38 protein-coding genes and 3 pseudogenes are annotated in these 51,896 nt (G+C 52.1%); 24 read left to right on the forward strand and 17 right to left on the reverse strand.

Annotated elements, in window-relative coordinates; all coding sequences use genetic code 11:
- Positions 1 to 28 precede the first annotated feature (28 nt).
- From AD948_RS06880 to hisC, 4 genes are read right to left on the reverse strand one after another with little or no spacing between them, the layout of a single operon-like run.
- Positions 29 to 985, reverse strand: coding sequence for an isopenicillin N synthase family dioxygenase (locus AD948_RS06880; protein WP_061471258.1), 957 nt, complete (start codon positions 983 to 985; stop codon positions 29 to 31).
- A 35-nt stretch (positions 986 to 1,020) separates the two neighbouring features.
- A complete protein-coding gene (locus AD948_RS06885) occupies positions 1,021 to 1,599 on the reverse strand; it encodes a HutD family protein (RefSeq protein ID WP_061471259.1) in 579 nt (192 codons plus the stop codon).
- Positions 1,599 to 2,984 carry an FAD-binding oxidoreductase gene (locus AD948_RS06890; protein WP_061471260.1) on the reverse strand — a complete coding sequence of 462 codons (1,386 nt, stop codon included), beginning with the start codon at positions 2,982 to 2,984 and terminating at the stop codon, positions 1,599 to 1,601. Before AD948_RS06890 ends, AD948_RS06885 begins: the two co-directional genes overlap by 1 nt.
- Before the next feature lie 38 nt (positions 2,985 to 3,022).
- Positions 3,023 to 4,156, reverse strand: coding sequence for a histidinol-phosphate transaminase (hisC, locus tag AD948_RS06895; RefSeq protein WP_061471261.1), 1,134 nt, complete (start codon positions 4,154 to 4,156; stop codon positions 3,023 to 3,025).
- A gap of 307 nt (positions 4,157 to 4,463) precedes the next feature.
- On the opposite strand from hisC, the gene AD948_RS06900 reads away from it, so the two are divergent.
- The 6 genes from AD948_RS06900 to AD948_RS06930 all read left to right on the forward strand — a co-directional run bounded on the left by AD948_RS06900 (position 4,464) and on the right by AD948_RS06930 (position 11,993).
- Entirely contained in the window at positions 4,464 to 5,282 is an 819-nt protein-coding gene (locus tag AD948_RS06900) for a phytanoyl-CoA dioxygenase family protein (RefSeq protein WP_061471293.1), read from the forward strand.
- A gap of 26 nt (positions 5,283 to 5,308) precedes the next feature.
- Positions 5,309 to 6,196 (forward strand): substrate-binding periplasmic protein, encoded by an 888-nt coding sequence (locus tag AD948_RS06905; protein WP_082782344.1) that lies wholly within the window; start codon positions 5,309 to 5,311, stop codon positions 6,194 to 6,196.
- A gap of 3 nt (positions 6,197 to 6,199) precedes the next feature.
- On the forward strand, positions 6,200 to 6,916 hold the full coding sequence (locus tag AD948_RS06910; protein ID WP_061471262.1) for an amino acid ABC transporter permease: 717 nt from the start codon (positions 6,200 to 6,202) through the stop codon (positions 6,914 to 6,916).
- Positions 6,913 to 7,698, forward strand: a complete 786-nt coding sequence (locus AD948_RS06915) for an amino acid ABC transporter ATP-binding protein (protein ID WP_061471263.1) — start codon at positions 6,913 to 6,915, stop codon at positions 7,696 to 7,698. Before AD948_RS06910 ends, AD948_RS06915 begins: the two co-directional genes overlap by 4 nt.
- A 104-nt stretch (positions 7,699 to 7,802) precedes the next feature.
- Positions 7,803 to 9,218 (forward strand): purine-cytosine permease family protein, encoded by a 1,416-nt coding sequence (locus AD948_RS06920; protein ID WP_248845950.1) that lies wholly within the window; start codon positions 7,803 to 7,805, stop codon positions 9,216 to 9,218.
- Between the two features lie 315 nt (positions 9,219 to 9,533).
- On the forward strand, positions 9,534 to 11,993 hold the full coding sequence (locus AD948_RS06930) for a TonB-dependent receptor (protein ID WP_248845951.1): 2,460 nt from the start codon (positions 9,534 to 9,536) through the stop codon (positions 11,991 to 11,993).
- 94 nt (positions 11,994 to 12,087) lie between these two features.
- Here AD948_RS06930 and AD948_RS06935 read toward each other — a convergent pair whose 3' ends face one another.
- The 5 genes from AD948_RS06935 to AD948_RS06955 all read right to left on the reverse strand — a co-directional run bounded on the left by AD948_RS06935 (position 12,088) and on the right by AD948_RS06955 (position 18,837).
- Entirely contained in the window at positions 12,088 to 13,233 is a 1,146-nt protein-coding gene (locus AD948_RS06935) for an alpha-hydroxy acid oxidase (RefSeq protein WP_061471267.1), read from the reverse strand.
- Positions 13,234 to 13,283: 50 nt separating this feature from the next.
- On the reverse strand, positions 13,284 to 14,837 hold the full coding sequence (gene hutH, locus AD948_RS06940) for a histidine ammonia-lyase (RefSeq protein WP_061471268.1): 1,554 nt from the start codon (positions 14,835 to 14,837) through the stop codon (positions 13,284 to 13,286).
- A 5-nt stretch (positions 14,838 to 14,842) separates the two neighbouring features.
- Positions 14,843 to 16,540, reverse strand: coding sequence for a urocanate hydratase (hutU, locus tag AD948_RS06945; RefSeq protein WP_061471269.1), 1,698 nt, complete (start codon positions 16,538 to 16,540; stop codon positions 14,843 to 14,845).
- Positions 16,541 to 16,638: 98 nt separating this feature from the next.
- Positions 16,639 to 17,433 (reverse strand): N-formylglutamate deformylase, encoded by a 795-nt coding sequence (hutG, locus tag AD948_RS06950; protein WP_061471270.1) that lies wholly within the window; start codon positions 17,431 to 17,433, stop codon positions 16,639 to 16,641.
- 30 nt (positions 17,434 to 17,463) lie between these two features.
- Positions 17,464 to 18,837: a formimidoylglutamate deiminase gene (locus AD948_RS06955; protein ID WP_061471271.1), complete on the reverse strand. Its 1,374-nt coding sequence runs from the start codon at positions 18,835 to 18,837 to the stop codon at positions 17,464 to 17,466.
- Positions 18,838 to 18,984: 147 nt separating this feature from the next.
- Here AD948_RS06955 and hutI point away from each other — a divergent pair, with 147 nt between their 5' ends.
- Positions 18,985 to 20,214, forward strand: coding sequence for an imidazolonepropionase (gene hutI / locus AD948_RS06960; protein WP_061471272.1), 1,230 nt, complete (start codon positions 18,985 to 18,987; stop codon positions 20,212 to 20,214).
- A 102-nt stretch (positions 20,215 to 20,316) separates the two neighbouring features.
- Positions 20,317 to 21,042: a histidine utilization repressor gene (gene hutC, locus AD948_RS06965; protein WP_061471273.1), complete on the forward strand. Its 726-nt coding sequence runs from the start codon at positions 20,317 to 20,319 to the stop codon at positions 21,040 to 21,042.
- A 20-nt stretch (positions 21,043 to 21,062) separates the two neighbouring features.
- Here hutC and AD948_RS18965 read toward each other — a convergent pair whose 3' ends face one another.
- Positions 21,063 to 21,260, reverse strand: a complete 198-nt coding sequence (locus AD948_RS18965; protein ID WP_082782347.1) for an acyl-CoA dehydrogenase family protein — start codon at positions 21,258 to 21,260, stop codon at positions 21,063 to 21,065.
- Positions 21,261 to 21,281: 21 nt separating this feature from the next.
- Between AD948_RS18965 and AD948_RS18655 the strand changes: the two are divergent.
- A pseudogene (locus AD948_RS18655) lies at positions 21,282 to 21,588 on the forward strand (IS5/IS1182 family transposase); the annotation flags it as partial.
- Positions 21,589 to 21,711: 123 nt separating this feature from the next.
- On the opposite strand, the gene AD948_RS06975 reads toward AD948_RS18655, so the two are convergent.
- Positions 21,712 to 22,605 (reverse strand): alpha/beta fold hydrolase, encoded by an 894-nt coding sequence (locus AD948_RS06975; RefSeq protein ID WP_061471295.1) that lies wholly within the window; start codon positions 22,603 to 22,605, stop codon positions 21,712 to 21,714.
- Between the two features lie 344 nt (positions 22,606 to 22,949).
- On the opposite strand from AD948_RS06975, the gene AD948_RS06980 reads away from it, so the two are divergent.
- From AD948_RS06980 to AD948_RS19025, 3 genes and pseudogenes are all read left to right on the forward strand, one after another.
- Positions 22,950 to 28,016 carry an alpha-2-macroglobulin family protein gene (locus AD948_RS06980; RefSeq protein ID WP_061471275.1) on the forward strand — a complete coding sequence of 1,689 codons (5,067 nt, stop codon included), beginning with the start codon at positions 22,950 to 22,952 and terminating at the stop codon, positions 28,014 to 28,016.
- On the forward strand, positions 28,013 to 30,016 hold the full coding sequence (gene pbpC / locus AD948_RS06985) for a penicillin-binding protein 1C (protein WP_156478975.1): 2,004 nt from the start codon (positions 28,013 to 28,015) through the stop codon (positions 30,014 to 30,016). Before AD948_RS06980 ends, pbpC begins: the two co-directional genes overlap by 4 nt.
- Positions 30,017 to 30,210: 194 nt before the next feature.
- Positions 30,211 to 30,789: pseudogene (locus tag AD948_RS19025) on the forward strand (IS481 family transposase); the annotation flags it as partial.
- Here the strand turns inward: AD948_RS19025 and AD948_RS17650 are convergent.
- From AD948_RS17650 to AD948_RS07005, 3 genes are all read right to left on the reverse strand, one after another.
- Complete coding sequence (locus AD948_RS17650; protein ID WP_248845952.1) at positions 30,786 to 32,966, reverse strand: Ca2+-dependent phosphoinositide-specific phospholipase C; 2,181 nt, start codon at positions 32,964 to 32,966, stop codon at positions 30,786 to 30,788. The pseudogene AD948_RS19025 and the gene AD948_RS17650 sit on opposite strands and share 4 nt — an antisense overlap.
- A 65-nt stretch (positions 32,967 to 33,031) precedes the next feature.
- Positions 33,032 to 35,890 (reverse strand): TonB-dependent receptor, encoded by a 2,859-nt coding sequence (locus AD948_RS07000; RefSeq protein ID WP_061471278.1) that lies wholly within the window; start codon positions 35,888 to 35,890, stop codon positions 33,032 to 33,034.
- A gap of 134 nt (positions 35,891 to 36,024) precedes the next feature.
- The gene (locus tag AD948_RS07005; protein WP_061471279.1) at positions 36,025 to 37,125 is read right to left on the reverse strand and encodes a Gfo/Idh/MocA family oxidoreductase; all 1,101 of its coding nucleotides are present in this window, start codon (positions 37,123 to 37,125) and stop codon (positions 36,025 to 36,027) included.
- A gap of 375 nt (positions 37,126 to 37,500) precedes the next feature.
- Between AD948_RS07005 and AD948_RS07010 the strand changes: the two genes are divergently transcribed.
- The 10 genes from AD948_RS07010 (at position 37,501) to AD948_RS07055 (ending at position 47,824) form a co-directional block, all read left to right on the forward strand.
- On the forward strand, positions 37,501 to 38,610 hold the full coding sequence (locus tag AD948_RS07010; RefSeq protein WP_061471280.1) for a glycoside hydrolase family 76 protein: 1,110 nt from the start codon (positions 37,501 to 37,503) through the stop codon (positions 38,608 to 38,610).
- On the forward strand, positions 38,607 to 39,899 hold the full coding sequence (locus tag AD948_RS07015) for an extracellular solute-binding protein (protein ID WP_061471281.1): 1,293 nt from the start codon (positions 38,607 to 38,609) through the stop codon (positions 39,897 to 39,899). Before AD948_RS07010 ends, AD948_RS07015 begins: the two co-directional genes overlap by 4 nt.
- Positions 39,896 to 40,768, forward strand: a complete 873-nt coding sequence (locus AD948_RS07020) for a sugar phosphate isomerase/epimerase family protein (protein WP_061471282.1) — start codon at positions 39,896 to 39,898, stop codon at positions 40,766 to 40,768. Before AD948_RS07015 ends, AD948_RS07020 begins: the two co-directional genes overlap by 4 nt.
- Complete coding sequence (locus AD948_RS07025; protein ID WP_061471283.1) at positions 40,765 to 41,694, forward strand: ROK family protein; 930 nt, start codon at positions 40,765 to 40,767, stop codon at positions 41,692 to 41,694. Before AD948_RS07020 ends, AD948_RS07025 begins: the two co-directional genes overlap by 4 nt.
- 7 nt (positions 41,695 to 41,701) lie before the next feature.
- On the forward strand, positions 41,702 to 42,604 hold the full coding sequence (locus tag AD948_RS07030; RefSeq protein ID WP_061471284.1) for a carbohydrate ABC transporter permease: 903 nt from the start codon (positions 41,702 to 41,704) through the stop codon (positions 42,602 to 42,604).
- Positions 42,601 to 43,422 (forward strand): carbohydrate ABC transporter permease, encoded by an 822-nt coding sequence (locus tag AD948_RS07035; protein WP_248845953.1) that lies wholly within the window; start codon positions 42,601 to 42,603, stop codon positions 43,420 to 43,422. Before AD948_RS07030 ends, AD948_RS07035 begins: the two co-directional genes overlap by 4 nt.
- Positions 43,419 to 44,627, forward strand: coding sequence for an ROK family transcriptional regulator (locus AD948_RS07040; protein WP_061471286.1), 1,209 nt, complete (start codon positions 43,419 to 43,421; stop codon positions 44,625 to 44,627). Before AD948_RS07035 ends, AD948_RS07040 begins: the two co-directional genes overlap by 4 nt.
- Positions 44,624 to 45,727: an ABC transporter ATP-binding protein gene (locus AD948_RS07045; protein ID WP_061471287.1), complete on the forward strand. Its 1,104-nt coding sequence runs from the start codon at positions 44,624 to 44,626 to the stop codon at positions 45,725 to 45,727. Before AD948_RS07040 ends, AD948_RS07045 begins: the two co-directional genes overlap by 4 nt.
- A 709-nt stretch (positions 45,728 to 46,436) precedes the next feature.
- Positions 46,437 to 47,015 (forward strand): acyl-homoserine-lactone synthase, encoded by a 579-nt coding sequence (locus AD948_RS07050; RefSeq protein ID WP_148262867.1) that lies wholly within the window; start codon positions 46,437 to 46,439, stop codon positions 47,013 to 47,015.
- 62 nt (positions 47,016 to 47,077) lie between these two features.
- Positions 47,078 to 47,824, forward strand: coding sequence for a helix-turn-helix transcriptional regulator (locus AD948_RS07055; protein WP_169797392.1), 747 nt, complete (start codon positions 47,078 to 47,080; stop codon positions 47,822 to 47,824).
- A gap of 307 nt (positions 47,825 to 48,131) precedes the next feature.
- Here AD948_RS07055 and AD948_RS07060 read toward each other — a convergent pair.
- Both AD948_RS07060 and AD948_RS07065 read right to left on the reverse strand, forming a co-directional pair.
- Positions 48,132 to 48,410, reverse strand: a pseudogene (locus AD948_RS07060) (Na+/H+ antiporter NhaA); the annotation flags it as partial.
- A gap of 93 nt (positions 48,411 to 48,503) precedes the next feature.
- Complete coding sequence (locus AD948_RS07065) at positions 48,504 to 49,436, reverse strand: SDR family oxidoreductase (protein ID WP_061471290.1); 933 nt, start codon at positions 49,434 to 49,436, stop codon at positions 48,504 to 48,506.
- A gap of 151 nt (positions 49,437 to 49,587) precedes the next feature.
- Here AD948_RS07065 and AD948_RS07070 point away from each other — a divergent pair, with 151 nt between their 5' ends.
- Positions 49,588 to 50,280, forward strand: a complete 693-nt coding sequence (locus AD948_RS07070) for a type 1 glutamine amidotransferase domain-containing protein (protein ID WP_061471291.1) — start codon at positions 49,588 to 49,590, stop codon at positions 50,278 to 50,280.
- Here the strand turns inward: AD948_RS07070 and AD948_RS07075 are convergent.
- Positions 50,277 to 50,789 (reverse strand): MerR family transcriptional regulator, encoded by a 513-nt coding sequence (locus AD948_RS07075; RefSeq protein WP_248845954.1) that lies wholly within the window; start codon positions 50,787 to 50,789, stop codon positions 50,277 to 50,279. The two genes, AD948_RS07070 and AD948_RS07075, sit on opposite strands and share 4 nt — an antisense overlap.
- 92 nt (positions 50,790 to 50,881) lie before the next feature.
- On the opposite strand from AD948_RS07075, the gene AD948_RS07080 reads away from it, so the two are divergent.
- A complete protein-coding gene (locus tag AD948_RS07080; protein ID WP_061471292.1) occupies positions 50,882 to 51,718 on the forward strand; it encodes an alpha/beta fold hydrolase in 837 nt (278 codons plus the stop codon).
- Positions 51,719 to 51,896: the final 178 nt, after the last annotated feature.

Consider the following 51,896-nt stretch of genomic DNA (forward strand, 5'->3'; position numbering starts at 1 on the left):
ACAACCCGTTTGACAGGTACTACAATCTTCATGGCTTCTTTTTCTGCTGAGAGTCACGAATACGTCCCATAATATATGCCCCTGCTGTTACGGGATCGTAATGGGACTCTTCTGTATCAGGCAGGCCCAGATCACGTGGATCGATAACTGCATCAAAATCCGGGTCATAAAAAGTCGCTATTGAAAAACGTTCTTTTCCCGATTTATTGAGAACACGATGCATATTCGACCGATAGCGGTTGTTGGACCATCGGCACAATAAATCCCCAATATTAATAACCAATGTACCCGGAATAGGTGCAGCAGGAACCCACTCATTTTGTAGGTTCTGAACCTCCAGTCCTCCCGTATCATCCTGCCACAAGAGTGTAATACAGCCATAATCCGTATGAGGTGCCACACCATATGTGATACTTTCGGACGCTGACGGCATTTCCGCTGGCGGGTACCAGATGGTTTGCGTTCTTTGCAACGGGTAATGATATTTTTTCTTGAAAAAATCAGGAGACAAATTCAAAGAACTTGCAACTGCTTTCAAGAGAAGTTGCCCACATTCTGCCGCAGCCTGATAGTAATCTAGAAACGCTTGTCTGAAAGCTGGACGACCTTCAGGCCATACATTGACCCCCTGCAACTCATTCTGCGGCGGTTCTTTCAAACCATCAGGAAGAAATTCCGGTCCTATCTGATAAAATTCCTTATAATCCGGTTTTTCAGCCCCATACATTATTGTGCGGTTCAATGCATTAAAGCCCCTTACCGCCTGCTTGGGACGATAGCGATCTTTTTCCGAAAGAGGTAAGTGAAAAAAATTCAACGCTTCTTGGCGCAGTCTTTCAATACACTCTTCTGAAATTCCATGGTTTTTTATATAGCAAAAACCTGACGTAACAAATGCCTCATGAATCTGTTCCCCCAGCAAGGCAATATTACCGCCACGGGCTGGAGCAAGATCAAGGACGGGGATAAAGCTACTTGTCGTCACGGAACCGTCTCCTTTATGGATAAAGATTTAGACCTCTAGATTTTAACGAAAAATAAAGAACTTTCTGGTGTTTCTTGTGTCAGCAATGTTTGTGAAAACATCTGAGCAGAACTGCTCCATATTTCTCCTGGCACAATTCTGACTTTGGATCGCCCTTCATGCAGGCTCCAAGTTCCGATGGAAGGTATAAGAAAAATTTGGGCCTCACCTGTTTCTTCAATTATGAAAGCTGCTTCTTTCAGTAAGATACCCACCGGTTGGTTCCATATAACATTGGCGCGCACCATCAGATTCAACGCCTGAACTGATACATGGACGTCGGAAGACTGTACCGAATCCTCACCAGAAAACTGAAACGGTCTGCCGGAGCCATTAACAGTATGACTCCAGTTTCCATTTTCTTCAGACAAGGTTAGAGATCCTTGTCCAAGCAACGCAAAAAAGCGCCTCCATCCTGTAAATATGGAAAAAGAACTATCCTTTAAAATATCTGCTACACTTAGACGCCACTGAAAGCCCGCCTCTGTTCCACCTTCGGCAATGACCTTTGTATATCCATGGCCATTCCGCCATGGCACACTGGGAATGTCGGCTAAGACCCGTTTCTGCCACATCACATCACACTATCTGGCAACATCTTGCCTGGATTCAAAATATTGTTTGGATCAAAGGATGTTTTGAGCATACGCATGACATCCAGAGCATCGCGTCCATGTTCACGCTCCATGAACTCCTTTTTTCCAAGGCCAATACCGTGCTCACCACTGCACGCACCGCCAAGAGAAAGCGCACGATTAACAATTTTACGATCAAGCTCAAGCGCACGAGCAAGACCATCGGGTTCGGGGGGAACAAGAATGACGGTATGAAAATTACCGTCCCCTACATGCCCAACAATTGGGGCTAAAAGCCCTGATTCTTCAATATCTCTTTTGCTACCGGTTATAAGTTCTGTCAGTGCAGATACAGGCACAACGGCATCTGTCGCAATACCGCGGTGATTGGGACGATAAGCCAGACATGCCCAGAACGCACTGTGCCTTGCTTTCCATAACTCATTCCTGTCTTCAGGATTATTGCTCCACAAAAAACCTTTTCCATTATGGTCAGCAACCACGGCCTCCATGGTTTCAACCTGTTCCTTTACAGCGGCTGGTGCGCCATGAAATTCAAAAAACATGGTTGGAAGAACGTCGTATCCTTCCATTTTCGAATATTGGATACACGCATCCATCTGCACTTCATCCATCAGTTCCATACGGCCAATGGGAAGCCCGATCTGCATGGTTGTAACAGCAGTATTGACTGCATCTTCCAGCTTTTCAAACTGGCAGACTGCTGTTGCTATTGCTTCAGGCAACCCATGCAGCCGGAGTTGGATTTCGGTTATAATACCAAGGGTGCCTTCTGACCCCACAAACAGCCGGGTAAGATCATAACCTGTAGCAGATTTCCGAACCCGCCCCCCTGTACGCACAATCCGTCCATCTGCAAGAACAACTGTCAGACCAAGCGTATTTTCGCGCATGGTTCCATATCGCACCGCAGCTGTGCCTGATGCACGGGTAGCGCACATGCCGCCAAGCGTTGACTCCCCTCCAGGGTCAACCGGAAAAAACAGCCCGCTATCCCGCAAATAAGCGTTCAGTGCATGACGCGTAACACCCGCTTCCACTCGGCAATCCAAATCGGCGGCATTCACTTCCAAAATCTGTGTCATACGGGAAAGATCAAGACTGATGCCGTTTTCAGGGGGGGTCACATGCCCTTCCAACGATGTCCCTCCCCCAAATGCCACAACCGGAACGCCGTGTTGATTGCATGTCTTCAGAACAGTCGAAACTTCCTGTGTGTTTTCAACAAAAACAACAGCCCCTGGCAAACGCCCCTCCTGCCAGCCTTCACCATGTGCGTGATGGTCGCGTACGGCTTCAGAGCACGAAATACGATCGCCAAAGATTTGAGCCAGTTCAGTTAAAACACATTCAAGAGCAGACATGGTAAACTTTCCAGACAGAAGAGGATAAACCCGCGTTATTATAGCACCAGATCAGCGACCGCCTGCAGCAATGTATCGTTTTCAGTCGGCAGACCTATACTTATTCTGGTCCAGGTTTCGAAGCCCTTCTCTTTCCAGGGCTTGATGATAATTCCACGTTTCAGGAGTTCGGTCGCCAGCTGGTCTGCAGGCACAGGAACACGAACAAATACAAAATTTGTCCATGTCGGTGCAACAAACAGCCCCATACCCTTCAGAGCCCCTGCTACCCTTTTCCTCTCAGAAACCGTCTTGCGAATACAGTCTTTCATATAGGCATCATCTGCCAGTGCGGCACATGCCGCGACCTGCGCAGGCATATTGGTATTAAATGGATCACGCACAGTATCTAGGGTCTTAGCAACGTCGGCTGACGAAGTGAGTGCATAGCCAATCCGTAGAGCGGCCAATCCATATGCTTTTGAAAAAGTCCGCAATATCACCCATGGACGCGGCTGCTTCTCCAAAATAACCTGTGCATCTGGATACTCGGAATCTTCCTCCGCATATTCTCGATAAGCTTCATCCACGACAATCAGCGCATGCGATGGGCAGGCATCGATCAGATCTTGCAAGGCTGCGCCCGACATCATGCAGCCGACAGGATTGGATGGGTTGGCAAACATTAAAATTTTGGTGGGCCTTTTCACGGCAGTCTGCAGTGCAGCAAGGTCAAAAGTCGCATCAGAACCGACGGGCACAGCATCAACCTCAGCCCCCATCATGCGTGGGTAAATTTCATGCAGCCCAAATGCAGGACGAACCGTGACCACCCTCTCCCCCGGAGACAAATATGCTTCTGCAATCAGGCGGATAATCTGTTCAGATCCGTTACCAACAAGCACGCGATCACTTTCAAGACCATTCAAACGGGCAATATCGTGGCGCAGCGTTTCAGCCGCTGCGTCTGGGTAACGCCCTAGCCGTTCAGCCAACGCGGCCCACCCTGCAATCACATTTGGGGAAGGACCGTATGGATTTTCATTACTTCCCAGTTTGACAATATTTTGTAGGCCGTACCGCCGCCTCACTTCATCCTCTGACAGGCCGGCATTGTAGCGAGGCAAACCCGAGACTTCCGGCCGACATAAGGGGTATCTAGCGAGAAGAGAAAGAGACACAGAATCTGGCATCCCGAAGAAACCTCCTGCCATATGGAACAGCCATCATTAATGTATAGACATGTACCGACTGTAAAGAGCCAAAACTTTTATCAGATCACATTTCCCATACTCCAATGCTCCCCGGCACAAAAAAACGTAGGAAATCCGGGAGGATATTACACAGTCAGAACGATCCTGAAAAAGTGTTAATTTTCAATCAGGTTCGATGGCGCACTTCACAAAACAGGTTCCGGTTTAAGGAAAGAATTTTTCCACTTGACCGATCGTGTACATACAACGTATGGTTTTGATATCGGAACATAAGGAAGCAGTGCTTATGGCTATTCCTGGCTCCCCAGTCACCCTGGACGACACAACCATCATGGCGTTTCAAACTGATGGTGTAACAGTTGTGCGCGGCATTTTTACTGCATGGATTGAGGCTCTGCGCACTGGTATGGACGCCACCATGGCAGCCCCTAGCCCTTTGGAACGATCATATCACCCTGAAGGATCTGCTCCTTTTTTTCAGGATCTCTGCAACTGGCAGCGCATCCCACAATTCCGGAATTTTATTGAGAATTCACCCGTAGGTGCTGTCGCTGCGCAACTTATGCAGGCACAGGAAGTTCGGTTCTTTCATGACCATGAACTGGTAAAAGAACCGGGAACGACATTGGTAACCCCATGGCATCAAGATAGCCCATATTATTGTGTCACAGGCGAAAAGACACTTAGTTTATGGATTCCACTAGACCCTGTGGCCAAGGAACAGTGTCTTGAATGCGTCGCTGGTTCGCATCATTGGGGCATCACTCATCGCCCAAGAAGATTCGATGGTTCCCGCTTGTATGAAGACGATTCAATGCCGGAAATGCCTGATATTGATGCCAATCGTGACCTCTATACCATTCGCAGTTGGGATCTGGCGCCAGGTGATGCAATTGCCTTTGATTTCAGGATAATTCATGGTGCGCCTGCAACTACGAGCAACACCCAGAGGAGACGCGTATTTTCTGCCCGCTGGGTTGGTGATAACGCACGTTTTGCAGACCGTGGGGGTAAAGGATCTCCGCCCTTTCCTCATGTTTCCCTTAAAGATGGAGACTTGCTGGATGGCCCGGACTTTCCGGTGATTTACAAAGTCGCTTCCTGACCAGAACCAGTAAGGAATGGGCTGATATGAAGAGGTGCCTTTACCGTTTATCCCCTTCCTTTGTACTTTACACGTGCCTGACATTACTGGGGCCAAGTTGTGCCGCGCACTCTGAATGTCTGGACGATATCCAAAAGGCTGGTGTTCTGACGGCAGGAAACGCACTATTAGGTGCTCACCCCTCCCTTTGGCAGGACAAAGACGGCACCTATCATGGTATTGACGCCGATCTTTTGCAGGAGCTTACAAGAAGACTGGGAATACCGCGGTCCGAGTTTATTATAACTGAATGGACAACTCTTGTTCCTGGCCTGAAAGTTGGGCGCTGGGATATTGTTCTTTCCGACCTCACCATTACGGAAGAGCGGATTGCTTACGCAAACATTGCGTATTCTCATCCCTACTTCATGTTATACGACCGTATAATCGTTCCAGAAAACTCTCCCCTCCATCATGTGGAGGATCTGAAAAATGCCAATCTGGGGTCTGTACTTGGCACAACAGATTCTCTGACTGCGCATGCGCTGGTGGAAAAAGGTATTGCCGCCAAGGTCAGCGACTTCAATACATTCGGTGATCCATTTGTTGCCCTTAGAAACGGGCAGGTCGATGCTGTTGTTGTTGATCAAGGAACGCTCCAGGCACAAAAAGAACGTTTCACGGGTCTTCGCACCATAGGCAACCCATTATTTTATGAAGCCAAACCTGCCTGGAAGAAGGCTCAATCCAAAGCCAGTTATCGGTTGGGAAGTGAGGGCATTGTGGTTCGGAATACTTGTCCGCGCCTGCTTAGTGCAATCAATCAGGCGATGGATGATATGAAACGGGACGGCACAATTCGTACCATTCTAAAACGCTACCATGTCTGGGAAGACCTTGAAGACCATTTAACCCAAAACGACCAAGCGGGATAAAAGATGTCTGTTTTCTGGTCAGAATTACAGGAATATTTTCCTTTTTTGCTGAAAGGTGCCGAAATTACCCTTCAGCTTTCTATCATCAGCATGGCGTTCGGTATGATACTCGGTTTTCTAACAGCCGTTGGTCGCCTTTCAGACAAAAAGATTATTCGTTGGCCCCTTGAAGCTTATGTCGAGATATGGCGCGACACTCCGCTTATCGTACAGCTTCTACTCATTTATTTCTCCTTGCCTGAACTTGGCATTGTTCTCTCCGCCTTCTGGGCTGGTGTTCTCGGGTTAACGCTAAATTTATCCGCCTATCTCTCAGAAGTATACCGTGCCGCCATTCTCGCGGTTGATCAGGGCCAAAAGGCTGCTGCACTATCGCTAGGCATGTCACCTTTCCAGATGTATCGACGCCTTATCATTCCCCAGGCTTTTGTGGCCTGTCTGCCGACGCAAGGGGGGTATTTTATTGCTCTTCTGAAAGATTGCTCTCTTGTATCCTTCATTTCAGTCAATGAGCTTCTTCGTCATGCAACCATCATGATTTCCAACACATTTGACAGCATGAATACTTATCTTATGGTCGCAATAATCTATTTTTGCATGAGCTTCACCAGTGCAAGGTGCGTCAGTTGGCTTGAACGGAAACTTACCCCCTCCCGCAACAGAAAACCTAAAATTAAACCGACGATGTCGGAGATGTCCGAGGGAGGCACCATTATATGACGATCGAGCCCCCTCCCCCCGTTATTACCTTGGAGCAAATCTACAAATCCTACGGTGATAATACAGTTCTACGTGGTGTTGATCTGACCGTAAGACAAGGAGAAGCCGTCTTTCTGATCGGCCCCAGCGGCGGCGGAAAATCCACGCTGTTACGATGCATTAACTTTCTTGAGCGCCCGGAAGCTGGCACTCTCACCTTTCTGGGCGAACCACTCTGCAGTCAAAACCGCACAAATTTCAGTATCGCACCAGAAAAACAATTGCGTCAGGCTCGGTCCCGCATGCCCATGGTTTTCCAGCAGTTCAATCTCTTTTCCCATCGGACCGTTCTGGAAAACGTTATGGAAGGCCCGGTAACAGTAAAAAAAACTCCCAAAAGCGTGGCCGTCTGCCTCGCCAGGGAAGCACTTGACCGCGTTCATATGTTGCAGAAACAGGATCATTATCCAGACCAGCTTTCCGGTGGTCAGAAACAGCGTGTTGCCATTGCCCGCGCCCTGGCTATGGAGCCGCCTGTCATCCTGTTTGATGAACCCACAAGCGCCCTTGACCCTGAACTGGTTAGCGGTGTGCAGACAATTATCAGCGATTTGTCCGGCCAGGGTCTGACGTTGCTGGTTGTCACGCATGATCCGGCTTTTGTACAATCAACAGCTCACAAAGTGTGCTTTTGTGATGACGGCCATATTCTCGAAAGCGGAACGGTGAGTGATATTTACACCAATCCTCGCACAGAACGGGTGCAGAAATTCATTTTGTCCTCAGGCAGTCGCATGACCTGATTTTTCTGTCATTTCTTACGATCAAGAAACGTGACAATAATCCGTAAACCCATACAGGCAGAATGGTAATGCTCTCAGACGCACAAGGCATTCAGGACCACAGCATGACTTTAAACTCGCACGATCCTCAAAGCTCCACCAACGCGGCATCAATGGAGCACAGAACCATCTACCCCATTCCGCACTCTGAACGTATGGGGCATCCACGAGATCTGTTTGCTGTCTGGTTTGGCACCAATACCACTATCCTTACCGTCATTACCGGAGCATTGGCATCTGTTGTCTTCCACCTTCCTTTGCTTGTGGGGTGCCTGGCGCTTCTTCTCGGCAATTTGTTAGGCGGCATATTCATGGCATTGCACGCGGCTCAGGGGCCTCGTCTTGGTGTGCCTCAGATGGTGCAAACCTGTGGCCAGTTCGGGTCTATGGGAGCTGTACCCATGATTGCCCTTGTTGTTTTTATCTATGTCGGATTTTCAGCGTCCAATCTCGTTGTGGGAGGAGAAGGGTTTCAACTGGCACTCCCCTGGTGCGGTTATCTGGGGGGCGTGCTGGCTGTTACTGTCCTTTCGGCTTTCCCTGCTTTCTGGGGATATCGCACCATTCACATCATGACTAAATTTATTTCAGTCGCTTGCGGCGCGGCTCTTATCTGGGCGCTTGTCGCTGTCATGAGTAACCACCATGCCGTCACGCTTTTGGGTAGATTCGGACAGACGACTTTTTCCGGCTTCATGGGAGCAGTTTCTGTCGCAGCCCTCTGGCAATTGGCTTATGCGCCTTACGTGTCTGATTATTCCCGTTACCTGCCTGATAGCAGGCAGGGTGCCCAGCATGCTTTTCACGCTACATATTGGGGATCAGCGCTGGGAACGCTACTGCCCATGTTTCTTGGGGCGACCCTTGGCGCAATTACCCCCCATGGCACAGACATTCTGCCCACCCTTATGGCGTATCTGGGCGTGGGTGGCCCGATTGTCATGGTAACATTGGTAATTGGAATTACCGTTGCCAACGGGATGAGCATCTATTGTGGAAGCCTGTCTTCACTCATGTTACTGCAAATGGCGTTCCCTAAGCATCGCTTTGGCATGAAAACCCGCATCAGCGTGACTGCTGCACTGATGCTTTTTGTGCTTGGCCTTACAATGTTTATGACGCACGACTTTATGGAAACTTATACGGAATTTCTCAATCTGCTGATGATTATCATGATCCCTTGGACTGCCATCAATCTGATTGACTATTATCTCGTGCAGCATGGATCTTATGACGTGGCTTCATTTTTCAAAGCAGACGGCGGCCAATATGGTCGCTACAATATCCCTGCTCTGGTGTGTTACAGCCTTGGTGTTGCTGTACAAATCCCGTTTGTGTCCAATCACCTCTACGCTGGACCGTTCGCACGGCTTCTGCAAAACACAGATATTTCCTGGGCTATCGGACTTGTCTTGACATCAGTCTTCTATGTTCTGGTCATGAGAAAACACACGAGCATGGATATTCGACAGCAAACATGATTCATGACTTCAAAATTTGAGCATTATCCGAGCGCGCAGCAACCCTGCGCGCTTTTTTATTTTCTGCCCCAGACTTCCCCCCTTTCTTCCCGCACACGGAGAAGATGAAAGAACTGGATTTCCACAAAAGCCACATTCAAAAAAATATTACAGTTTCGTTTCGGAATCCTATTGACCTAACTCGTATGGACAACCTAGGGTTCTTCAAGAACCTTGGTGCATTGGAAATACGAATCACTAAGCGAAGACAACGAAAAACCTTGTCTATATCTATTTTTCTCCTGCACCCATAACCGCCCGGTGGAGTTCAGACGCATGAGACCCAGCACCTTTTCTCTAACCAGACTCTTGCTTTTTTCTTCGATGTTCATCTCCATTGGAAGCACAAGTGCAATGGCCAGCGCCGCGACACCTGATGCAGATTCCGGGGCACCCAGAAAGCACGCGGCCACGTCGAAACCTGCCACTACTGCCACCAAGTCGGCTGCAAAACGGAGGCCATCTTCAAAAGAACCCTCGACCTATCTAAGCTCAACGTCCGAACAATTTGAGGTTACATCCCGGCATTTGCCGCATGGCGCCGTTGTGACCATCGGCCAGAAACTGCTGTCACAGGCGCCTGCAGGGACAAACCCACTGAAGACACTGGCGCAATTGCCCGGCATCATGTTTCAGTCTGCAGAACCTCAAGGAATTGATATCTGGTCGAATCAGGTTTTCATGCATGGCTTTCAGCAGCAACAGATTGGCATGACACTGGATGGTATGCCATTAGGGGAGCAGACTGTTCGCAACTATAATGGCCTTAACACCATACAGGCTATTTCATCAGAAAACGTTGCCCGCATTGTTGTTTCCCAGTCTGCAGGCGCGGAATCTGTCGCCGCTACCAACAACCTTGGTGGTTCTTTTGACTACGTGTCTCGCGACCCTTCCCATAAGCTTGGCGGCACGATTAACCAAGGATTTGGTAGTTACGCAAATTTTCATACTTTTGCACGTGTCGACAGTGGTGACCTGAACCGTTCAGGCACTCGCTTCTACGCATCCTACATGCGTCAGGATGGCCAGATATGGAAGGGCACGGGTGACCAGTTCATGCAGCAGGTTAATGCTAAATTCCTGCAGCCTATCGGGCAGAGCAGCAGCATTTCGGCCTTTTTTGACTGGTCTGACCTCCATCAGTTTTCTACTGCTGATGCATCCCCAGAAGTGTTAAGTAACGTCGGATACAATGTATCCAACTACTATAACGGCAGACAAAGCGGGCTTCAGCAGGCCATTAATGCTGCAAATGGTATCTATCCATCCAGCTTTAGCAAACTGAAAGACCCGGCTGATTCTGCATATTATGATGCAGTACTGAACACCGTCGATACTTTTGGCGGTATCAAAGCTCACATGCAGATGACTGACAATCTGACCTGGGACACAACGGCTTATGGCCATGGGGAGAGCAACCAGACAACCTGGACAACCCCTTATTATCCCTCACCCAATGGATCCCCGCTTTCAGAACTGGTGAAAGAACCGGCCATTCGGCGCTTTGGTATCATCTCTCAGGCACATTACAACATTGCACATAACGAGATCAGCGGAGGTGTCTGGTATGAAAACAACCATTACCAGTCACCAATGTATGCTTACGAAATGCCGAATATTGTCAATGGACAACTGACATCTGCGCTTCCCAACCCTCTTGGGCACTGGTCCGATCCTTTCGCTAAAATCTATAACCAAACTTATAATACAAACACCTTCACAGCCTTTGTGCAGGACACTTATCGCGTCCTTCCGAACCTGGCCCTTCATTTTGGCTTCAAATCCGTTCTGGCAACCACGAATGTCGGCAACGGATACATTAATGACGACTACTATGGTTCAGGTGCCAACATTACCAGCGGCGTAGGGCTTACGACCTCCAAACCTTTCCTGCCACATATCAGCGCAGACTGGCACTTCCTGAAACATCATGAACTCTTTTTTGATATTTCAGAAAATGTGCATACATACGCACAATCTGGCTACAAACTGTCGGCGTCGCCATTTGCCATCTCTCAAACAGCCTTTGATGCTGGCCGCAACTCCTTCCGCCCTGAAACGGACTGGACGTATGCGGCAGGCTATCGCTACAGCAGCCAGATTATTGGCGCGTCCGTCTACGCATACCGCACAAACTTCAACAATCGTCTGCAACAGGTAACATCGGGATCGGCTGTGAACCCGGTTTCGACAGTTTCCAACGTCGGCGGTGTAACAATGAACGGAGTGGATGCTGCTATCACCATCATGCCAGTCAAGAACCTGTCATTTACTAATAGTGTCAGTTACAACCATGCGACTTACGATGATAATTTGCAGGAAGCAGGTGTATCCTACCATACACGCGGCAAGCAGATCATCAACTATCCCCGCTTCATGTATAAGACACGCCTTTCTTATGATTGGCAGGGCTTAACCGCCTATGTGGACGCAAGCTACACTGGCAAACGTAATTACAGCTATACTGGGGATGTAAAAGTGCCCGGCTATTGGCTGACCAACCTTGGCGTCCAATACAACCTTGGCAAGCTTCCTTATTTCCAAAAGTCAGTTTCTACCGTGAAAGATCTGACTCTTAACTTCAGTGTTACCAATCTTCAAAACAACCGCTATATTGCAACAATGGGTGAAAACGGAAATCCGCTAAGCATTTCACAGGGGGCCTTGGAATTTCAGTCCATGCTGGTCGGTGCACCACGCATGTTCTTCGGCTCCATCAGTGCAAATTTCTAATTCATACTGTTAAAATTCAAGTATAAGGCTGCCATGGCATTGCTCATGGCAGCTTTTTTCATAAAAACCTAAAGACCAACCTTTTTTCGTAACGTTATGCTTGCCTGAGTATTGTGCTTCCTTTCTCACGCAAGCTGGAAACACTATTGATACCTGCAAGGGCCATGACGTCTCGAACTTCCCCTCGCAAGCCAGCAATCATCTCTCTAAGCTCCTGTTCGCCATTTGCAGCCAGGGCCCATGCCCAGGGCCTCCCCAAGGCGACCATAGATGCCCCCTGAGCCAACGCTGTCACAACATCGCCTCCCCTCCTTACCCCACTATCCAAAATAACGGTGTGGTTAGTATTGCCTGCGGCTGCAACAATATCAGGCAATACATCCAGAGTGGCGGGCGCAGGATCTAGCTGTCGACCACCATGATTTGAAACCATCACAGCATCCACCCCCGCTTCAACACAACGGTTTGCATCCTCGGGATGCATTATCCCTTTCACTACCAGATTGCCTTTCCATTCTTTCCTAAGCCAATCCAGATCAGTCCAGCTAAGGCTCGGGTCTATCTGGGCGGCAGCATTTTTTGCCTGCTGCAACAGGGACCGGCCCATTCCGTACACCTTAAGGTTCCCTAATTCTGGCTGTTTGTATCGCAGCATATTAAGACTCCAACGCCACGCAGAAGCAAAGGAGAGCATTTGTGTCAGGGATGGTTTAGCCAGTCTCCTAAAGCCATTCCTTTCATCTCGGGGCCTAAGAGGCGTAATTGCTGTATCAACCGTCAAAATAAGCGTGCGAACACCGCAGTCTCTGGCACGCCGCATCATATCATGCGTGATTGCCCTGTCCCGAAAAACGTAAAGCTGCGCCAGAATATCTACGTCAGGAACTTTACATACGTCTTCCAGAGCGGCAATCGAAAAGGTTGAAACACAAAATGGAATCTGCTCCGCAGCCGCTGCACGAGCAGCCATCAAATCAGCCCCGCGACGCATCATCCCTGCAAAACCGACAGGGGCAAGCATGAACGGTGCGGAACATTCATAGTCTAAGCAACGTGTGCGCGTGGAAACCTGAGAAACATCCTGCAGGCACCGTGGAATGATAGACCATTTCCCAAATGCCTGGCGGTTACGCCGCATTGTGCTTTCTTCATGGGCGCCCCCAGCAACATAGTCACGAAACAGGCGGGGCAAAACGTGTTCAGCCTTCTGCTGAACATTGTCTATTCCTGTAAAAACCATGACCTCCCTCCATAAAAAAACCCCGGACTATGCCGGGGCCGTAAGAAAAATTATACTACGCTACATTCCGGTAGAGGCACCAGTTCCTTCACTCGAGCCACCATGGTGTTCTGCGCAATAAGAGCACGCATAGCTTCAATATCCGGAGTAAAAAGCCTATCCTGTGCAAAGAATGAAATGTGCTCTCGCACTGTATCCTTGGCAACCACAAGCGGGGCCGATGTCAGTAGCGGAGCAAGAAAGTCCAACCCCTGCACAGCCGCCAGACATTCGATGGCAATAATCGTGCAAACATTGTCCACAATATCTCCCAGACGGCGAGCGGCAAACGTCGCCATGCTCACATGATCTTCCTGATTAGCGGATGTCGGCAAGCTATCCACACTGGCGGGGTGTGCAAGGGTCTTGTTTTCAGACGCCAAAGCCGCTGCTGTAACCTGCGCAATCATGAAGCCAGAATTCAGCCCGCTGTCCTTTACCAGAAATGGAGGAAGCCCGCTCATCTGGGCATCCATCAGCATGGCAAGGCGTCGTTCGGAAATTGCGCCGATTTCCGAAACAGCAATCGCAATTGTATCGGCCGCTATCGCTACCGGTTCCGCATGGAAATTGCCACCAGAAATCATTTCATCTGTGTCTGCAAAATGGATAGGATTGTCAGAAACCGCATTGGCTTCTGTAATCAAAGTACCTGCTGCATTGCGCAGTGTATCCAGGCAGGCACCCATCACTTGCGGCTGGCAACGCAGGCAATAGGGGTCCTGCACCCGCTCATCCCCCTCACGATGTGAATCGCGAATGGAAGACTCCGCCAGAAGACTACGGTAAACAGCTGCTGTTTCAATCTGACCTTTCTGCCCACGCAATGCGTGCAGACGTGGATCAAAAGGAGCATCAGTGCCACGCGCTGCATCCAACGTCAGCCCGCCGGCCACCAGAGCCGCGTGAAACACACGCTCAGCCTGAAACAGTCCTGAAAGTGCCAGCGCTGTTGAGGCCTGTGTGCCATTCAGCAGGGCAAGCCCTTCTTTCGGCCCCAGTTCGATGGGAGCAAGCCCAGCAGCGCGAAGAGCTTCTGCCCCGGTGAGCTTCTCCTCTTTATAGAAAGCGTGGCCTTCTCCAATAACAACCGCACTCATGTGCGCCAGTGGGGCCAAGTCACCTGATGCACCGACTGAGCCTTTTTCTGGAATAACCGGCACCACACCACGGTTCAGCATGGCCAACAGAAGAGTGACAACTTCTTTACGCACACCTGAAAAGCCTCTGGCTAGTCCGTTGGCTTTCAGAAGAAGAATAAGCCGGACAACCGCTTCGCTCATTGGTGCGCCAATTCCAGCAGCGTGGCTGAGCACCAGATTTCGCTGAAGGTCTTTCAGTTTGTCATCCGGAATACGCGTTTTGGCTAGTTTGCCAAAACCCGTGTTGACCCCATAGACAGGCTCCCCACGCGCAACGATCCGTTCGACGGACAAAGCAGCTATACGCAACACTTCTTCTGCTTCTGGCGCAAGCTCAACCTGCGCAGAAGACGAGAAAAAGAAAGAACGGATTTCAGTATAAGTCAGCTTGCCAGGATACAATACAAAGGATTCAGCAGACATTCTTCTCAGGCTCCGGGCTTGATCATAGGAAGATTCAGGGATTTTTCGTGAGCACAGGCAACTGCAATATCGTATCCGGCATCAGCATGACGCATCACGCCCGTCGCAGGGTCATTCCAGAGCACGCGCTCCAATCGACGAGCAGCCTCTGGTGTACCGTCAGCAACAATCACCATGCCAGCGTGCTGGGAGAAGCCCATGCCAACGCCACCACCGTGGTGCAAAGACACCCATGTAGCGCCAGACGCAGTATTCAGCAGTGCATTTAGCAGTGGCCAGTCGGAAACGGTGTCACTTCCGTCCCGCATAGCTTCTGTTTCCCGGTTGGGACTGGCCACAGAGCCGCTATCCAGATGGTCACGACCGATGACGATGGGACCCTTCAGTTCGCCATTGGCAACCATTTCGTTAAAGGCCAGACCGAGCCGATGCCTGTCACCCAGCCCTACCCAACAGATACGCGATGGCAAACCTTGGAATTGAATTTTCTCACGCGCCATATCCATCCAATTGTGCAAATGCACATCATCTGGCAGGAGCTCTTTTACCTTCTGGTCCGTCTTGTAGATATCTTCAGGGTCACCCGACAATGCAGCCCACCGGAATGGACCAATACCCCGACAGAAGAGCGGGCGAATATAGGCAGGCACAAAACCAGGGAAGGCAAAAGCATCTTCCAGCCCTTCTTCAAAAGCCATCTGCCGAATATTATTGCCGTAATCGAATGTTGGAATTCCCATGCGATGGAATGCCACCATGGCAGCGACATGGTCCCGCATAGACAGGCGGGCTGCTTTTTCCACTGCCGCAGGATCTGTCTGGCGTTTCCGTTCTGCTTCCTCCAGTGTCCAGCCTTTAGGCAGATACCCATTCCGCGGATCATGAGCGGATGTCTGGTCCGTCACGGCGTCCGGCCGAATACCACGACGCACCAGTTCAGGGAATATTTCTGCAGCGTTGCCCAGGAGCCCGACAGAAATAGCCTCGCCCCGTTCACATGCCGCGTTAATCAGTTCCAACGCTTCATCAAGGGTATCAACCCGACGGTCGAGATAGCCTGTATCAAGTCTTTTCTGAATACGGCCCGGCTCACATTCCACTGCCAACATGGAAGCACCGGCCATAACAGCGGCAAGCGGCTGCGCCCCGCTCATGCCGCCCAGACCGCCAGTCAGGATCCACCGGCCTTTCAGGCTTCCGCCGTAATACTGACGGCCCATTTCCACAAATGTTTCGTAGGTGCCCTGAACAATGCCCTGAGACCCAATATAAATCCAGGACCCCGCGGTCATCTGACCGTACATCATCAGGCCCATGCGATCGAGTTCGTTAAATTTATCCCAGTTTGCCCAATGCGGCACAATATTGGAATTCGCAATTAAAACACGAGGTGCGTCGGAATGAGTCCGAAAAACCCCAACGGGTTTGCCTGACTGCACAAGAAGGGTCTGGTCATCTTCCAGATCGCGCAAGTTGGCCACAATCTGATCATAGCATGCCCAGTTTCTAGCAGCGCGCCCAATACCACCATAGACAACCAGTTCAGACGGTCGCTCTGCTACTTCCGGGTCAAGATTGTTCATCAGCATACGCAAAGCAGCTTCTGTTTGCCAGCTTTTTGCGGATTTCTGTGCGCCTTTTGGTGAACGAATGACGCGATCATTAGCAAGGCGATCATTAGAAACTGCAGATGTATCACTCATTTTCTAACCCTTGTTCATACTTGTATATACGTTCATTTAGGCGGCGTTCGTTTTCATTGTCAATCAGCAATGTTCCAAATTTATCTCTTATTTTAAGATCAGGGTCTGTATGCTAGGGCGCAGCGTAAGAGCTGCTTCAATACATGCCTCAACTGCTCAGCTTTTTCACTACTGAGTGGCCATGGAGAGTCTTCGCTCTCAAGGTAGGTGGTCTGTGCAAGCTCAAGCTGCACGGCATGAATATTTTCTTCCGGCTTCCCATAATGACGAGTCGTATATCCGCCTTTAAAACGTCCATCCAACACGTGCGTATAATGCGGAAAAACACAGGCCTGTGCGACCAGCGCCTGCGCCAGCGCCGGTGCGCAAGCGACCCCTGTATTGGTACCAAAGTTCAGGTCCGGCAAAATACCCTCAAAAAGACGTGGTATTGTGGACGCTATGGAATGTCCATCCCATAGAATAGCCCATCCCCACTTGCCTTTTATTCGGGCCAATTCCTGCTCGATTTTATGGTGATACGGAGTCCAGAACAGATTTGTTCTTTCCACCACTTCCTGATGGTCTGGCTCCTGACCGTCTTTATAGATAGGTTGCCCTGAAAATGTCAGGTGTGGAACAAGGCCGGTACTAGGCCTGCCTGGATACAATGCGGCATCATCAGCTCCACGATTCAGGTCCACCACGTAACGTGAATAATTTGCACGTAAAACGCCAACTCCCAGCCCCAAAGCGAAATCATACAGTGCTTCCATATACCAGTCTGTATCTGGCAATACGCGCCCAGTTTCTGTCATGCGCTCAGATAATCCATCTGGCAGATTCTGACCGGCGTGGGGCAATGTAATAAGAACCGGAGCATCCCCCGGCGAAAAAGTATAAACGGACGTCATATACGTCTGACCTTTCCTGCCATACCTTGCTTAAGATTCAGAGAAGATTTTGCTCATAACGTCACGGAACTGACTGGTCAGTTTATCCTGCAATGGGTGCCTACCGTCCCTTACCTGCCAGACGCCAGCACACATCACATGTTCGACCGGCAATGCCGGTAAAGAGAACAGGACAGCGTCCAAAATGGCGTCCCCTTCGAGATGAGGCAGTATCAGCTTATCGATATCCAGAGTGCAGATATCTGCCCGTGCCCCCTCAATTAGCCCCCATTTACCGAAACCGCAGGCCTGTGCGCCACCAGCAACGGCCTGCCGGTAAAGCCATCCGCCTGTCGAACCCATCTTGCCACGCGGTAGGGCAACACACCGACTTTGCGCAGAAAGTCGCATGCCGTATTCCAACGTCCGAAGTTCCTCGCCTGGGCTAATCAGAACGTTACTATCTGAACCAATACCAAAACGTCCATTTAAACTTACATAGTCTACAAAGGGGAAAAACCCGTCCCCGAGATTGGCTTCAGTTATAGGACAGAGACCAGCAACAGCATTACTTTTCGCAATTTTTTCTACCTCACGACCAGAAAGATGTGTGGCATGAACCAGACACCAGCGCGCATCGACCGATACATGCTCGAACAGATAGTCAACAGGTCTACTGCGTGTAGCTGACACACATTGTTCGACTTCACCCATTTGTTCTGAGATATGAATATGAACTGGGACTGTGTCCGTCTTTCCTTCGACCAGTGCCCTAATAGACGCCATGTCAGCTGCGCGCAGGGAGTGCAGGCCCACCCCCACATTTACCAGATTACCGCCGCTGCCCTTCTGCGTGATCGCCTGGCAGATGTTCATGATAAGATCAGGCGTTGATGCAAAGCGTTTCTGTTCGTCCAACAAAGGACGCGCGTCAAACCCGGAATACATATAAAGCGTCGGTAAAACCGTAATACCCAGACCAACAGTCTGTGCACCTGATGCCACCCGCAGGGCCATTTCTGCCGGGTTGTTATACAATTCCCCCGTTTTATCACGATGCAGATAATGGAATTCTGCAACCTGCGTATAACCTGCGCAGAGCATCTCCATATACAAATAGCTAGCTATGACTTCCATCTGCTCTGGTGAAATATTGCTGGCAAGCTTGTACATAAGCGTGCGCCACGTCCAGAATGTGTCAGATGGTGTCTGTCGTCGCTCCGCCAGTCCGGCCATGCCCCGCTGAAAAGCATGCGAATGCAGACTAATTTGAGGCGGTAGCGCGACCTCAAGCTGCTCAGCCTGCGCTGAAGGCCGCGTATCTGCCTTTACGGATGAAAATGTACCATCAGGCCCAATAACCAAGGAAACGTTCTTTTTCCACCCATCTGGGAGAAGGGCCTGTTTCACAAAAAGCTCGGTCATGCTGCCATATCCATTGTGCCTCTTGTCCCTGACCAAGACCATGCAAAACGCAAAATCTTGTCGCTGTTATTCTGAGACCATAACGGATTTGACTTATTTGTATATACCTTTGTATGGTATCTTAGATATTGTGAAAATGAGGATGCTATGTGGGACACACTCTGGACGGACGTTCACCTTGCCACCATGGCACCCTCACGCGTTACAGAGTCCGATCCTTATGGATGTATCAAAAACGCGACTATTGCCCAAAAAGACGGTATAATTACCTGGGTTGGTAAAGAGGAAGACCTTTCGGGCTCACCTCATACGCTTGCTAAAAATGTGCACTCCATGGGCGGTCACTGGGCAACCCCGGGGTTGGTCGACGCTCATACTCATCTTGTCTATGCAGGTGATCGCAGTAACGAATTTGCGCGACGCTTGGAAGGGATCAGTTACCAGCAAATCGCGAAGGAAGGCGGCGGGATTAATGCCACGGTAACCGCGACACGTGCCGCGTCAGAAGATACATTGCTCGAGCTGGCGATTCAGCGGGCCAAGAAAATGATTGCCGGAGGCACAACAACTATTGAGGTGAAATCAGGCTACGGTCTGACGCTTGAAGACGAACTCAAACTTCTGCGCGTGGCACGCAATCTTGAAAAACATCTCCCCATCCGGGTGCATACAACATTTTTGGGAGCCCATGCCCTGCCGCCTGAATATCAGAACAAGCAGAAGGCGTATGTAAGCGCCCTGATAGAAGAAATGCTGCCGCGTGTCGCAAAGGAAAAACTAGCCGACAGCGTAGATGCCTTTTGTGAAACGATTGCATTTACACCATCTGAAGTCGCACAGGTATTTGAGGCAGCAACGGCATTAAACCTCCCCGTACGCATACATGCCGACCAGATGTCTGACAGCAACAGCTGCTCACTTGCCGCCCATTTCAAGGCTTTGTCGGCAGATCATGTAGAATACGCAAATGAGGAAGGAGCAAAGGCCATGGCAAAGGCTGGTACTGTCGCCATGCTTCTGCCTGGCGCGTTCTACTTTATCCGTGAAACAAAAGTGCCACCAATTGACTGGTTTAGAAAATACAATGTCCCGATGGGACTAGCAACAGACTGTAACCCAGGCACGTCTCCTGTACTGGACATGACAACCATCATGAATATGGCTTGCACGCTTATGCGCCTCACGCCTGCTGAAGCTCTGCATGGAGCAACTACAATAGGAGCCCAGGCTCTGGGGCTCCAGAAACATATTGGAGTTCTCCAAGAAGGCTACTCTGCAGACATGTCGTTTTGGCCGGTATCCGGCCCGCATGAGTTATCATACTGGATTGGAGGAGTAACTCCCTCCGCCCGCGTCTTTAGGGGACAACACGACTGAGAAAGACCTTAAATAGATATTCCACGCCTTAACATCTATACAGGACAAGAAAACGCCCATAATTTAGAAACACACCCAGACCGCCCGAAGGACTATTCCATTATGGCCGCCACCACGACAACTCGCCCCCAACTGCGTTATGAACAGGTCAAGCAGTATATCACTGAGCATATCAATCGTGGTGAATGGAGTGTCGGGGAGCGACTACCGTCAGAAAGCGAATTGGTCGAGACTCTCGGCGTATCACGCATGACGGTTCATCGGGCTCTTCGTGAGTTAATGGCAGAAGGGCTGGTAACACGGGCACAAGGCGTGGGAACTTTTGTTGCAAAACCAGTCCCTCGGGCGACCCTACTGGAATTACATGATATTGCTGACGATATTATCGCTGCAGGACACATTCATACACAGAAAGTTATAACGCTTGAATCTGTAAGGGCAGATGTTGATCTGGCTATGGCTTTTGACCAACGTCCGGGTGCAAAACTTTTTCATTCAGTCATTGTCCATTTTGAAGACAAGATTCCTCTTCAGGTTGAAGAACGTTATGTTTCCCCTCATTTTGTGCCGGATTATCTGGACCACGATTTCACCACCCTGCACCCCCACCGACTGCTGACACACATCTCTCGCCCTGATGAGATGGAGCATGTGATCTTTGCAATCACCCCCGACAAACAGTTGCAACATCTTTTAGAACTGGAAGAACCCACCACGGCATGCCTACAACTCGTCCGCCGCACATGGGTGCAAGGCAAAACCGTTATGAAGGGGATTTTCACTTACCCTGGAAACCGATACAGCTTAGGCGGTCGCTACCAGGTATGAGACAAACTATTACATCTGAATTATAAATACGTAGCAGCCGTCAAACGCCCAATAACGGCGCATTGGATTTCAGCAGTTTCTTCGTAAAGACGTGTAATATGAGCATCCCGTACATAACGTCCCAAGACTAAATCCTGTGTATAGCCATAATCACCCCGTAATTGGCGGATGCGAAAAGCTCCTTGGTTAGACAGGTTCTGTGTGATTCCATTTCTCATGCTCTACCTGATAGGAATGGAATGAAGCTATTAGGCTTCTTTGCTGTTGATGAACGTCTTGCTCCCCTGACCGGACTTGATGATCAGATCGGAGCGTTCTCCCGAGTTGTAGATTTCGAGGTGTTCCCGCCTGATCTGGACAAGAGCCTGCCCTCTTCCGCGGAGCAAAGGCGCTTGTCTCCCGTTTAAGTCGGCGCTGATGGTCAAAATTCTGGTGATCCAGACCTTGAATAGCCTGTCCGATGAACGGCCATCATATCTGAACACTAATCCTCTGTCCTGCATACACTTTCCGGGTCTGGGGCTGTCTACCGCGTTAACTGACGCCCCCTAACTGACAGGGAAGAAAACGGCTAACAGAGCCTGCAAGTCCGAAAAGAAAAAGACCCAAGACATACCCTTGATCGATCTATGCTTCCTGCAAGCAGAACCTTAGCTGGCTTCGGGAGGCTCAAAGAAATTCTTCAAGACTGCGTAGCAATTCGTCCGGCATTTCTTCCTGCGGACTATGCCCGCAATCAATCGCACGCCCCTTTACATCCGTGGCTTTTTCCCGCCACGTCTCCACAACGTCATAAAGGGTTCCCACTGTGCCGCGTGCTCCCCATAACGCCAGTAACGGAACTTCGATCCGTCTGTCCGCATCAGCCTCATCATGTACAAGGTCTATGCCTGCTGCAGCCCGATAGTCTTCGCAAGCTGCATGACGCATTGCCGGATTGGCGTAGCAGCGACGGTATTCGGCCATGACGCGAGGATCGACCGATCCCGGTATCTTGATCTGCCCTGCAATATGACTTTCCAAAAAGAAAGTCGGATCCCCATCAATCAGCCTTTCCGGCAGTGGATACGGCTGGATCAGAAAGAACCACCAGAAATAGCGTCGGGCAAACTCCATGTTGGTCCGGGCATACATTGTTGCCGTTGGCGCGATATCGATAAGCACCAGCTTTTCCACTGCCTGTGGTGCGTCCAGCGCCATGCGATGCGCCACCCGTCCGCCCCGATCATGCCCGACAACACTGAACCGTTCAAATCCGAGTTCTTTCATGACGCCAATCTGATCAGCAGCCATAGCGCGTTTGGAATAATTGACGTGATTTGGGCCGCCCTGAGGCTTGGCGCTATCGCCATACCCCCGCAGGTCAGTAGCTACGACGGTAAAACGTTCTGCCAATATTGGAGCAATCTTGTGCCATGTCAGGTGCATTTGCGGATGACCATGCAGCAGAAGCAGTGGTGGTCCGTTTCCCCCAGTGGCTGTGCGTATCCGCACCCCTTTCACTTCAATGTCATGCCACTGAAAGCCGGGCAACAATTCCGGAAATTCCCTGATGGTGCTCATGATCATGTCTGAACCTGCCCCAGTTACACTCATCAAAAAGACAGGCTATCAGGAAACCTGTTTTATTTCTGATAAAGACCTGTTGATGACTGATCCCCCGACTAGACAATCGCTTTTTGGTCTACAAGAGCCACGGGGAAGCGCCTCACGTGCTTGGCTGATATCCTCCAAAACATCGCTGAACCTGTTGGCGTCATAAGCACCACCTCCAAGAACTGAAGCTGTACGCTAGGTCTTGAAATAAACGGAACGTGTGCTGATAGCCTGATGCAGACATTGATTTTTTGATGCCGCCCGAACATCACGGATGCTACACTTCGGCAAAAATTCACTCAGGGCCCGATATGTCGTCTTCACGCCACCTTTTGTTCTCATCTCTGAGTGTTGCCGTCGTCTCGGTCCTCGTTCCTTCCTCCAGCAGCCGTGCAGCCCCCACGTCCTTACCGCCTCTCGCCTTCCAGCGGACATCGCTCGATGCAACCGGTGAACACTCCGAAATCTGCCTGCATTTCGATCAGAGCCTGAATGCCCGGGACACGTCGACACTTGCGCATTTAGTCCACCTCTCCCCAGAAACCTCCTTCACGCCTCGTATTGAGGCCAACGCGTTCTGTCTCGGCAATCTTGCCTTCGCACAAGCCTATCGCGTGACCGTCGATCCCGCTTTTACCTCTGCCGATGGTCGCCATCTCGCCGCGCCTATCGTTCTGACCGCCCGATTTGGGCGACGTGATTCAAGCGTCGCCCTCACCGGTGACGGCTTCATCTTGCCCGGTCGTGCGCCCGGACATACAACCGGTCTGGCCGTCGAGACTGTCAATGTGGCAACAGTCCGCATGCATGTCTTTCGCCTAACCGCTCATCAGCAATTTCCCGGGCTCACCGGTATCGACAGCGGCGATTTGAACCTCAGCCAAACCAGCTTCCAGCCCTGGACGTTCCGGCACCTGCTGGACACAAGCCTGCGCGAAGTCTGGCACGGTACCATGACCATAGACGGCACCGCGGACCACTCGACCACGACGGCCTTTCCTCTCGCGGACACCATCGGCGCGGGGCAGCCCGGACTTTACCTCGTAACCGTCGAAGACGCCGCGATCACACATGAAAAAAGTCCCGTAGAAACCGCGCTCAAGGCACGGGACAACAGCCTCTATGGGTCACAAAGCCAGACAATCTCCGGGCATTGGGTTAATCTCAGCAATCTCGGCCTGACCATGCTTCGCGGCGAGGATGGCCTGACTGTCAGCACGCGTTCCCTGATGAGCGGCCAGCCTGCTGCAGGCGTAAACCTCACGCTCCGAGCCCGTGACGGCAGCATTCTGGGCAACGTCACGACCGACGCCAGTGGTCTCGGCCGCTTCGACGCTCCGCTGCTGCGCGGCACGATGGCCGACCGCCCCTCAATCCTGCTCGCAAACCAAGGAGATGATTTCGGTTTCCTGCACCTTGATCGCCAGTGGTTTGATTTTTCCGAGCATCACGTTGAAGGCACAGACGGTGCGCCAGCAGGCGGCAATCGTGCCCTCCTGCAGCCGGATCGCGGCATCTACCGCCCCGGCGAGACCGTGCATCTGCTTGCCCTACTGCGCGACAGGGGCGGCAACGCCATTGGCAACGCCCACCCCACTCTTGTCCTGCGCCGACCGGATATGATGGAAGAACGGCGTATTCCGCTCACCGGCGAGGCCGAAGGCGGCTATGCCGTCACCCTGCCTCTGAGCACCAACGCACCCATGGGGCTCTGGCGAGCGGAAATCTTGCTTGATCCCTCCCTACCCCCAATCGGCTCCGCCCGTTTCGAGATACAGGATTTCGTACCGCCCGTAATTGAAGCAAGCTTCAAGCAGCCCGCCTTTGCCACGGTTGGTCAAGAGGTCACGGTCGATGCTTCGGTACGCTTCCTTTATGGAGCACCCGGCGCTGGACTCAAAAGTGACAGTTCATATCGGATCGTACCCGCCACAGATCCAGTTCCCAGCCACAAAGACTGGGCTTTCGGCTTCGAAAACGAGGACATCCCGTCAAGCAGCGGCGACATCAGCACAGCTCCGACCGACCACGACGGTCATGCCCTGCTCACCTTCACGCCCGATATTCCCCAAGGCCTAACCCGCCCTCTCGATATCGACGTTCGCGCTGGCTTTCTGGACCCCATGGGACGACGCGTGGGCGAACACCTGACGATCCCTGTCCGCCGCACGACACCCCTGATTGGTCTGCATGTCGCAACAGATGCTTCCGCCAACACGGGTAGCGCGGCCATTCCAGTGGATCTGGCAAGCTTCGCACCGGACAATAGTCCAATCGCCATTGGGAAAATTCACTGGTCTCTTGCACGTGTCAACCAGATCTATAACTGGTCGCATACTCCTGATAATGGCTGGACCTTCAGTAGCCATACCGTTGACGTGCCCATGCGCTCGGGCGATCTCACGACTGACTCGCGCGGCATGGCCCGCATCACCCCAATGCTTGACTGGGGTGAATATCGCCTCAGCGCCATGCCTTCCGAAAACGGCGGTGCAACCGGTACCTCACTGCGCTTTCAGGTCGGATGGGGCAGCAGCGGAGACGCCAGTACGCCCGACCGTCTGCCGCTCAGCATACGCGATCCGCATATCGCACCAGGCGGTCAGACGATCCTTCACATCAGCGGTGGTTTCGCTGGTCAGGCGCAAGTGACGCTCGCGACCGATCGTGTGCTGAATACTCGCGTTGTGGATGTGCCAAAAGAAGGGCTGGATATCCCGGTTACCGCCACGCCTGACTGGAATACCGGTGCCTATGCACTGGTAACCCTTTATCGCCCCCTAAATGGTCCCTCCGGTCTGCGCCCGCATGATCCCGTTCGCGCGGTCGGCGTTGCGTGGATCGGCGTCGATCAGAAGACGCACCATCTGGACGTGGCGCTCGACGCACCGAAAACGGCCCTGCCACGCCACCGGATCACCCTCCCCGTCACAGTCCGTGCCACGCAAGGTGCATCGGTCGATCATGTAAGGGTCGCGGTGGCCGCGGTGGATCAGGGCATCCTCAACCTCACGCATTTCAAACCGTTGAACCTGTTCGATACCCTTTATGGCCGCCCACGTCTGGGGCTCGACATGCTGGATAATTACGGAGCGCTCCTTCTCAGCGATGCAAAAGCGGGCCTCATCCGTTCGGGCGGTGATGGTGGTTCCGAGGACAGCAGTGCGGACGGACCACCAGTGCGTACGACAAAAAGCGTCGCGCTGTTCGATGGTCCCGTCGCGCTTGATGCTACCGGTCATGGCAGCGTCTCGTTTGAGGTGCCGGACTTCGACGGTCAGCTTCATCTCATGGCCTCGGCATGGAGCAAGAACGCCGTCGGCAACGCACAAGGCGATATTATAACGCGCGATGCTGTCTTCCCCGATCTTGGACTGCCACGCTTCCTCGCCCCCGGTGACACGGCACAGGCACTCGTTTCAATCGTCAATATCGACGGCCCGGCAGCACACTATGACGTACAGGTCACAACGGACGGACCTCTCCGGGTTGCCGGACCGGCCACACTAAACGCCACCGTCAAATCCGGCGACCGAGCCGATCTACGTGTTCCTCTGGCCACCATGCCAAACTTGCCGGGGCGCTCATCCATTGCCCATGTTCACCTCACATTACGTCGCGCCGGGTCGTCCGCTCCACTTCTGACGCGAATCTGGCCTATCGGCATCCGGCTGGCCCATGTTCCCATAACAGTCACGCAGACCGTCCTACTTCAACCCGGCGGTCACCAGACATGGGACGCCACAACCCTCGCGGGTTTTGACCCCGCAGATGCGCAGGTCACGCTCGGTATCTCCGCATCCGGTGGGATTGATACGATCGGCCTGATTCAATCCCTGCAATCCAGCCTCTGGGGGGATTCTGACACTCTGGCCGCGCAGGCCCGAGCGCTGCTGCAGGTCAACACTCCGGAATGGCTCGGCCCGCACGCAACCAAAGACGATCTGCACAAAAACATCAGATCGGTGATTGACACGCTTTTTGATCGGCAGAACCCCTCCGGCGAAATCGGACAATGGGAACGTTCAGACGGCCGCAGCCTGCCCGACGATCTGGACTACCTCGCCGATTTCCTGATCCGTGCGAAAGCCGCTGGATATGACATACCAGACGACCGCCTTGGTCTACTGCTCGACCATATCGAGAGCGAACAGTTGCAGTCCCGCCCCTCCTATGGCGAACCCCCCGACAGTGACAGACAGGCCGCAGCGCTGAACACGCGCGCTTATGCCACCTATGTGCTCGCCCGGGCGGGTCGTCTCCAGCCGGAAGGCATTCGTGATCTCGCTTCTTCTCTAATCGCGCGACAGGATGCCGGACATGTCAGTTACGTCTGGGCTGGCACAGCAGGGTCCAACGCGCAGGCTCACCCGTTGGCTCTAGGCCATCTTGCCGTGGCACTAGCACTTGATGATGCACCAGATGATGACAGCCCCACATCTCCTGCCGCATTGTTTGACGCCGCCATCGCCGCGCTAGGTCCTCCACGCACCGGCAAGCCAGATATTTGGGATTATAAATACTGGACCTATGTGCGTGATCTGGCGGGCCTTGCGGCCCTCACGGCGGAAGCTCATGACGACCGGCGGACCCGCCTGCTCGTCGATCGGTTCGGGCAACTCACGTTGGCAACCGATGCTTTGATGAACGTCACAAAAACGGCACTACTTGAAGCCGCGAGCGCCATGAACGCTGATACGGAAGGCGGTAGCGTCCGTGTGCAGGGACGACCTAACGCTACCCCATTACACCTACCCCTGATCTATTCTTTCAAGCCTTCAGCTCTTGAAAAAGGCGTTCCGGTTGAGAACACCGGTCGAAAGACGTTATTCAGCACTCTGACCATACGCGGCGAACCAGCCGGAGATGTCAAACCTCTTGCCAACGGGCTGACACTGGATATGAAAGGATTCACTCTGAGCGGCGCGCCGTTTGATCTGACGCACATCAAGCAGAACGACCGGTTCATCGTCAGCCTCAAAGGTACAGCGCTCAATCCCGGAAATTATCAAATCGCCGTCACCAGCCTGCTTCCTGCCGGATGGGAGATCGAAAGCATTGTGTCTCCCGAAGACGCCGCAACCGAGGAGCGATACGGACGTAATGCCGAGGACGACAGGACGAAGCCACCCTATGCCTTTCTTGGTGTATTGAGCCAAACGGACCATGAAGCCTCGTTAGACGATCGCTTCAGTGCCGTGCTACGCTTCAACACGCGCAGTCCCGAACTAGCGGCACGCGGTTTCCACGTCGCCTATGTCGTCCGTGCCACCACGCCGGGCCATTTTGCCCAGCCTGAGGCCGTCGTTAGCACACGTTACCAGCCAAGCCTTATGGCACGCACGGCATCAGGATCAGTCGAGATCGCTCCGCATTGAGGCTGCTTCACCCTCTCGTTAGAGGAGGCGCGATCTGCCTCGGGCTTCTCGGCGTCACGGCTGCGGGGCTATTCGTTCTCGACCGCTTCAATCCGCCGGACCTGCATCGTGCCCAGCAGATGAGCCTCTTCTTGGAGGCAAGCGACCATACGTTGCTTGACGCCCATACGAGCAGTGATGGCATGTGGCGTCTGCCCATCACGTCATCGGACGTTGATCCCACCTACCTCGCGCTTCTCATGGCGACAGAAGACCGCCGCTTTGACGACCATCCGGGCGTCGATCCACAGGCACTCCTCCGCGCCGTCTGGCAATTAGCCCGACGGAGACATATCGTCTCAGGCGGTTCGACACTGGCCATGCAAACGGCACGGCTGCTCACGCCGCATCGTCATACGTGGACAGGCAAGCTCCGCGACATGTTCCGCGCGCTTCAGCTCGAATGGCGCTTCGGACGGGGCGGCGTGCTAGACCTCTACCTCATGCTGGCCCCTGAAGGCGGTCATATCGAAGGCATACGTGCGGCATCGCTTCTCTATTTCGGCCATGAGCCGAAGCAACTCTCTCCCACCGAGGCCGCCATCCTCGTGACATTACCCCGACGGCCTGTCGCTTTCTGGCCCAACCGCCACCCCGAAGCCCTAATGGCCGCCGCCCGACGCACACTCCAACGCGCCTCTGTCACACCTCTTCCTATGGCGTGGCCAACGCCAGACACACACGGCGCACCTCACGACGCACCTGAACTGATCGGCCATTTTCTTGGCGCAGGTCGAGGTGGCGTCGTAATCACGACACTTGATGCCCGCCTGCAACGCAATGTTCGGCAGGTTCTTGCAAACCGCCCCGCCCCGCTACGCGGAACCTTCGCCGCGCTCGTCGCCGATCACGAGCGGCGCATCCTGGCATGGGTGGGCGGGGCGGAGCACCCAGCACCGGGCGATGCGATTGACGCCGTGCTCACGCCACGCTCACCGGGTTCCACTCTCAAGCCTTTCGTCTATGGCATGGCATTCGAAAAGGGATGGATGACGCCACGTACACGCGTACGCGACAGCCACCTCTCCATTGGCGGCTATGCTCCGCTCGACTTCGACCGTGCGTTTCGCGGCGAGACGACTGTGAGCGAGGCGCTCCAGCTATCACTCAACGTCCCTGCCATTCAGGCACTGGAAAAAGTCGGACCAACCCAGTTCATGGAACGTCTCTCCGCCAATGGCGTGCATTTGCACCTGCCCAAAAACCGGGAGGGAGCGCAAACAACGCCCAGTCTGGCGATCGTCCTCGGCGGCGTCGGTATTTCGCTCCGTGATCTGACCATGCTCTACGCCGCGCTTGACCATGGCGGCCGTATTGCACCGCTCCGCGTCGAGGCGGATCGGATAACGCCCGAAAAGGCATTGCTGTCTCCCCGTGCCGCCGCCGATATCCGGGCTATCCTGCGTGGCACGGCACCACCGGAAGGCGTTACCAACTGGGGCAACGTCGCATTCAAGACGGGCACGTCATATGGCTATCGGGACGGCTGGGCGATGGCTTCCTCACCTCAGGCAACGATCGGCGTCTGGGCCGGACGACCGGACGGCACGGCCTCTCCTGGCCTGACAGGACGCGACACAGCGGGACCAGTGCTCGCGGAAGTCTTGTCGCTGCTTACACCAGCACAAAAGCATGAAGAACCGGCTCAGGTCGAGCCTCACCGTGCGCTTGCCACCTTATCCCCCGCACTCCGCGCCTTGCCTCATAGACAGGCACCACAGATCATTTTTCCACGCAATCGTTCCGAGATTGAAAGCCGCTCTGCGAACGGCAGCATGCTGCCTGTCGGACTGGAAGGCTCAGGCGGTCATCCGCCCTATCGCTGGTATGTAAACGGCATCCCGCTGAATGTATCACCGGGCGCACAACCCGCGTGGACGCCTGACGGGCCTGGCTTCGCTCATATCACCTTGGCAGATGCCGAAAACGCACATGCAGCCATAGACATTCGCGTGCGCTGAAGGGCCGTTCGGCCTCCGCAACCTTCCGTGACATTCAGGAAAGAAGTCTGCAGATCACCGTACAAGTTAAAACGCCACAACCGTTGGTCTATCTTTCGAAACCATCATTGGAAGACCTCACTGACCAGTTGAGCCATTCCCGTTCTTTTTCTTTCTCCTTTTTCTTCATCTTTCCCTGCCGTATCAACCTGTCTATCTCTGTGAAGCATCTTCCAAAGTTACAGATAGCAGATGGAGAACGACGCAAACGCTACCTGCATATCTCCATCGACCGCTCTTCCCGTTTGGTACATCTGGCGATGTATGAGGGAAAAATGCAGACAACGCTGTCAATGTCTTCAGAACCGTCAAGGCGGCCTTTCCTTTAAAGATCACACACATCCTGACCGATCGTGGTTCCCGCTTTACAGCGGAAGCTTTTGAAAAAGCATGCCATGACATGATGCTCAACCGACGCCGGACGAAGGCCAACTCAACGTACACCAATGGAATGGTCGAGCGCATCAATGGCCGTGTCGTGACAGAGGCACTACAGGTCTACATCTCAAATCATGAGGATCGGGAAATCCCGCCCAAAGGCTCCCGCTTCGCTTACAATCATCGCCCACAACGTGTTTTGGGCGGCATATCCCCCGCCAAGCGCATCACGTCGTAGCTTGAAAAGTATCCTGCGTCCCGTAATCGTGACGAACCAAGCTCCCCCCAAACGTAACATCATGACACAGGACGAAATCGTTGATTGCGCCAATGATGTCTCATCATTTAACACCTAGCGCAAAAGAGTGAGAATTTCGTCCTTGGTACAAAGACCACCAAGTTCTCGACAAGCACCGACAACTGGAAAACTCCAGGAGGGCTCACTATTCGCCAATTTTCCACGCAAAGCCTCGGGAGTTTGAGACTGAAAAAATACCCGGACAAGCGAGTTTCCTACATCGTCTTGGTATACAGCAAACCCTAGCGCTGAGCCGACCGGAATTTCGTCACGCGCGTATCCGGGTGCCTGAACATGAATTTGTAGAAGCCCCAACAAGGGTGCAATAGTATCATCATGACCGACATAAAGACGAAATACGGGACCAGATCTTTCGCTCAAATCTCGGACAAGACGCTTTCGTAAATCATAAGAGAGCTTTTCTCCAATAACTGGCGGCCTTACAATACTGTTTAACATGGCTGCATGAAGCGCAGACAAGGTTCCAAGCTGCGCAGCATCCACTATTTTTCCGTTAAGACGCATCTCCGGCTTACCGTCCAAGTAAGCAAGCATAAGAGCTTCGGCAATGGAAGAGCCTTTCTGTATCGGCCCAGCAAGGACTAGGCCGTGGTTTGTCTCGTCCGGCACAACAGTGTTTGGGGAATTCAGAAATCCACAGACTTCTTGTCCACAGCGAACGATTTCGGCCAACATGGCTAATGCCTTCTGTGTGGGCGCAAATGTCTCACTCAAACTTGGCAACTGGGGCACAATCGCCTTCATATCAAACCGATCCGGATCAGCAGAAAGTGCTGAAAACAATCGATCAGGTGTGCCTACGGAAAGATGGTTAACTTTAATGTGGCACGACGGTGCAAAACCATTCAGAAACGCGTCCGCACTGGCAATCGTTCTTGGTTCGGAATTTGAGTAAATTGATACCATAGTTGAGGAGGGGCACCCCTCTCCAGAAACCACTCCGGTTTCGTCTAACCACTGACGTTGGAAATGCCCTATCGCACGCATGCCGGCAGCACCATGAGGTGTCAGGTCACCCGGAGCAACGTCCCAGCGCGGCCATCCTCCCGGAATAGTTGTGCCTTCGGGCTCCTGCCCGACGAGGGGAGAGCGGATACCATGCCGCATCACCATGATGACTCTACGCAGTTGCAGCGTGTTAGATTGTCCGATCTCAATCCCACGTGAAATACACCCTGGTGGTGCTGTCACAGGATTACATCTTACACTGCTACCACCTGTAAAACCGACCCTGTAACCGGTCCAGCGTGCCGGCTCACCATCGGGATAGTCTGTACTGACAATTTGAGCACCACTCGCCAGCATCGCATCACGACGCGAGACACTACCATCTCGCGCTTCGACCGTATTGACGTCCGCTCTAGCACGAACAATCAAATGACGTCGTACAAGCGCTGTAATTTGCTGTGCAGGACCATCATTTAATTCAGTAAACGCCGCTTCAGAAGCATCAGGAGCGGCGTTGGTAAAGGCGACACGATTATGTAAGAAAGGATGCCCCTGAAGGTAGAAGGCACTGTTGTCACGTTGATCAAGAAGAAAAACAACTTTGCCGCGTGTTTGAGCGACCGTAGGCCATCCTTTGTGCCTAATTGTTTCGGCAAGTGTTCCTCCCTGTCCTCTTACATCGTCTGGCGTCAACAGCTCATTTTTTTTAAAAACTGACAGTATCGCATCGTCTAATTTATCGAACGTTTTCGGCGTAAAGCGTTCAACAGATGTGCCACCGGGGATATCATTGGACTGTTCAATCTCAAGAATGACAAAAATGGGCACATGATCAGGATGTGCATGAGACCAGCTTTGAATTTGTTGGAGACATGCTTTGAATGGCTGACAATTCGCATGCTGATCAATGTCTGGAATATGCATGACCTTAAAACCCGGTTGACGCATAAGTGCCAACTCGGTTGCTGGAAGAGGCCATTTTTCGTCAGGATGGCCAGGCCTGTGTGGGTAAGCAAACTTTCCTCCACGGCTGTCCGCATAAATATCGAGTTCCAGTTGACGCACGCCACCATCGAGTTGTGTCGAAAGGCTGGGATGGTCGTAATCTAGAAGATGCGCAAGCTGTGGCGCCTCATGCTCAAGCTCTCGACGAATGCCCGGCTCAAGCCCCGCATGGTAGCTATTGTGCGAGCCGACAACCTGTAGTTGATCAAGTCGAAGAACCTCCTGGCTGGCTGTATCTTCTGCTCGAACAGGAGCGGACATCAACAAGCATGAAACAGCTCCAAGCACTATAATAATATGATACAGCCACATTGTGCTAACCTTCTTCAGAACTGTCCCGTCAAGCCGACCAGATACATCCGGCCTGTTTGAACAAAAGCACCATTTGCAGAACCATCGTATGCTAAATAAGCTTTACCTTTACCCATTGTTTCCCAATAGGCTGGCGTATTCAGAAGGTTTTGCATTGCCAATGTTCCAGTCAGCCCCCAACCAAACTTATATTTCAGACTAAGGTCCAGCCGTTGGGTCGGCTGAAGATAGAAATCAGGCACCGATGAATTAAGGCTAAGAAGCTGCGTACCAATATAATTATAATTCAGATCGAAATGGAACCGACCTCTATTATAAAAAAACCCAAGATTATACATTATCTCCGGAGCACGCGGGAGCGCAGTATTGGGATGCCCAGCAATATTGCTTTTAGCAACAGAATGCTGAAGTGTTACATTCCCATTTAGCCCAAAACCACCCAGCCAGCCGGGCAAGAAATCAAGCGTCTGTTGGGCGTTCAGCTCAATTCCTTCCAGTTTCGCCCCTCCCCCGTTCATAGGCATCTGATACTCTGTACCATTATCCGTATACGCATTTGTTGGGACATTCCCGCCCAAGGTGGAACTATTGGACGTTCCTGAAACGGACGTGAAAATAAACTTCTGAAGCTGCTTGTAATACACTGATGCTGAAACAACACCAGCATGTCGATTATACAGCTCTCCTGAAAAATCAAAGACTGTAGCAGTTGTCGGACGCAAATTAGGGTTAGGCTGGGAAACCGAAATAACGCGATTAGTTACTGAATCAAGAGACAATGATGTAGCGCCATTAATCAAACCGAATGCTGGCCGCGTCAAAGACCGACGAACAGAAAAACGCAGAACACTGAGATCTGTTGGACGCCAGTTTATGTTCAGGTAGGGGAGCGGCGTACCATATGACTGCTTGACATTAACAAACTCACCGGTGGCATCATCACCATTTGATTTCCAGTGTGACCCGCTAAAATCCGTATATTCGTAGCGAAAACCGGGATGAATATCGACAGGGCCGGCCTGCAAATTCAATTCCACAAACCCTGCATAAATACGTTCTGAGCCACGGCTTGTGTTGGCATTCCAATCATTTTTCGTATAATTTCCGGCCCCATTAGGGTCATTCTGATACTTGTAAGGAACTGTCGTATTTTTCACCCAATCGCGATCAAGTAGACGAAAATCGCCAGCAGCTCCACCAAACGCATTAACCTGCTTGCCGGGAATATCTCCAATAACTGGCCCTGCGGCGTTATTATAAGCCCAGTCTTGTCCTCCAAAAAAGGGTCCATCATATACAAAGTTATTATCATCATGAAAATAAGGATGACGCCAAGACTGACGCTGAGTGTCGCTAATTTTAAAACCAAATACAATTGATTTTAAAATATCAGAATTAAATTTATAAGCTGTATCCGCATGAATACCGAACATATCCGACGTGCTCTGGGAATCTCGCCCTTGGGTTTTCCAGAAACGATTTGTATTCTGGTTTTCAAGTTGAGACACCGCAGAAGATGATGCCATAACACGCGGTAATGTTGTGTTTTCCACATCAAATGTAAAAGGGCCATTAACGGTGGTATTACCATACATACTAGCCTCAACCTGATTAGGGCTAGACTGAACACCATAACTATTAAAAATATCGTAATTGATAGTCCATTTTCCTGTTCTTGTAATCCCCCCAAGCTTTTGCGTTGTCAGTAACTGTGCTGAATCATCTGTTTCAAAATACTGCCCCCGTGTTGCCGTTGCTGACTGGTAGACTCCGTTTGCATTATAGCCTGAATCCCCACCACGCAACGATACCTGATTATCATTCATAGTGACGTTATACTGGCCATAAGTTCCTAGAAAATAAACCTCCTGCTTATCACCTTTATAATTCAGAGAAAGGGAACCACCATATCGCTTAATGGAACTTGAAAAGAGGTCATATTTAAGCTGTTGCGTTGAGAGTTGGGACGCTTGATTCAAGCTTGCAACACCAGCCTGTGACAACAAAGTTGGCGAATAACTCGTATTCGGAGCAACCGCATCTGCTAACACACCTTTAGAAGAATAATAACCTGTCGCATAAATGCCAAAATTCTTATCTTTCCCGAAACGCCTAGCGAACTCGACTTGAGCCGTTCCACCCAAATCCTGAGTGCCAATCTGCGCAGCCTTGTCATTGAGCTGCCCTTGCAAGGTTACTTTTTGATACGGACCTGAAAAATCAAACGCCGTAGGGGTACGTATATCAATAGCACCGCCAATTGCATCACCGTCCATATCGGCAGTCGTACTTTTGGAAACCTTGATTGAGGTGATGCCATAAGGAGCAAGCATATCAAATGAAATGGCACGTGTGGTAGGATCTGCAGGAGCTATACGCTCACCATTAAGAGTGTAAGCATTATAGCTGGAATCAAGTCCACGAATGGTCATATATTGCGACTCTCCGGTAGCCGCCTGCCCGCCCCCCATATCACTATACGCCGAAACCCCCGGTAAACGTGTAAGAATATCGGAAAGATTTGTTTCAGGCGCCTGCTCAATCTGCTCGCGAGACATTACACTTGCTACACCCGTGCTACGACGTTGCTCGTCAAGTGCCGCTCCAGTGCTTCCCGCACGTTTTGCTAGAACAATAACACCTTCACTTTTTGCCGCCATAATCTTGTTTTGTTTGGAGCCAAGCGACGCCAGCAAACCTTTGGCCGCTACGGATTTTCGTTGCGGCGCTGATTGATCTGCTGCTGTTTTCCGTTGGTTGTTACCATGAGCTTTGGCATTATGCTGTTCAGTCTGAGCTGCTGCCGGCAATATAACACCAACAGTTGTTAGCGGAATTAGATATCCCGCCAAGGCTTTCTTAAACGATATCATTAGGAACCTCGTTTGTTGATAAACAATGGGGAAGGCAGTTGAACAAAAGTCTTTCCTCAAGAAATATTGAATTTATCGAGAATAAATAGATGTATATTACTGATTTTATTTTCTACATTACTATATATTTGATGTTATTTATTGTATTTTCTTAAAAAACTTAACTTCGCAACTTTTATAATTTCTTGACAGAGTTCTAGGTCTCTCACTGCGTCGTGCAAATGAGTCCGCACCGGAACTCCCGTAGTGAGCACATCATGAAAATGTTCCAGTTCGACCTGAAAGGGGTCTTTGTAAAAAGGACCAAAAGTCTGAGAACTATTTTCACTCTCGGAGCTTGCCTGAAAAACTGTCCGACCCGGCAGATTGCGGATATAGGGAGTGTCATAATGAATACTAAGCTCTTCCCGTCTGGAGAGCACTTCGATTGTCGCATCGAACCTTACGACATCGTCAATCAGACATTCATAAGATGTCACGAAGTTTCCGTAATCTAGAAGCGCATGAATCTGCGTACCATCCTGCCCAACATGAGCTGAGATCACACGACGCGGTGACCCCAGAAGCATACGCACTGCTGAAAGCGAGTGAACGCCCAACCCGGTCAGAACCTCATAGCTTTTCAGAATCGCAGGCGGCGCATCCTCACCACAGACTGCCTTCAGATCGGCCATACGCTTTGCCCGACCAGACGTGAGCACGTCTGCGGAAATATCATCTGCAGGAGTGACAACTTCACTCCATTTACGGAAAAACCAAGGACCTTCACAGATAAGGTCCCGAACTCTAGCGTAACGGATATCACTCATCTGCTGCAAAAGTTTCTGCCCCTGCATGAAAGCAGGCGCATAGCAACGCATATATCCAATCATCACTTGTCGATCAGTTTGCTGCTGCACCTCAATCAAAGACTGAAGGTCTGCCACTGTCAGACAAGCCGGTTTTTCGAGAAACACATGCTTGCCCGCCCGTAACGCTGCACGCGCGTGTTCCCCATGAAACTGGTCCGGGCTGAGGACCATGACCGCATCAACTTCCTCGTCTGCCAGAAGCGTCTCAACCGTGTCATAGCGTTTCGGCACAGCCCATTTATCAGCCACCGCATTCAACACAGACGGGGATGGGTCATAGAGTGCGGCAATCTGGTAGCGATCCTGCATCTGCTGCAGGATGGGCAGGTGAATTAGTTGAGCGACTTCGCCAGCGCCCAGCAAACCAAGAGAAAGTTTCGTCATTGTCACTGTGCTCCACCATGCATCAGAAGTCTGGTCTTGCTGCGATGTTAATTAAAACAACTAATTTGATCTAAGCCTCTAACTCCGTGATTTGAGATACAAAAAGAGACCCAACCATAAATCTTCGGAAACATCGCGCTCTACCCACAGAAAACCAAGGGGTTTTACGTCCTCTCGAGGCTCTAGCTTTTTTTGATGATGAGAAGTGTGAAGACTATATTAAATCTGCGGCCGTGCCTCTTTATGACAATTTGGTATAATGCTTGCCACTAAATCCTATTCATGTAATTAAAAATCCAGATTACTAAGCGACTCAAAGAGCCTCAAATTTTCATCGGTTTTTAGCGTTGCAAGCAAAAAGAAGCGGGCACAGTTATGAGATCAGGTCCTTTTCGCGTAGCTCTGGCCACAAGCTTTGCTTTTGCCACAGGCATCCTGATGCCGCTTTCCCTCCGGGCTTCGGATGAAATAGTCCCTTCAAAAACAGACCTTCTGCAGCATGCGCAGGCTGCTTTGTCGGTTCTCCCCACTCAATATTCTCTGACACTGCATACCCACCGAAATGGCGGCGGCTTTCACGCCTGGCAGCGCTTTGTCACTGTCAGCAGTCTTGTAGAGTATGAATCCGCTTCCGGTGATGGCCGCTTTTCCTCACTTGCACGGGCGCTTTTGGCAGATCGGCGTGGACTGGACGGGAATGACGATTTTCTCTGGGTTGCAGAGGCCGATCTGGATATGGCAGCGATCATGACGGATAAGCTGTCTCAACAGCACGCCATTCAGGACGCTGAGACAATCTTCAAACAGATTGCAACGCAGTATTGGGATGAAACCTGCGGTGGTGGCGTCTGGTGGGACCACGCCCGCACTTACAAAAATGCTATCACGAACGAACTTTTTCTTGACGTTGCCGCACGCCTGCAAAATGTGACTGGAAGTTCCGACTATAAAAACTGGGCAGAACGAACCTGGCGCTGGTTTTCAGAAAGCAGCATGATCTCCCCCTCCCATGCCGTCAATGATGGTCTGGATCATCATTGCCACAATAATGGTGGTCCACCATACAGCTATAATCAAGGCGTGGTTCTGGATGCGCTTCTGCATCTTTTCGCCATTACAGGTAAAAAACCACTTCTGGACGAGGCAACCCGCATCGCTGAAGAAGCCCTTGCGGCAGGAACAACACAGGGCAACGGTTTCCGGGAAGAGGAAGTCCCTATGACCGTCGATAGCCAGATTTTCCGGGGTATTTTTGTGCGGGCCTTCGGCCACCTCGTGCCAGCATTGCCCCCAGGTTCGGAACGAGCACGCCTGTCATCCTGGCTGCAGGACGAAAGTCGAGCATTATGGAAAAACCGTTTCCAGCAGACCCACTTTAACGCCACATGGGAAAAGGCCCCTCAACAGCCCACTGCACAGGCTCAAATTACCGCGGCCAACCTTTTCGTCGCCGCAGCATCTCTTCCGAACGACGCAACCCAGTGAAACGCCGCCTCTTCACCATCCTGTTTGGATGCTCCCTGCTTTTTGCTCATGAAGCCCGAGCCGGAAGTCTAACTGTCTTTTGCTCATCTAGCGGCACGGAAATGGCGTTGTGTCAGTCAGAAAGCCGGGCATGGGAGAAAGAAACGGGAAATACCGTCACGCTTATTCCCCTGCCGTCTGACTGGATCACCATACTGCCGCTTTATAGGCAGGTGCTGTCCGCGCCGACCGCTGCAGCCGATGTTCTGGTTATTGATGGAACATGGCTGGGCACTCTTGCCCCCATGCTGGGGGCGCTGGAGGCAAAACAGGATGACCATGACCTTGCTCCAGGCCCCTTCTTTAACATCGGGCGGCGTGTCGCCGTGCCTTGGTACCGTGATGTGGGACTGTTGTTCTACCGCCAGGATCTGCTTGACCGGTATCACCTGCCGGTGCCCGACACATGGGATGATCTGACCCGTGAAGCACACCTTATTCAGGATGGGGAGCGCACCCATGGGCAACACGATATGTGGGGATATGTCTGGCAAGGCCGCACAGCAGAAAGCCTGATCTGCAATGCCCTCGAATGGTTTGGCCCAAAAGGCGGAACCCTTGTTTCCGAAAACGGTACAGTTGAGTTGGATAACGCACTGGCGCATCAGGCTCTGGCACGGGCGGTAGGCTGGTTAGGTGCAGTGTCCCCCCCAGGCGTTCTATCGGATGATGAGGAAGCGACCCGTGGAGCCTTCCAGACCGGCCATGCCGTGTTCATGCGCAACTGGGTTTATGCATGGGCTCTGGCGAACGCGCCTGGTAGCCCGGTTGCGGGAAAGGTCGGCGTTGCCCCCCTGCCCCGCGTACAGACTTCCGACCCGGCACGCGGGGTGGATGGCACGGTTTATCTGGGCATGGCACGCAATACCGCCCACCAGGCAGAAGCCCAGGCCTTCATACAGTATCTGACATCCGCCTCCATTGAGAGGGAACGGGCGATTGCCGGGGCCTATATCCCGGCGCGTCACGCCCTGCTTGACGATCCGATGGTTCGAGCAGCCTTGCCCATCATCGCGCTGATCCGTCAGGCATTGGACCATCCAGTCATACGGCCCGTCGCCGCAACCGGAGTGGATTATCCGCAACTCGCTTGGCGCGTGGAAAACGGCTTCCATGACATCCTGCGAGGGCAAGTTACCATCACCGAGGGGCTTCATACTCTTTCACAAACACTTCTTGGCATGGCTCAGCGGGGCGCTTGGTGCCAGACCCCCTCTCGCCCTAATCTCTGTATGGAGAAGACACAATGACTATTCATGTCGGTACCGCACCTGATGCCTGGGGCGTCTGGTATGCTGAAGATCCGCGCCAGACACCGTGGGAACGCTACCTCAATGAGGTGGCACGCGCGGGATATGCCTGGACCGAACTGGGGCCATGGGGGTACCTCCCGACAGACCGCGCACAGTTGAATGATGCGCTGGCATCGCGCAATCTCGCTCTGTGTGGTGCGGCCGTCGTGCATCCGCTTGCCCAGCCCGATGCGCTGAAAACCCTTTCCGACCGCCTTGCTCCGCTTTGCGAAACACTGGTGGCGACGCGTACTCCCTGGCTCCTGTTGATGGATGATTCAGACGTCTATGCCACGCGCGAGGCCCGCATTGCAGCCCCTGAAACATGGCAGCACATCATGCGCGTGATTACGGAAACTGGCCGAAGGGTCGCACAGAGTTATGGATTACATCTGCTCATCCACCCGCACGTTGGCACGGCCATTGAAACGGAAGAGGAAATTATGCGGCTCATGGCTGACACACCAGCAGAATTTGTCAAACTCTGCTTCGATTTTGGACACCACGCCTATACCGGGGCGAATGCTCTCGCCTTCATGCGCAGCTATGCGGACCGCATTCCCTACTATCATTTTAAAAATCTGGATGGCGTCATCCACGCCCGCGCAATGGCTGACGGTACGCCATTCATGGACGTCTTTCAGAATGGCGTCATGTGTGAACTGGACAAAGGCATCATGGATTTTGCCGCGGTCGTATCGTTCCTGAAGGAACGGAACTTCGACGGCTTTGCTATTGTCGAGCAGGACATGTACCCTTGCCCACCGGAAAAACCGTTTCCCATCGCTCTGCACAATCGCGCAGTCCTGAAGCAACTTGGACTGTGACATCGACGATGAAGCCTTCCTATGCAATCGGCGTGGATGTCGGCGCGACAAAAATTGCAGCCGCCTGGGTTGAATTATCCACGGGCCAACTCGGACCGGTTCTGCGTATTCCAACCCGGCGGGACGCGCCGGGAGAGGAGATTGTCGCGGATATTATCAGTCTGGCGCTTGCAATTGAACTGCCCGACAACCCTGACAGTGCCCTCCTTTTGGGTGTAGGGGTGGCCGTGCCGGAACTGGTCGACCTGCACGGCACAATCCGCAGCCAGTGGAATTTTCCGCTTCCGCATCTGCTGGACCGTCTGGAAGCGGCGCTCTCCGTCCCGGCCCGCGCCGAGAGTGACGTACGCGTCGCAGCCCTCGCGGAAGCCCGCTTTGGCGCAGGCCGCGACTGTGACAATTTTGTTTATTTCTCTCTCGGATCAGGCATGAGCTATACGCTATGTCTTAATGGAAAACCTTATTCAGGATCGCATGGTTTTGCGATTCATTTTGCCAGTTCTGAACTAGCGGTGCCTGCACAGGACCGTTCAGCTCTCGTTGCTGCCATCCCCGAGGACTATGCATCCGGGCTGGGGATGGTACGTCTGTGGCAGGAACGCGGCGGATTCCCGCTTGCGCAAGGGATTCACACGCTTGAAGCTCTGGCAGCGCAAGGGAATGCGTGCGCACAGAACGTGATCGCAGATGCTGCTGGGATGGGAGGACGTTTGATCGCCCAAATCGTCAATATGCTGGACCCGGAAAAAATCATTCTGGGAGGCGGCCTGGGCTGCTCCACTGGCACCTATCGCACCGGGCTGGAAACAGAAATTCGCGCCCATATTTGGGAACAATCCTGCACGAATATTCCCTTGGTGATGGCGGGCCTTGACGAAAACGCCGGAGTTATCGGCGCAGCTCTTGCCGCAGCCCCTCCCGGATAAATACCCCATGCCGCAAAATAAACAGGGACGAGAAATATTTCTCTGGCAGCCGTGGCTACTCCTTACCCCAACACTCATCACGCTCATGGCGCTCGTTCTGATCCCTCTGCTCCAGACCATTCGCCTCGCCTTTACAGCAGATGCACATGGGCTCGTCCCTCCACATGCCGGGCTGACATTTGAAAATTTCCATCTACTGGCAACTGATACTGCGTGGTGGCATGCCGCGGGTACGACTATTCTGTTTGCTCTGAGCGCTGTTGTGGTGGAAACTGCTCTAGGTGTTGCGCTCGCCCTTTTGCTGCAAAAGATGGACATTCGCCTGCGGGGATTTCTGCTGGCTATCATGCTGCTTCCTTGGGCCGTCCCTGCGGTGGTTGCCGCGCGCTTGTGGGGCTGGATGCTCAATCCGCATTATGGAATTATCAACGCAGCCCTTATGACAGTTGGCTTTATCCACCAGGGGAGTGAGTGGACTACATCACCAATGGGCATGCTGGCCATTATGGTCCTCGTCGATATTTGGCAGGCAACCCCCTTCATGACGCTTCTTGCTCTTGCTGGACTGCAATCCTTACCCACCGATACGCTGGAAGCGGCCCGCATGGACGGGGCGACACCATGGCAGACTTTTCGCGCCATCACGCTTCCGCTACTATGGCACCCACTGATGGCAGCGGCTCTCTTCCGCTTACTCGATGCCCTGAGAATGTTCGACCTGTCGAGCGTACTCTATGGAGCGGATATCCATGGCATGACACTGTCCGTCTTTGTCCAGACGCAAATTGTCCAGTTTGGCGCGCAAGGCTATGGCGCGGCATCAGCCCTCTCCACGCTGGCAATTATCGCCATGACAGCTGTTCTGTTCTGGGCATGCGTCTCCCGGCTGGCACCGAAGCATATGCCGTGAGCCACTTACCCTCCTCTCTTTGGCGCTGGGTCATCCTATCTGTCGCCCTCCTCCAGCCCCTTTTACCGCTTTACTGGGCGCTTGTGACGTCCTTTCGGAAAGGATCTGATCTTTTTTCGACAGTGCCTTTCGCGCCCCCATCTTTTGAAAATTACAGCGGCCTGCTCTCCAATCCTACCTGGTGGCATGATGCCGCCAACTCTCTGATTTCAGCAAGTGCCGTTGCCCTCATTACCCTGATACTGGCCATTCCTGCGGCCTACGCGCTCGGGCGCATGTCTTTTCAGGGTCGGAATACTGTTCTTGCTCTGTTGCTTGGATGCGCCATGCTGCCGCAAATTGCCATCCTATCCGGCCTGTTCACGGTCATCTCGAAACTTGGGCTCTATAATCGCCTTGGCAGTCTGATTTTTGCGGATCTTTTTTTTGCTCTCCCGTTTGCAATATGGCTTCTCACTGGCTTTTTCCGTGATCTGCCACGCGACCTGGATGATGCCGGCAGACTGGATGGATGCGGCATCATGCGACGCATTCTGATAATCCATCTACCTCTGGTCTGGCCGGGACTTGCCGCAACGGGCTTGCTGACATTCATCAACTGCTGGAACGAATTCCTTTTTGGCCTGACCTTCACACTCAGCGATTCAGCACGCACCCTGCCCGTCAGCATCGGCCTTATTTCGGCCCCTAGCAGGTTTGAACTCCCGTTCGGGCTTATCATGGCGGCATCCCTTCTTGGAACTTTGCCTCCCATTCTCCTGGTTCTATTTTTTCAGCGCCGCATTGCAGCAGGTCTGACCGCAGGAGCAGTAAAATGAGCGACCACAACACACCTGACGGAGCAGGACAGGCTTTTTCGCGCATCTACAACCGGCGTCTTGTATTTGAACTGCTGCACCAGAATGGCCCACTCAGCCGCGTGGATATTGCCCAGAGGATTGGGCTGAAGCCGCAGACAATCTCCGGCATAACGCGCGAATTGCTGGATCAGGGCCTGATCCGCGAGGCCGGTCGCTCCACAGGCCTGCGCGGGCAACCGCAAATCTATCTGGCCCCCAACCCGGAGGCAGGATACGCTCTTGGTCTGCATGTCGATCGGGGCCAGATTACTGCCGTTCTGGGCGACCTTCTACTCAATATCGTTGGTCGCCTCGACTGGTCAGGCGATACGACAGACCCGGCCGCCAGCATGGCCGTCATGACCCATATGGTCTGCCAGCTTCTGGCAGATAGCAACATCGAACACAGTGCCGTCTGGGGGCTTGGCCTGGTTCTACCCACTCTGAACGCCGACATTTATGAAATTGAAATGTGTATGCCCGGCTGGGAGTTATGGAGGGACATTGATCTGGCGCATGAATTAACAACACAGCTGAAAATTCCCGTCTTGACAGAAAATGACGCTACGGCAGCCGCCATTGGCACATTGCTCCACCACTCTGCCGGGTCTCTGCGCAATTTTGTCCTGATCTACATAGGGTACGGAACTGGCGCTGGCATTGTTGTAGACGGCATGCCGGTAAAAGGCGTACGCGGCAACGCGGGAGAATTCGGCCTGCTCCCAGCACCTGACGGAGAAGGCGTGATTGACGATCGGCTCTCCCTACATGCGGTCGCGCGTCTGCTGGAGCGCCCTGTGGAGGAACTGACGCCCGAAGCGCTGAGTGAGCTGCATCACCACCGTGACAGCCGTCTCATGCACTGGATGGAAGAAGCCGCGCGAATCCTCCGCTATTTGGTGTCCATCATGGAAACAGCGTTTGACCCGGAAACCGTTCTTCTTGGCGGCGCATTACCGGAATCCATTCTCTCGGCGCTGGTTGAGAGAAGCTATCCCCTCCTGTCTTCCTTGAGCGCCCTGCGCGTGCGCGATGTACCGCGCTTTTCTATCACGCACCTTGTAACCGACGGCCCGGTTATTGGGGGAATGTGCCTGCCAATTTTTGTGAATACACGGTCGGATTTTCGCAATCTTTATATCCGGCATGTCGCTGGGGATGAAAGGCCGTTTGATCACCGATGACTGTCTCTGGCTTTCTCACCCTCAAAAACGTCCGCAAGGCTTATCATGGAAAAGAGATTGTCAAAGACATTTCTCTTTCCGTGAAACAGGGGGAATTCGTGGTATTTGTCGGCCCTTCCGGGTGCGGTAAATCAACCCTCCTGCGCATGATCGCAGGACTGGAAACACTCTCATCCGGGATAGTGTCCATCAATGGCCAAGAGGTGACTAACGTCGAAGCCTCCAAGCGCGGCGTGGCCATGGTATTCCAGTCCTACGCCCTGTATCCACATATGACCGTACGCCGGAACATGGACTTCAACCTTCGGATTGCGAAACTCCCTGCTCATGAAATTGCAGAACGTATTTCTGAGGTCGCACGTATTCTCAGGCTGGAACCTTATCTGGAGTGCAAACCTGGCACATTGTCAGGTGGTCAGAGGCAGCGTGTCGCAATAGGGCGTGCCATTGTTAGAAAACCAAAACTCTTTCTGTTTGATGAACCTCTCTCCAATCTGGATGCGGAACTGCGGAACCATATGCGGATTGAACTGGCAACGCTACATCGTAAACTCGGTGCCACCACGCTCTATGTCACGCACGACCAGGTGGAAGCCATGACATTGGCAGATCGGATTGTGGTACTTCGCGATGGTGATATTGAACAGGTTGGCACCCCTCTGGAACTTTATCATACCCCTCGCACACTCTTTGTCGCTGGCTTCATTGGCTCAGCTTCCATGAATTTCATCCCTCTGACGCTACTAAAAACAGACGGTAACGTAAGCCATTTACAGCTCGCCAACAGTGTCACACTAACATTACCATCTCCGCTGCCACGTCTTGAAGGTCAAATAGGAACTCTTGGTATCAGACCAGAGGATATTCGTATTACAGAGGGTAAAGACGCCATGTTTCAGGGCACAGTCCTGATGGTCGAACATCTCGGCGCCCTCACTTTGCTCCATGTTCGTTTTCTAGAAGACATCACACTGAAAATTCAGACAACAGGCAGCGCATCCCCGCGAGTGGGAGAAGCACTTTCATTCTCCTTTTTACCTGATGCCTGTCATGTTTTCGATCAAGACGGCCTAGCTTACAGAGCAGACACAAAACACTGACAATCTCCCCTACTCAACCCAGAAGGTCTGGAAAAACGCGTGAACTCGCATGTTGTTCTACGGCTCAATCCTTCACACTGCCTGAAATCATGTAGCCAAGACATCAATCAGCGCTTCTTTGGCCTCTCTCCCGGTTGTTCAGCGTCTGGATCAATAGCCTCAGGACGCATTCTTTAAGATAGAAGATGACCCTGGCGGCGATGTGGATTGCTGACATGAAGGTGTGAGCACAGCGGTCATATCGTGTTGTGACACGTCACCAGTCTTTCAGCTTTGCGAACATGTTTTCGATAAGATACGCCTTTTATAAAGCCGCTTTTTAAGCGGGGATACCGGCCTCCTATGCACTTTAAGATGTGCCGCATCGATCATCAAACGGGTCGAACACGTCTTCTCGGATCAAAAATCATAGAGTGGGCTATTCATATGAGCGGTCAGTATCGAACGAGCCACCATGATAATCGGGCTCACAAATATCATCCAGAATATACACCGTTTCCTCATCCTAAAGCGGATCAGCGCAGCGGCGTAGACGTTCAGGATGAAGATGCCTTTCTTCGAACTGCCTTACAAAAATTTAGATAAATTCATATTATATGGAAATTATAAATATAACAAAACAACATTTAATATATTAATAGTGATATATTAACATGCGCAAAATAAATATCAATCATCTTATTGTTTTCAATATACTTGGAGATAGAAGGTGATTAAGGTCTTTTCCTATGAAGATAGATGGCTGCACCATGAAACATATAACAATATGCTAAAAGCTAGGGCGTCGGTATTTCAAGACAGACTCAAGTGGGACGTCTGCGTAAAGGACGGTCGGGAAGAGGATGACTATGACCGGAAATACAACCCGCTCTATATCGTTTCTGAGCGCCCAGACGGAAGCCACGCAACCTCTATGAGAGTGCTTCCGACAACAGGCCCCACAATGCTTAGGGACATCTTTCATCAGTTTTTCCCAGACTGCCCCGATATCTATGGAGCAAATATATGGGAAACAACACGATACTGCGCGACCTTCAAAAAGGGCGATCCTATTACGTACACAGGAGAGCTATTTGGAGAATTATGCCGTGTTTGCCTGGCAAGCGGCATCGACCATCTAACCGGGATATTCTTCAAACCTATGCACCGCATTTTCTGCCGTGCGGGGTGGGAGCCAGTGCCAGTGATGTCTGCAGAACATGACGGAAAAACAATTACTCTTGCGACCTTTGAAGTTTCGCAAGCGCAAATGGCGAACATATTAAATAAATTTTCGTTATCCCCTTAATCTTATCAAAATCATCAGCTTATGGTATGGGTAGCCTTAGTTCAACTTTGGCGCCCATAGGCATGAATTCCACACAACCTCGTCCAGATTATTTGTTTATTGCAGATGACATTTTCACCGACATTGCTAAAGCGCAAACGCCCGAAGACGCCCACAGCATTGCCGAAAGAATCAAAGAAACCACCCCAATTGAAAATTTGACTTATGTTTTCTTGTCTAACTCAAGCATCAGAAACAAAAGTAAAACCGTCATCACGACATACAGTGACGACTGGCAAGATCTCTATATGAGAAATGATTTTTTGAAAGATGACCCTGCTGTCAGAGCATCTTTTCAGAGTATTTTGCCTTTCGACTGGGGAGATATCTCCGGAATGAGCCGAAAAGAACGACGTGTCATGGCACTCTCTCGGGAATATGGGATCGGATCACATGGTTTATCAATCCCAGTTCGGGGTCTCAGGGGCGAACTGGGTGTTCTGACCGTCACGTCGAATGAGGAAGGTGTTTTTTCTGGCCCTCAACGAAGCTCATATATTCGGACGTTCGCTCAGATTGGAACATATTTCCACGAATGGTTTAGCGTTGAGGCTGGCATCAGGCGGCATGCGGATATTCCTCGCCTTTCATGGCGAGAAAAAGAGTGCCTTGCACTGTGCGCAGACGGCCTTATGGCGCAGAGAATTAGCGAAAAACTCGGCATCTCAGAGGCCGCAATTCGCCTCTATCTTTCATCAGCCCGCCACAAATTACAAAGTCAAACAACCTGCGGAGCCGTAGCAAAAGCAATCCGCTTGGGAATAATTTGAAACGAAATATTTTATCTCTACCGTCAGCGTTTCCTTACGGCATATCGTCAATTAAGTTCTGAGTGTGAAACTAAGCGGACATATGCGACGCGTAGGCGGCAATTAATATCCCCCAGCATATCTACCTCCCTCTTTACTTTTCCCTTGCCGCAGCGAGGCCACTTCAACACAACCGATAGAAAAACCGTTCTTTCACTAATCGGTTTTTCAACGGAAAAAACATGTCCGGGTGAACATCCGCCAATGACACATCCACATTCATGAAGCAAAAAAGCGGCAGGGCAACGCGGGGTAGTGACGAGAATTACCCTGAGGCGATTTCCTTCTTCATTTCGAGAATAACCACCAGAAAAAACAGACCATAAGCCCGTCTGAGACCCATGGGTCCATGTTATCCGGCCCACGCGGTCCCAGAAAAGAAAGCTTCATGGGGGTCGTTATCAGGGCTGTATAACCCAACGCCCACGGAGAATTTTCCCGGACACGGCCCGCAAGAGGCGCAAACAGGAGACCAGATGCGCAGCCTGACGGAGAAGCCAAGGAAAGATCGAAGATGGGCCGTGGACGCAATATAGGCTTCAATCATTTCTCTTCAGTTGAACAAGGCACACTTCCAGATGAGTCAAAGGTTCTCCGCTGTCCTGTCATAATGTTTCTCGTTGCGTCCAGAAGGAGGGCATTATTCGCCTCTCCACTCCTTCCTGATCAGGTCCAGACCCTCCTCGTATGTCGTGACAGAAAATGCTGGAAAACGGCGTTTGAATTTCGTTGAGTCGAAAAGATTGTCCTGCTCATAACGGGGCAGTAGTTCTCTGATCTCTCGCACCTGTTTTGAGAAAGTGCCTGCGAGGAACAGTGACCACTTTCCGATAACCGAATAGGAAGGTGTGCGGCCGAAAGCCCGCCTGGCCATGGTGACGAATGTCTTATAGGTCGGCCGATCATCACAGCATGGCAGATGCCAGGTCTGGCCATAAGCATCCGGCGCATTGCCCAGAGTTGCCAGCCCGCGGCTCGCATCCGGCGTCCAGATGAGAGTCCGGCGCGTATCATCACGGACAGGGACCAGAGGTCTTTTGCCTGCTTTCAGCCTGTCAATAATCAGGGTGTTTGTGAAGCTCTGCGTTTTCCCCGGGCCATAGAATTCCGGCGCACGGGCGATGAGCACAGGAATCTCTCCCCGGCCCATTTCTTCCAGCACCATAGACGCCATTGCAGCGCGCACCCGCCCTTTACGACCAACTGGTGCAAACGGCGTTTCCTCCGTCTGGATCTGGCTCTTCTGTGGATACATGTAAGTATTATCGAAATAGGCAAAACTAGCCCCCGCTATCCGGCACGCCTGCAAGGCGTTTTTTAGCATGACCGGGAACTTCTCTTCCCAGAGCGTGCTGTCAGGGGGCAGGCCAGCGGTGAAATAGACGATTCTGCTGCCTTTTACGGCTTCTGTCGTCTGCCCTGCATCCAGCAGGTTCGCAGCCATAACGGTATCGTCTTGGTTCACCTTGCGGGGATTGCGGCTCACGAGCCGCAGGTCGCCTGTATGATGCTGATGCAATGTCCGCGCCAGTTCCGTGGCGATCTGGCCATTTGCGCCCAGAATTGTCTGCATGTGGGGCTGCCTCCATGGTGCTAGGTAGATTTGCCCTTACAACGCTAACGTTGAAGCCAAGTTGAATGTCAAACAACAGATTGACCTTCAACCGGACTTGAACGTTACAGAATGATCGTCCCACTACCCTGCCGCATGAAAGGGGCCAGCCATGAGCCGCCGTATCCTTCACGTTGCCACCAATATCTCGCATTTTGACAATCCTGCGCATTCGACCGGATTATGGCTGGCGGAACTGACGCATGCCTGGGACGTGTTTGCCGCCAAAGGTTATGAACAGCGCATTGTCAGTCCCAAAGGGGGCAAGGTTCCCCTTGACCCGCGTGCGTTGAAATGGCCGATGCGCGACGCCTCCTCCAGAGCGTGGCTGACCGATCCGGTGAAGATGGCCCTGCTCTCTTCAACCCCCTGCCCCGCAGACATCAATCCGCAAGATTATGATGCGATCTACTTTACTGGCGGCCATGGCGTGATGTGGGACTTTCCGGACAGTGAAGGCCTTCAGGCCATCACGCGCGCAGTGTGGGAAAAAGGCGGCATTGTTTCCGCTGTCTGTCATGGATATTGCGGGCTTCTGAACACGCGGCTTGCAGACGGTTCTTTTCTGGTCTCCGGGCGTAAAATCACCGGATTTTCGTGGGCTGAGGAAAGGCTGGCTGGCGTATCCGGAGAAATACCCTACAATGCGGAATCTGAAATGAAAGAACGGGGCGCACTTTACGAAAAAGCCCTTCTGCCTTTCATGTCCCATGTTGTCACGGATGGAAGGCTGGTGACGGGTCAGAACCCCTTTTCTGCCAGAGCGACCGCAAAAAAAATATTGTCTCTTCTGGAAGGACTTTAAGGCGAAACAGCCTTTTTGCTTCGCCCTTTCCGCACAGACAGACGACGATCTGTCTTGTCCAGAAGGCGGACATCGTCAGGCGTGACGTCCAGATTTTCGGGATGTTCCATAAGCATATTCGTCAGGACACGGTGGGCATTGGCCGCACAGTCCATGTCTTCGGGGCGCGCCTGAATGTCTTCAACCAGACGAAGGAGATGGGCTTTGCTTTGGGCCAGACGTGCCTGCAGCGCCTCGATATCCGCAATCTTGCGTGTCAGTGCGTCCATGAGCGCATCATGGTCCCAGTGTTGCAGGTCAGAGGGCAACAGGGTGCGGATTTCATCCAGCGTAAACCCGGCCCGCTGCGCTGTTGTGATGAGCCCCAGAATCAGCACGGCCTGCGGTGGATAGGTTCGGTATCCGTTGGAACGCCGATCAACCGTTTTCAGCAGTCCGATACGCTCATAGAACCGGATTTTGGACGTCGTAAGGCCGGTTTGCTGGGCCAGTTCTCCAATCTTCATCATCTGTCTTCTGTTACAAATTCATCTTGACGTTGAACTTATGTTCAACGTTAGCGTCTGAGCACTATCAGTTCTAAATGCTCAGGGGAAGTATCATGTCATTTGTCACGACATCCGACGGCGTAGAGATTTTTTATAAGGACTGGGGGCCGAAGGATGCACAGCCGATCGTTTTCCATCATGGCTGGCCACTCAGCGCCGATGACTGGGACACGCAGATGCTGTTCTTCCTGAGCAAGGGTTTTCGCGTCATTGCGCATGACCGCCGCGGTCACGGACGATCAGCGCAGGTGAGCGCCGGTCATGACATGGACCATTACGCGGCTGACGCCTCGGCTGTTGTCGAACATCTTGATCTAAAAAATGCCATTCATGTCGGGCATTCGACAGGGGGCGGACAGGTTGCCCGCTATGTTGCAAAATACGGCCAGCCTCAGGCGCGTGTTGCCAAAGCCGTGCTTATCAGTTCAGTGCCGCCTTTGATGGTCCAGACGGATCGCAGTCCGGAAGGCGCGCCGATCAAAGTCCTCGACGGACTACGTGCCGGGTTGGCGGCAAATCGCGCGCAGTTCTTTCTAGATGTAGCGAACGGCCCATTTTACGGTTTCAACCGTGCGGGAGCTGAAATTTCTGAAGGGACGATCCGCAACTGGTGGCGTCAGGGCATGACGGGCAGTGCAAAAGCCCATTATGAAGGGATCAGGGCCTTCTCAGAAACGGACCAGACGGAAGACCTGAAAGCCATCACAGTGCCGGTGCTTGTGCTGCAGGGTGATGATGATCAAGTCGTGCCCTACAAAAATGCGGCTATCCTTCAGGACAGGCTGCTTCAGAACAGCACGTTGAAAATCTATCCCGGCTATCCGCATGGCATGCACAAGACACATGCTGACGTCATCAATGCCGATATTCTAGCGTTTATTACCGGCTGAAAATAGCGTCCAGACGATGTGGCGTTTTAAGGTCGGTGAGAGAGATTTCATCTCTTCACCTCCCTTGCTGAAATACGGCGTGAATGGCGGCTTTACGAAAACGTCTCTGACGGACGTAATGTCTTGAATGAGGCGGAGGGAACGAACCCGCTACGCGGGATTGGTGCGGTGTGCAGGT

The organism is Acetobacter senegalensis (assembly GCF_001580995.1).
Lineage (GTDB): Bacteria > Pseudomonadota > Alphaproteobacteria > Acetobacterales > Acetobacteraceae > Acetobacter > Acetobacter senegalensis.

Coding starts and splice junctions, on each gene's coding strand:
- AD948_RS06885 (WP_061471259.1), bottom strand. CDS start 1,599: ATGTGGCAGAAACGGGTCTTAGCCGACATTCCCAGTGTGCCATGGCGG.
- AD948_RS06890 (WP_061471260.1), bottom strand. CDS start 2,984: ATGTCTGCTCTTGAATGTGTTTTAACTGAACTGGCTCAAATCTTTGGC.
- hisC (WP_061471261.1), bottom strand. CDS start 4,156: ATGCCAGATTCTGTGTCTCTTTCTCTTCTCGCTAGATACCCCTTATGT.
- AD948_RS06900 (WP_061471293.1), top strand. CDS start 4,464: ATGGCTATTCCTGGCTCCCCAGTCACCCTGGACGACACAACCATCATG.
- AD948_RS06905 (WP_082782344.1), top strand. CDS start 5,309: ATGAAGAGGTGCCTTTACCGTTTATCCCCTTCCTTTGTACTTTACACG.
- AD948_RS06910 (WP_061471262.1), top strand. CDS start 6,200: ATGTCTGTTTTCTGGTCAGAATTACAGGAATATTTTCCTTTTTTGCTG.
- AD948_RS06915 (WP_061471263.1), top strand. CDS start 6,913: ATGACGATCGAGCCCCCTCCCCCCGTTATTACCTTGGAGCAAATCTAC.
- AD948_RS06920 (WP_248845950.1), top strand. CDS start 7,803: ATGACTTTAAACTCGCACGATCCTCAAAGCTCCACCAACGCGGCATCA.
- AD948_RS06930 (WP_248845951.1), top strand. CDS start 9,534: ATGAGACCCAGCACCTTTTCTCTAACCAGACTCTTGCTTTTTTCTTCG.
- AD948_RS06935 (WP_061471267.1), bottom strand. CDS start 13,233: ATGGTTTTTACAGGAATAGACAATGTTCAGCAGAAGGCTGAACACGTT.
- hutH (WP_061471268.1), bottom strand. CDS start 14,837: ATGTCTGCTGAATCCTTTGTATTGTATCCTGGCAAGCTGACTTATACT.
- hutU (WP_061471269.1), bottom strand. CDS start 16,540: ATGAGTGATACATCTGCAGTTTCTAATGATCGCCTTGCTAATGATCGC.
- hutG (WP_061471270.1), bottom strand. CDS start 17,433: ATGACGTCCGTTTATACTTTTTCGCCGGGGGATGCTCCGGTTCTTATT.
- AD948_RS06955 (WP_061471271.1), bottom strand. CDS start 18,837: ATGACCGAGCTTTTTGTGAAACAGGCCCTTCTCCCAGATGGGTGGAAA.
- hutI (WP_061471272.1), top strand. CDS start 18,985: ATGTGGGACACACTCTGGACGGACGTTCACCTTGCCACCATGGCACCC.
- hutC (WP_061471273.1), top strand. CDS start 20,317: ATGGCCGCCACCACGACAACTCGCCCCCAACTGCGTTATGAACAGGTC.
- AD948_RS18965 (WP_082782347.1), bottom strand. CDS start 21,260: ATGAGAAATGGAATCACACAGAACCTGTCTAACCAAGGAGCTTTTCGC.
- AD948_RS06975 (WP_061471295.1), bottom strand. CDS start 22,605: ATGAGCACCATCAGGGAATTTCCGGAATTGTTGCCCGGCTTTCAGTGG.
- AD948_RS06980 (WP_061471275.1), top strand. CDS start 22,950: ATGTCGTCTTCACGCCACCTTTTGTTCTCATCTCTGAGTGTTGCCGTC.
- AD948_RS17650 (WP_248845952.1), bottom strand. CDS start 32,966: ATGTCCGCTCCTGTTCGAGCAGAAGATACAGCCAGCCAGGAGGTTCTT.
- AD948_RS07000 (WP_061471278.1), bottom strand. CDS start 35,890: ATGATATCGTTTAAGAAAGCCTTGGCGGGATATCTAATTCCGCTAACA.
- AD948_RS07005 (WP_061471279.1), bottom strand. CDS start 37,125: ATGACGAAACTTTCTCTTGGTTTGCTGGGCGCTGGCGAAGTCGCTCAA.
- AD948_RS07010 (WP_061471280.1), top strand. CDS start 37,501: ATGAGATCAGGTCCTTTTCGCGTAGCTCTGGCCACAAGCTTTGCTTTT.
- AD948_RS07020 (WP_061471282.1), top strand. CDS start 39,896: ATGACTATTCATGTCGGTACCGCACCTGATGCCTGGGGCGTCTGGTAT.
- AD948_RS07030 (WP_061471284.1), top strand. CDS start 41,702: ATGCCGCAAAATAAACAGGGACGAGAAATATTTCTCTGGCAGCCGTGG.
- AD948_RS07040 (WP_061471286.1), top strand. CDS start 43,419: ATGAGCGACCACAACACACCTGACGGAGCAGGACAGGCTTTTTCGCGC.
- AD948_RS07045 (WP_061471287.1), top strand. CDS start 44,624: ATGACTGTCTCTGGCTTTCTCACCCTCAAAAACGTCCGCAAGGCTTAT.
- AD948_RS07055 (WP_169797392.1), top strand. CDS start 47,078: ATGAATTCCACACAACCTCGTCCAGATTATTTGTTTATTGCAGATGAC.
- AD948_RS07065 (WP_061471290.1), bottom strand. CDS start 49,436: ATGCAGACAATTCTGGGCGCAAATGGCCAGATCGCCACGGAACTGGCG.
- AD948_RS07070 (WP_061471291.1), top strand. CDS start 49,588: ATGAGCCGCCGTATCCTTCACGTTGCCACCAATATCTCGCATTTTGAC.
- AD948_RS07075 (WP_248845954.1), bottom strand. CDS start 50,789: ATGATGAAGATTGGAGAACTGGCCCAGCAAACCGGCCTTACGACGTCC.
- AD948_RS07080 (WP_061471292.1), top strand. CDS start 50,882: ATGTCATTTGTCACGACATCCGACGGCGTAGAGATTTTTTATAAGGAC.